Source organism: Streptomyces sp. NPDC058291 (genome assembly GCF_042880855.1).
In the GTDB taxonomy this organism is placed as follows: Bacteria; Actinomycetota; Actinomycetes; order Streptomycetales; family Streptomycetaceae; genus Streptomyces.
Genome location: NZ_JBHVYK010000071.1, coordinates 1 through 41,008 on the forward strand (window position 1 = coordinate 1; position 41,008 = coordinate 41,008).

General features: G+C 72.7%; 35 protein-coding genes and 2 pseudogenes. 8 read left to right on the top strand and 29 right to left on the bottom strand.

The genetic code is table 11. The annotated features are described in order from the left end of the window. Positions 1 to 27: 27 nt before the first annotated feature. Both pruA and ACFVYK_RS28520 read right to left on the bottom strand, forming a co-directional pair. Positions 28 to 1,659, bottom strand: coding sequence for an L-glutamate gamma-semialdehyde dehydrogenase (gene pruA / locus ACFVYK_RS28515; protein WP_389778970.1), 1,632 nt, complete (start codon positions 1,657 to 1,659; stop codon positions 28 to 30). Positions 1,660 to 1,724: 65 nt separating this feature from the next. Next, a complete protein-coding gene (locus tag ACFVYK_RS28520) occupies positions 1,725 to 2,651 on the bottom strand; it encodes a proline dehydrogenase family protein (RefSeq protein WP_389778972.1) in 927 nt (308 codons plus the stop codon). A gap of 164 nt (positions 2,652 to 2,815) precedes the next feature. On the opposite strand from ACFVYK_RS28520, the gene ACFVYK_RS28525 reads away from it, so the two are divergent. After that, positions 2,816 to 4,018 (top strand): PucR family transcriptional regulator, encoded by a 1,203-nt coding sequence (locus tag ACFVYK_RS28525; protein ID WP_389778974.1) that lies wholly within the window; start codon positions 2,816 to 2,818, stop codon positions 4,016 to 4,018. A 64-nt stretch (positions 4,019 to 4,082) separates the two neighbouring features. Here ACFVYK_RS28525 and ACFVYK_RS28530 read toward each other — a convergent pair whose 3' ends face one another. Then, positions 4,083 to 4,673 carry a TetR/AcrR family transcriptional regulator gene (locus ACFVYK_RS28530; RefSeq protein ID WP_389778976.1) on the bottom strand — a complete coding sequence of 197 codons (591 nt, stop codon included), beginning with the start codon at positions 4,671 to 4,673 and terminating at the stop codon, positions 4,083 to 4,085. A 97-nt stretch (positions 4,674 to 4,770) separates the two neighbouring features. On the opposite strand from ACFVYK_RS28530, the gene ACFVYK_RS28535 reads away from it, so the two are divergent. After that, on the top strand, positions 4,771 to 6,288 hold the full coding sequence (locus tag ACFVYK_RS28535; RefSeq protein ID WP_389778978.1) for an MFS transporter: 1,518 nt from the start codon (positions 4,771 to 4,773) through the stop codon (positions 6,286 to 6,288). Between the two features lie 121 nt (positions 6,289 to 6,409). Here ACFVYK_RS28535 and serA read toward each other — a convergent pair whose 3' ends face one another. The 6 genes from serA to ACFVYK_RS28565 all read right to left on the bottom strand — a co-directional run bounded on the left by serA (position 6,410) and on the right by ACFVYK_RS28565 (position 16,530). After that, positions 6,410 to 7,999 (bottom strand): phosphoglycerate dehydrogenase, encoded by a 1,590-nt coding sequence (gene serA, locus ACFVYK_RS28540; RefSeq protein ID WP_389778980.1) that lies wholly within the window; start codon positions 7,997 to 7,999, stop codon positions 6,410 to 6,412. A 266-nt stretch (positions 8,000 to 8,265) separates the two neighbouring features. Then, entirely contained in the window at positions 8,266 to 9,264 is a 999-nt protein-coding gene (gene ilvC / locus ACFVYK_RS28545) for a ketol-acid reductoisomerase (protein WP_389778982.1), read from the bottom strand. A gap of 118 nt (positions 9,265 to 9,382) precedes the next feature. Then, positions 9,383 to 9,907, bottom strand: a complete 525-nt coding sequence (gene ilvN, locus ACFVYK_RS28550; protein ID WP_389778984.1) for an acetolactate synthase small subunit — start codon at positions 9,905 to 9,907, stop codon at positions 9,383 to 9,385. A 20-nt stretch (positions 9,908 to 9,927) separates the two neighbouring features. Then, complete coding sequence (locus ACFVYK_RS28555; RefSeq protein ID WP_389778986.1) at positions 9,928 to 11,775, bottom strand: acetolactate synthase large subunit; 1,848 nt, start codon at positions 11,773 to 11,775, stop codon at positions 9,928 to 9,930. Positions 11,776 to 12,030: 255 nt separating this feature from the next. Continuing rightward, a complete protein-coding gene (locus ACFVYK_RS28560; protein WP_389778988.1) occupies positions 12,031 to 15,126 on the bottom strand; it encodes a putative bifunctional diguanylate cyclase/phosphodiesterase in 3,096 nt (1,031 codons plus the stop codon). Between the two features lie 426 nt (positions 15,127 to 15,552). Further along, complete coding sequence (locus tag ACFVYK_RS28565) at positions 15,553 to 16,530, bottom strand: 2-hydroxyacid dehydrogenase (protein ID WP_389778990.1); 978 nt, start codon at positions 16,528 to 16,530, stop codon at positions 15,553 to 15,555. A 73-nt stretch (positions 16,531 to 16,603) separates the two neighbouring features. On the opposite strand from ACFVYK_RS28565, the gene ACFVYK_RS28570 reads away from it, so the two are divergent. Both ACFVYK_RS28570 and ACFVYK_RS28575 read left to right on the top strand, forming a co-directional pair. Next, positions 16,604 to 17,599 (top strand): aldo/keto reductase, encoded by a 996-nt coding sequence (locus ACFVYK_RS28570; RefSeq protein WP_389778991.1) that lies wholly within the window; start codon positions 16,604 to 16,606, stop codon positions 17,597 to 17,599. Positions 17,600 to 17,713: 114 nt separating this feature from the next. Further along, positions 17,714 to 18,874 carry a PQQ-dependent sugar dehydrogenase gene (locus tag ACFVYK_RS28575; RefSeq protein WP_389778993.1) on the top strand — a complete coding sequence of 387 codons (1,161 nt, stop codon included), beginning with the start codon at positions 17,714 to 17,716 and terminating at the stop codon, positions 18,872 to 18,874. Between the two features lie 6 nt (positions 18,875 to 18,880). On the opposite strand, the gene ACFVYK_RS28580 is transcribed toward ACFVYK_RS28575, so the two are convergent. The 16 genes and pseudogenes from ACFVYK_RS28580 to ACFVYK_RS28655 all read right to left on the bottom strand — a co-directional run bounded on the left by ACFVYK_RS28580 (position 18,881) and on the right by ACFVYK_RS28655 (position 35,374). Then, on the bottom strand, positions 18,881 to 19,162 hold the full coding sequence (locus ACFVYK_RS28580; RefSeq protein ID WP_389778995.1) for a DUF6191 domain-containing protein: 282 nt from the start codon (positions 19,160 to 19,162) through the stop codon (positions 18,881 to 18,883). A 179-nt stretch (positions 19,163 to 19,341) separates the two neighbouring features. After that, entirely contained in the window at positions 19,342 to 22,467 is a 3,126-nt protein-coding gene (locus ACFVYK_RS28585; protein WP_389778997.1) for an AAA family ATPase, read from the bottom strand. Positions 22,468 to 22,559: 92 nt separating this feature from the next. After that, positions 22,560 to 22,766, bottom strand: coding sequence for a hypothetical protein (locus ACFVYK_RS28590; RefSeq protein ID WP_389778999.1), 207 nt, complete (start codon positions 22,764 to 22,766; stop codon positions 22,560 to 22,562). Between the two features lie 196 nt (positions 22,767 to 22,962). After that, a complete protein-coding gene (locus tag ACFVYK_RS28595; RefSeq protein WP_389779001.1) occupies positions 22,963 to 23,562 on the bottom strand; it encodes a hypothetical protein in 600 nt (199 codons plus the stop codon). Between the two features lie 35 nt (positions 23,563 to 23,597). Beyond that, complete coding sequence (locus ACFVYK_RS28600) at positions 23,598 to 24,173, bottom strand: GNAT family N-acetyltransferase (protein ID WP_389779003.1); 576 nt, start codon at positions 24,171 to 24,173, stop codon at positions 23,598 to 23,600. Beyond that, positions 24,151 to 24,396, bottom strand: a pseudogene (locus tag ACFVYK_RS28605) (MMPL family transporter); the annotation flags it as partial. The gene ACFVYK_RS28600 and the pseudogene ACFVYK_RS28605, both read right to left, overlap by 23 nt. Positions 24,397 to 24,413: 17 nt before the next feature. Continuing rightward, positions 24,414 to 24,725, bottom strand: coding sequence for a hypothetical protein (locus tag ACFVYK_RS28610; RefSeq protein ID WP_389779005.1), 312 nt, complete (start codon positions 24,723 to 24,725; stop codon positions 24,414 to 24,416). Between the two features lie 87 nt (positions 24,726 to 24,812). Then, positions 24,813 to 26,327, bottom strand: coding sequence for an Asp-tRNA(Asn)/Glu-tRNA(Gln) amidotransferase subunit GatB (gatB, locus tag ACFVYK_RS28615; protein ID WP_389779006.1), 1,515 nt, complete (start codon positions 26,325 to 26,327; stop codon positions 24,813 to 24,815). 15 nt (positions 26,328 to 26,342) lie between these two features. Continuing rightward, entirely contained in the window at positions 26,343 to 26,582 is a 240-nt protein-coding gene (locus ACFVYK_RS28620; protein WP_030793684.1) for a hypothetical protein, read from the bottom strand. Further along, complete coding sequence (gene gatA / locus ACFVYK_RS28625; RefSeq protein WP_389779008.1) at positions 26,579 to 28,081, bottom strand: Asp-tRNA(Asn)/Glu-tRNA(Gln) amidotransferase subunit GatA; 1,503 nt, start codon at positions 28,079 to 28,081, stop codon at positions 26,579 to 26,581. The genes ACFVYK_RS28620 and gatA overlap by 4 nt, the downstream gene beginning before the upstream one ends. Before the next feature lie 5 nt (positions 28,082 to 28,086). After that, positions 28,087 to 28,383: an Asp-tRNA(Asn)/Glu-tRNA(Gln) amidotransferase subunit GatC gene (gatC, locus tag ACFVYK_RS28630; RefSeq protein ID WP_007384860.1), complete on the bottom strand. Its 297-nt coding sequence runs from the start codon at positions 28,381 to 28,383 to the stop codon at positions 28,087 to 28,089. Positions 28,384 to 28,580: 197 nt separating this feature from the next. Then, positions 28,581 to 30,824: a putative bifunctional diguanylate cyclase/phosphodiesterase gene (locus tag ACFVYK_RS28635; RefSeq protein WP_389779010.1), complete on the bottom strand. Its 2,244-nt coding sequence runs from the start codon at positions 30,822 to 30,824 to the stop codon at positions 28,581 to 28,583. A 270-nt stretch (positions 30,825 to 31,094) separates the two neighbouring features. Beyond that, complete coding sequence (ligA, locus tag ACFVYK_RS28640; RefSeq protein ID WP_389779012.1) at positions 31,095 to 33,287, bottom strand: NAD-dependent DNA ligase LigA; 2,193 nt, start codon at positions 33,285 to 33,287, stop codon at positions 31,095 to 31,097. A gap of 15 nt (positions 33,288 to 33,302) precedes the next feature. Further along, positions 33,303 to 34,304 carry a methionine synthase gene (locus ACFVYK_RS28645; protein WP_389779013.1) on the bottom strand — a complete coding sequence of 334 codons (1,002 nt, stop codon included), beginning with the start codon at positions 34,302 to 34,304 and terminating at the stop codon, positions 33,303 to 33,305. Between the two features lie 68 nt (positions 34,305 to 34,372). Beyond that, the gene (locus tag ACFVYK_RS28650) at positions 34,373 to 35,071 is read right to left on the bottom strand and encodes an SDR family oxidoreductase (RefSeq protein ID WP_389779015.1); all 699 of its coding nucleotides are present in this window, start codon (positions 35,069 to 35,071) and stop codon (positions 34,373 to 34,375) included. An 18-nt stretch (positions 35,072 to 35,089) separates the two neighbouring features. After that, positions 35,090 to 35,374, bottom strand: a pseudogene (locus tag ACFVYK_RS28655) (hypothetical protein). 50 nt (positions 35,375 to 35,424) lie between these two features. On the opposite strand from ACFVYK_RS28655, the gene ACFVYK_RS28660 reads away from it, so the two are divergent. Continuing rightward, on the top strand, positions 35,425 to 35,763 hold the full coding sequence (locus tag ACFVYK_RS28660; RefSeq protein ID WP_389779017.1) for a DUF427 domain-containing protein: 339 nt from the start codon (positions 35,425 to 35,427) through the stop codon (positions 35,761 to 35,763). A gap of 38 nt (positions 35,764 to 35,801) precedes the next feature. Then, positions 35,802 to 36,590: an alpha/beta fold hydrolase gene (locus ACFVYK_RS28665; RefSeq protein WP_389779019.1), complete on the top strand. Its 789-nt coding sequence runs from the start codon at positions 35,802 to 35,804 to the stop codon at positions 36,588 to 36,590. Positions 36,591 to 36,616: 26 nt separating this feature from the next. On the opposite strand, the gene mnmA is transcribed toward ACFVYK_RS28665, so the two are convergent. Further along, a complete protein-coding gene (gene mnmA / locus ACFVYK_RS28670; protein WP_389779021.1) occupies positions 36,617 to 37,747 on the bottom strand; it encodes a tRNA 2-thiouridine(34) synthase MnmA in 1,131 nt (376 codons plus the stop codon). An 82-nt stretch (positions 37,748 to 37,829) separates the two neighbouring features. Between mnmA and ACFVYK_RS28675 the strand changes: the two genes are divergently transcribed. Continuing rightward, positions 37,830 to 38,489, top strand: coding sequence for an N-acetylmuramoyl-L-alanine amidase (locus ACFVYK_RS28675; RefSeq protein ID WP_389779023.1), 660 nt, complete (start codon positions 37,830 to 37,832; stop codon positions 38,487 to 38,489). A gap of 61 nt (positions 38,490 to 38,550) precedes the next feature. Here the strand turns inward: ACFVYK_RS28675 and ACFVYK_RS28680 are convergent, their stop codons facing one another. From ACFVYK_RS28680 to ACFVYK_RS28690, 3 genes are read right to left on the bottom strand one after another with little or no spacing between them, the layout of a single operon-like run. Then, on the bottom strand, positions 38,551 to 39,714 hold the full coding sequence (locus tag ACFVYK_RS28680; RefSeq protein WP_389779025.1) for a cysteine desulfurase family protein: 1,164 nt from the start codon (positions 39,712 to 39,714) through the stop codon (positions 38,551 to 38,553). A 59-nt stretch (positions 39,715 to 39,773) separates the two neighbouring features. After that, positions 39,774 to 40,040, bottom strand: a complete 267-nt coding sequence (locus ACFVYK_RS28685; RefSeq protein WP_389779027.1) for a DUF4190 domain-containing protein — start codon at positions 40,038 to 40,040, stop codon at positions 39,774 to 39,776. A 32-nt stretch (positions 40,041 to 40,072) separates the two neighbouring features. Then, positions 40,073 to 40,237 carry a hypothetical protein gene (locus ACFVYK_RS28690; RefSeq protein WP_389779029.1) on the bottom strand — a complete coding sequence of 55 codons (165 nt, stop codon included), beginning with the start codon at positions 40,235 to 40,237 and terminating at the stop codon, positions 40,073 to 40,075. Between the two features lie 122 nt (positions 40,238 to 40,359). Here ACFVYK_RS28690 and ACFVYK_RS28695 point away from each other — a divergent pair, with 122 nt between their 5' ends. Then, on the top strand, positions 40,360 to 40,986 hold the full coding sequence (locus ACFVYK_RS28695; RefSeq protein WP_389779030.1) for a TetR family transcriptional regulator: 627 nt from the start codon (positions 40,360 to 40,362) through the stop codon (positions 40,984 to 40,986). Positions 40,987 to 41,008: the final 22 nt, after the last annotated feature.

The window sequence follows — 41,008 nt, forward strand, 5'->3', positions numbered from 1 at the left end:
CCCTACCCGCGTCCTGCGACGGCGACGTCAGCCCATGTGCGGGTACGTGTAGTCGGTCGGCGGGACCAGGGTCTCCTTGATGGCGCGGGTCAGGGTCCAGCGCGTCAGGTTCTGCGGGGCGCCGGCCTTGTCGTTGGTGCCGGAGGCGCGGCCGCCGCCGAAGGGCTGCTGACCGACGACGGCGCCGGTCGACTTGTCGTTGATGTAGAAGTTGCCGGCCGCGTAGCGCAGCTTCTCCATCGTGTACGCGGCCGCCGCGCGGTCGCCCGCGATGACCGAGCCCGTCAGCGCGTAGTCCGACACCGACTCCATCTGCGTCAGCATGGCGTCGTACTGGTCGTCCTCGTACACGTACACGGCGAGGAACGGGCCGAAGTACTCGGTCGTGAAGACCTCGTTCTCCGGGTCGGTGCACTCGACGACGGTCGGGCGGACGAAGTAGCCGACCGAGTCGTCGTAGGAGCCGCCGGCGACGATCGTGCACGTCGGATCCGCCTTGGCGCGGTCGATGGCGGCCTTGTTCTTGGCGAAGGACCGCTCGTCGATGACGGCGCCGACGAAGTGGGACAGGTCGGTGACGTCGCCCATCGTGAGCTGGTCGACCTCGGCCGCGAACTCCTCCTTGAAGCCCGAGTTCCAGATCGACGCCGGGATGTAGGCCCGCGAGGTCGCGCTGCACTTCTGGCCCTGGTACTCGAAGGCGCCCCGGGTGAGGGCCGTCTTCAGCACCGCGCGGTCGGCGCTCGGGTGGGCGACGACGAAGTCCTTTCCGCCGGTCTCGCCGACCAGGCGGGGGTAGGAGCGGTAGTTCTCGATGTTCGCCCCGACCGTCTTCCACAGGTACTGGAAGGTCTTGGTGGACCCCGTGAAGTGGATGCCGGCGAGGTCGCGGTGGGTCAGGGCGACCTCGGAGACCTCCAGGCCGTCGCCGGTGACGAGGTTGATGACGCCCTTGGGCAGACCGGCCTCCTCCAGCAACCGCATGAGCAGCACGGCGGCGTGCGTCTGCGTCGGGGACGGCTTCCACACGACCACGTTGCCCATCAGCGCGGGCGCGGTCGGCAGGTTGCCCGCGATCGCCGTGAAGTTGAACGGCGTGATCGCGTAGACGAAGCCCTCCAGCGGGCGGTGGTCGAGACGGTTCCAGACGCCCGGGGAGTTGGCCGGCGGCTGCTCGGCCAGGATCTGGCGGGCGTAGGCGACGTTGAAGCGCCAGAAGTCGACCAGCTCGCAGGGACAGTCGATCTCCGCCTGCTGGGCGGTCTTCGACTGGCCGAGCATGGTGGACGCGGCGAGCGTCTCGCGCCAGGGGCCGGCGAGCAGCTCGGCGGCGCGCAGGATGATCGCGGCGCGGTCGTCGAAGGACATCGCGCGCCAGGCGGGTGCGGCGGCGAGGGCCGCGTCGATCGCGTCCTGGGCGTCCCGCCGGGTGGCGTTGGCGTACGTGCCGAGGCGGGCCTTGTGGTTGTGCGGCTGCACGACGTCGAACCGCTCGCCGCCGCCCATCCGCCGCTCGCCGCCGATGGTGCAGGGCAGGTCGATCGGGTTGTCGGCGAGCTCCTTGAGCCTGGCCTCCAGCCGGGCGCGCTCCGGCGAGCCGGGGGCGTAGCCGTGCACCGGCTCGTTGACGGGGGTGGGGACCTGGGTTACCGCGTCCATGTCTTCCGTTACTCCTTCTGAGCGGGTGATGCGGGTGATGCGGGTGAGGTGCGGGCTCAGCCCGCTCAGTCTCGGGTGAGCATGCTGCGGACGAAGAACCGCAGGTTGGCGGGCTTCTCCGCGAGCCGGCGCATGAAGTAGCCGTACCAGTCGGTGCCGTAGGCGGTGTAGACGCGCATGCGGTGGCCCTCGGCGGCGAGCCGCAGGTGTTCGTCGCCCCGGATCCCGTACAGCATCTGGAACTCGTACTCGTCGGGCTTGCGGCCGGCCTTGCGGGCGAGTTCCTGCGCGATGGAGATCAGGCGGGGGTCGTGGGAGCCGATCATCGGATACCCGTCACCCTCCATCAGCGTGCGCAGGACCCGGACGTACGCCTTGTCGATCTCGTGCTTGTGCTGGTGGGCGACCTCGGCGGGCTCCTTGTAGGCGCCCTTGACGAGCCGCACCCGGCTGCCGCTCGCGGCGAGGCGGCGGGCATCGGCCTCGGTGCGGAAGAGGTAGGCCTGGATGACGCAGCCGGTCTGCGGGAAGTCCTTCCGCAGCTCCTCGTGGATGGCGAACATCGAGTCGAGGGTGGTGTGGTCCTCGGCGTCCAGGGTGACGGTGGTGCCGATGGCGGCCGCGGCCTCGACCACCGGGCGGACGTTGGCGAGGGCCAGCTCGTGGCCTCCGTCCAGCGCCTGGCCGAACATCGACAGCTTGACGGACATCTCCACCCGCTCGCCGAGCTCCAGCTCCCCGAGCCGGTCGACCAGCTCCAGGTAGGCGTCCCGGGCGGCGGCGGCCTGATCGGGGGTGGTGATGTCCTCGCCGACGACGTCCATCGTCAGCTCCAGCCCCCGGGCGACGTGCTCCTCGATGATCGGCACGATGTCGTCCACGGTCTCACCGGGGATGAAGCGGTCCACGACCTGCTTCGTCACCGGGGCCGCCGAGATCAGGCGACGCATCCGGTCGCTGCGCGACGCGGCGAGAATCACGGGACCCAGCACGGGGCACCTCCACATACGAACCCATACGAGGCCGATGCCGGACGATCCCGGAACGGCACGGAGAACCACCGTGAAACCTAAGGACCTCTCCGATCGTCGGCCATCGACAGCTGTCACGCATCCGTGCCGCGGATCTCAGACAGATGTATGAAGGGCGGGCGGAGATGGGGGACAATGCCGATGTGACAGCCGATGCCGCGTCCTCCTCCCACGCGGGTGACTACCAGGAGCTGGTCGACGAGATCTCGGAGCTGCTGGGCGCCCCCGCGACCCTGGAGAACCGCGACTTCGAGCTGATCGCGTTCGGGGCGTACGACAGCGACGACGAGCTGGACGCGTCCGCGCTGGACCCGGTGCGCACCCGCTCGATCCTGACCCGGCGCTCGACGACGGCGGTGCGCACCTGGTTCGAGGGCTTCGGCATCACCCGCGCCACCGGCCCGGTCCGCATCCCGCCGACCCCGGAGGCGGGCGTCTACCGGGGCCGCGTCTGCCTCCCGGTCCGGCACCGGGGAGTCGCCCTCGGCTACGTCTGGCTGCTGGACGACGACCCCGGCCCCACGGACGCGCAGCTGGCGGCCGCCATGGAGGTGACCGTGCGGATCGGCGCCCTGCTCGCGGACGAGGCCCAGCACGGCGCGGATCTCACCCGGGAACTGCGCGCGGTGCTCACCGCCGGGCGGGGCTGGCCCCGGGACATGGCGGTGGCGGAGTTGCGCACGGCGCTCGGCGCCCGCGCGGACGGCCCCCACACGGTGGTGTGCGTGGCCCCCTGGCCGTCCGCCGACCCGGACGAGGCGCCCTCGCTGCGCACCCTGCCCGGCGCGACGGCCCTGTGCACGGTGCCGTGGGCGACGGCCGGCCAGTGCCTGGCGGTGCTGGTGCGGCTGCGGTCCGCGGACGCCCTCACGCCGGCCACGTCCGCGGCGGCGCGTCTGCTGGAGCGGGCGGCGCAGGCGGCGGCGGGGGTGGCCGCCGGGCGGGTCGGGCTGGCCGAGCTCGGGGCGGCCTGGGAGGAGGCGTCGGCTTCGGCGCGGGCCGCGCTGGCGGAGCCGCGCCTCGGCCCGGTCGCGCGATGGGCGTCCGTCGGCCCCTATCGTCTGCTGACCGCGCTGCCGCCCGCCGCCGCCCAGGATCCCACCGTGCGGCCCTTGTTGGCGCCCGCCCACCAGGAACTCGCCCGCACCGCCGAGGTGTACCTCGACTGCGCGGGCCAGGCCGGGCGCACGGCAGCGGAGTTGGGCATCCACCGGCAGACCCTGTACTACCGGCTGTCGCGAGTGGAGCAGCTGACGGGCCTGGACCTGGACGACGGCGAGGACCGACTGCTGCTGCACATGACGCTGAAGGCGGCCCGGCTGCCGTGACCGGGCCCCCGGCCGACCGACCTGACCGGGCCCCCGGCCGCCCGGACCGCTCGCGACGGGCGGTTCAGTCGCGTGCGACGCCCGCGATCACCCGCCGCAGCCCCTCGGTGAGCTGCGTCGCGTCGGTCGCCGACGGTGGGTCGAAGAGCCACTGGACCATGAGCCCGTTCAGCAGGGTCTGGTAGAAGCGGCCCTCCGAGTCGACGGTCTCCTTGTCGAGTTCCTCCTCGGGGACGCCGGTGAACAGGGGCACGATCCCCGAGCGCCCCTCCTCCTGCGCCGCCGCGAGGAGGGTGCGCACCTCCTGCAACCGGTCCGCGTAGAGGATGACTTCGAGGCTCAGCATCCACACCGGCCGGGCCTCGGGCAGCGAACGGATGATGTTCGCCCAGACCTCCTGGAAGCGTTCCAGCGACCCCGGGGCCGACGTGCTCGTGCCGCCCGCGCCCCAGCCGGGGTCGAAACTGTCGCCGAGGCCCTCGATCAGGGCGACGTAGGCCCGCACCAGCAGGGCGTCCTTCGACCCGTAGTGGTAGCCGATCGACGCGAGGTTGGTCCCCGACTCCTTGACGACGTCGCGCGCCGTCGTGCGCACGAACCCCTTCTCCAGCAGGCAGCGCTTGGCGCCTTCGAGCAGATCCTCGCGGTGTCCCATGCCCGCCACCCTACCTCCGGTCCATACAGACGTCCTAGACAACTGACTTATACAGCCGTCCTAGACAATCGTTTAATACGCTCGTACAGTCACCGTCATGACGAACCCGACGAGCACCGCCACACCCCCGGCCGCTCGCGCCGGCCGCCGCGAATGGACCGCGCTCGGCGTGCTGATGCTGCCGCTGCTCCTGGTCTCCATGGACGTCTCCGTCCTCTACTTCGCCATCCCCGCGATCAACGCGGACCTCGAACCCAGCGGCGCCCAGCAGCTGTGGATCTTCGACGTCTACGCGTTCGTCTTGGCCGGTCTGCTGATGACGATGGGCTCGCTCGGCGACCGCGTCGGGCACCGCAGGCTGCTGCTGATCGGCGCGGCCGCCTTCGGCGCCGCCTCGCTGACCGCGGCCTACGCCGACAGCGCCGGGACGCTGATCGCCGCCCGCGCGGTGCTCGGCGTCGGCGGCGCGACCCTGATGCCCTCGACGATGGCCCTGATCCGCACGATGTTCACCGACCCCGGCCAGCGCGCGAAGGCGATCGGCCTGTGGTCCGGCGTCATGACGGGCGGCATCGCCCTCGGCTCGGTGATGAGCGGTGTCCTGGTCCAATACTTCTGGTGGGGCTCGGTCTTCCTGGTCAACCTGCCCGCGATGGTGCTGCTGCTGGCCCTCGGCCCGATCCTGCTGCCCGAGTCGCGCGACCCGGCCCCGGGCCGCTTCGACTGGCCGAGCGTCCCGCTGTCGACGGCCGCCGTGCTCCCCGTGGTCTACGGCCTGAAGGAGATCGCCGTGCAGGGCTGCCACACCGAGTACGTCGTCTCGATCGCCCTGGGGCTGCTCTTCGCCGCCCTGTTCGTCCACCGCCAGCGCACGGCCGCCGATCCGATGATCTCCCCCGCCCTGTTCCGCGGCCCCGGCTTCGGCCCCGCCGTCGCCCTGAACCTTCTCTCCTCGTTCGGGATGCTGGGCTCGGCGTTCTTCACCACGCAGTACCTGCAGTCGGTCCTCGGCAAAAGCGCGCTGGAGGCGGCGCTGTGGGCGCTGCTGCCCTCGGTGCCGATCGGCATGGCGGCGCCGCTGGCCACCTCCCTGGTCCAGAAGGGCGTCGACCGGGCCCACGTCGTGACGGCGGGCTTCGCGATCGGCGCGGCCGGCTACGGCCTGCTCGCCCTGGCCGGCACCGACTCCCTGTGGCTCGTCCTGAGCGCTTGCGGCATCCTCGCCTCCGGGATCGTCATGGTCATCTCCCAGATGACGGACCTGGCGATGGGCACGGCCCCGGCCGAGCGCGCCGGTTCGGCCTCCGCCCTGCTGGAGACGGGCGCGGAGTTCGGCGGCGCGCTGGGCATGGCGGTCCTCGGCTCCGTCGGCACCGCGATCTACCGCCACGAGATCCCGTCCTCGGCGCCGGCCCCGGCCCGCGAGACGCTCGGTGGCGCGCTGGCGGTCGCCGGCCGACTGCCCGGGCGCACGGGAGACGCCCTGGCGACGGCGGCCCGCGAGGCCTTCACCACCGGCATGCAGGGCGCGGCGATCACGGGAGCGGTGGTCCTCGCGGGGGCCGCGGTGGCGGCGACGGCCACGCTGCGCAGGACACGCGTCGGCGACAAGTAGCGGCACGGACGAAAACGCCGGACGGGCTGAGAGTCTCAGCCCGTCCGGCGTTCGAGGACGAGGCCCCGTCAGGGCCGAAGCGAGGGCCCGGGGGCGGCAGCCCCCAGACGCACGGCGAACCTCAGACCAGGTTCACGGCACGAGCCGACGTCGCGCCGATCTCCTCGGCGACCTCCGCCAGCACCGCGGGAGGCACCGTGTCGTCGACGGTCAGCACGGCCAGCGCCTCGCCGCCGGCGACGGCACGGGCGACCTGCATGCCGGCGATGTTGATGCCGGCCTCGCCGAAGACCTTGCCGACGGTGCCGACGACGCCCGGCCGGTCCTCGTAGCGCAGGACGACCATGTGGTCGGCGAGCGCGAGGTCGACGTCGTACTCGCCGACCGCGACGATCTTCTGCAGGTGCTTGGGACCGGCCAGCGTGCCGGAGACCGACACCTCCTCGCCGTCGGAGAGCGTGCCGCGCACCGTGACGACGTTGCGGTGGTCGGCCGACTCCGAGCTGGTCGTCAGCCGCACCTCGACCCCGCGCTCCTGCGCGAACAGCGGGGCGTTGACGTAGGACACCGTCTCGTCGACGACGTCCTCGAAGACGCCCTTGAGCGCGCTGAGCTCCAGCACCTTCACGTCGTGCTGGGTGATCTCGCCGTAGACCTCGACGTCGAGGCGGACCGCGACCTCGCCGGCCAGCGCGGTGAAGATCCGGCCGAGGCGCTCGGCGAGCGGCAGACCGGGCTTGACGTCCTCGGCGATGACGCCGCCCTGGACGTTCACGGCGTCGGGAACGAGCTCACCGGCGAGAGCGAGGCGCACCGACCGCGCGACCGCGATGCCGGCCTTCTCCTGCGCCTCGTCGGTGGACGCGCCGAGGTGCGGGGTCGCCACGACCTGGTCGAACTCGAACAGCGGGGAGTCCGTGCAGGGCTCCTTCGCGTACACGTCGAGACCGGCGCCGGCGACGCGGCCCTCCTTCAGCGCCGAGTACAGCGCCTCCTCGTCGACGATCCCGCCGCGCGCGGCGTTGACGATCCGCACGCTCGGCTTGACCTTGCGCAGCGCCTCGTCACCGATCAGACCGACCGTCTCGGGGGTCTTCGGCAGGTGGACGGTGATGAAGTCGGAGACCTCCAGCAGCTCGTCCAGCGACAGCACCTTCACGCCCATCTGCGCGGCGCGCGCGGGCTGCACGTACGGGTCGTAGGCGACGACCTTCATGCCGAAGCCGGACATGCGCTGGGCGACGAGAGCGCCGATGCGGCCGAGGCCGACGACGCCGAGGGTCTTCTCGGCGAGCTCCACGCCCGTGTACTTGCTCCGCTTCCACTCGCCGTTCTTCAGCGCGGCGTTGGCCTGCGGGATGTGCCGGGCGGTGGCGAGCAGCAGACCGCAGGCCAGCTCGGCGGCGGTCACGATGTTCGAGGTGGGGGCGTTGACGACCATCACGCCGGCCTTGGTGGCGGCGGAGACGTCGACGTTGTCCAGGCCGACGCCGGCTCGTGCGACGACCTTCAGCTTGTGCGCGGCGGCGATCGCCTCGGCGTCCACCTTGGTGGCCGAGCGGATCAGGATCGCGTCGACGTCGGCGATGGCCGGGAGCAGTTCGGCTCGGTCCGCTCCGTTGCAGTGCCGAATCTCGAAGTCCGGGCCGAGCGCGTCCACGGTCGCGGGCGACAGCTCTTCGGCGATGAGTACGACAGGTTTCGAGCTCACGTCAGTCCTCACAAGTCTGGGGGCGCCTCCCATGCCCTCAATGGCTATGGGGGAGCGTGCGGACGGCCGTCCCGACGGCCGCAGGCGGAGGGAGGGGCTAGCCGCGTGGAAGACGCACGACGCTGTGGGCCTGAACGCGTATGTAGGCAGCAGTGTAGTGCCGCGACGGAGGTCGCCTCATGCCTCCGCGGAAGGATCACCCGTCCGTGGCCGGACGGAATGGACAAGAGGCCGGAGCAGCGCGCTCCGGCCTCTGTCCGCGAGGCCTACGCCTCTTCGTCGACCCAGCTCATCAGCTTGCGGAGCTGCTTGCCGGTGGTCTCCAGCAGGTGCTCGGAGTCCGCGTCCTTGTACTCGTTGTACTTCTTCAGACCGCCGTGGTACTCGTCCATCCAGTTCCGGGCGAAGGTGCCGTCCTGGATCTCGGCGAGGACCTGCTTCATCTCGGCCTTGGTGGCGTCGGTGATGATGCGCGGGCCGGTGACGTAGTCGCCCCACTCGGCGGTCTCGGAGACGCTCCAGCGCATCTTCTCCAGGCCGCCCTCGTACATGAGGTCCACGATCAGCTTCAGCTCGTGCAGGCACTCGAAGTAGGCGATCTCCGGCTGGTAGCCGGCCTCGACCAGGGTCTCGAAGCCCGCCTTGACCAGCGCCGAGGTGCCACCGCACAGCACGGCCTGCTCGCCGAACAGGTCGGTCTCGGTCTCCTCGGTGAACGTCGTCTTGATGACGCCCGCGCGGGTGCCGCCGATGCCCTTGGCGTAGGACAGGGCCAGCGCGAAGGCGTTGCCCGTGGCGTCCTGCTCGACCGCGGCGATCGCGGGGACGCCGCGGCCCTCCTCGTACTGGCGGCGGACCAGGTGGCCCGGGCCCTTCGGGGCGACCAGGGCGACGTCGACGCCGGCCGGGGCCTTGATGAAGCCGAAGCGCACGTTGAAGCCGTGGGCGAAGAACAGCGCGTCGCCGTCCTTCAGGTTCGGGGCGATGGACTCCTCGTAGACCTGGGCCTGGATCGGGTCCGGGATGAGGATCATGATGACGTCGGCCTCGGCGGCGGCCTCGGCCGGGGTCACCACGCGCAGGCCCTGCTCCTCGGCCTTGGCCTTGGACTTGGAGCCCTCGTGCAGACCGACCCGGACGTCGACACCGGAGTCACGCAGCGACAGGGCGTGGGCGTGGCCCTGGCTGCCGTAGCCGATGACCGCGACCTTGCGGCCCTGGATGATGGACAGGTCGGCGTCGGCGTCGTAGAACAGCTCGGCCACTTTGGGTTCTCTCCTTGGGTGCAGGTGTTGCGTCCCACCGTATGACGGCGGGCGGAAGGGAAGTCTCGGGGTCTCGGTATACGGGCGGCCGGATGACGCCGACCGCCCGTTCCGTGTCTCAGGCCGACCGGTCGAGGGAGCGCAGCGACCGGTCCGTGATCGAACGGGCCCCGCGGCCGATCGCGATCGTTCCGGACTGGACCAGTTCCTTGATGCCGTACGGTTCCAGCATCTTGAGCATGGCGGACAGTTTGTCGCTGCCGCCGGTGGCCTCGATGGTCACGGCCTCCGGGGAGACGTCGACCGTCTTGGCGCGGAACAGCTGGACGATCTCGACGATCTGGGAGCGCGTCTCGTTGTCGGAGCGCACCTTCACCAGAACGAGTTCGCGGTGAACGGCCTGGGCCGGCTCCAGCTCGACGATCTTGAGCACCTCGACCAGCTTGTTGAGCTGCTTGGTGACCTGCTCCAGAGGGAGGGCGTCGACGCTCACCACGATCGTGATGCGGGAGATGTCGGCGTGCTCGGTGACGCCGACGGCGAGCGAGTCGATGTTGAAACCGCGGCGCGAGAACAGGGCGGCGATCCGGGCCAGGATGCCCGGCTTGTTCTCCACCAGGACGGAGAGCGTGTGCTTGGACATTTCTCTTTCGTCTCTCTCGCTCAGTCGTCTTCGTTGTCGCCGAAGTCGGGGCGGACGTCCCGGGCGGCCAGGATCTCGTCGTTGGAGGTGCCGGCGGCGACCATCGGCCACACCATCGCGTCCTCGTGGACGATGAAGTCGACGACGACCGGGCGGTCGTTGACCGAGTTCGCCTCCGCGATGACCTTGTCGAGGTCGTCCGGGGACTCGCAGCGGATCGCGTAGCAGCCCATGGCCTCCGACAGCTTCACGAAGTCCGGGACCCGCGTGCCCCTGGCGTCCGGGTTGACGTCGTTCGGGCCGGAGTGCAGCACGGTGTTGGAGTAGCGCTGGTTGTAGAACAGGGTCTGCCACTGGCGGACCATCCCGAGGGCGCCGTTGTTGATGATGGCGACCTTGATCGGGATGTTGTTCAGGGCGCAGGTGGTGAGTTCCTGGTTGGTCATCTGGAAGCAGCCGTCGCCGTCGATCGCCCAGACCGTCTGGCCCGGGGCGCCGGCCTTGGCGCCCATCGCGGCCGGGACCGCGTAGCCCATCGTGCCCGCGCCGCCGGAGTTCAGCCAGGTGGCGGGCTTCTCGTACTGGATGAAGTGGGCGGCCCACATCTGGTGCTGACCGACGCCCGCGGCGAAGATCGTGTCCTCCGGGGCGAGTTGCCCGATGCGCTCGATGACCTGCTGCGGGGAGAGCGAGCCGTCGGAGGGCTGGTCGTAGCCGAGCGGGTAGGTCTCGCGCCAGCGGCTGAGGTCCTTCCACCAGGCGGTGTAGTCGCCCTGGTGCCCCTCGCTGTGCTCTTTCTGGACGGCCTGGACGAGGTCGGCGATGACCTCGCGCGCGTCGCCCACGATCGGGACGTCGGCGGTGCGGTTCTTGCCGATCTCCGCCGGGTCGATGTCCGCGTGGACGATCTTGGCGTACGGCGCGAAGCTGTCCAGCTTGCCGGTGACGCGGTCGTCGAAGCGGGCGCCGAGGGCGACGATCAGGTCGGCCTTCTGCAGTCCGGTGACGGCGGCCACGGAGCCGTGCATGCCGGGCATGCCCAGGTGCAGCGGGTGGCTGTCGGGGAACGCGCCCAGCGCCATCAGCGTGGTGGTGACGGGCGCGCCGGTCAGCTCCGCGAGGACCTTCAGCTCGGCGGTGGCGCCGGCCTTGAGGACGCCGCCGCCGACGTACAGCACCGGCCGCTTTGCGGCGGTGATCAGCTTCGCGGCCTCGCGGATCTGCTTGGCGTGCGGCTTGGTCACCGGGCGGTAGCCGGGCAGGTCCATGACGGGCGGCCAGGAGAACGTGGTCCTCGCCTGGAGGGCGTCCTTGGCGATGTCGACCAGGACCGGGCCCGGGCGGCCGGTGGAGGCGATGTGGAACGCCTGCGCGATGGTCCGCGGGATGTCCTCGGCCTTGGTGACCAGGAAGTTGTGCTTGGTGATCGGCATGGTGATGCCGACGATGTCCGCCTCCTGGAAGGCGTCCGTGCCGATCGCCTTGGAGGCCACCTGCCCGGTGATCGCCACGAGCGGCACCGAGTCCATGTGGGCGTCGGCGATCGGGGTCACCAGGTTGGTGGCGCCGGGCCCGGAGGTGGCCATGCAGACGCCGACCCGGCCGGTGGCCTGGGCGTAGCCGGTGGCGGCGTGGCCCGCGCCCTGCTCGTGCCGGACCAGGACGTGACGGACCCGCGTGGAGTCCATCAGCGGGTCGTAGGCGGGAAGGATCGCACCGCCGGGAATGCCGAATACCGTGTCGGCGCCGACCTCCTCGAGAGAACGGATGAGGGACTGCGCACCCGTCACGTGCTCGACGGACGCGGAGTGCTGTCCTCCGGATCGGGGCCGCGGCTGCGGATGGGCCCCGGTGGCCTGCTCGGTCATCGGCATTCTCTTCTCGATGCTGAGGGTTTTACTGAGGGTCGTGCGGGTCGTTGCGGTCCTGCTGCGGGCGGGGCCCGCGGGTTTTGTGCAACAAAAAACCCCTCGTGCCAAAAGGCAAGCGAGGGGAGCGCGCCGGGTGTGGGTCGCGGTGCTGTCCGGTTCGCCCGGACGTCACCAGCTTCAGCCGACGCGCTTTCCAAGTACGAGAATTCGGGTGCGCATGGCAATGACCCTCCCCCTGGCGCGCACCGACTGTCAAGTGGGTGGGACGGGAGTCTCATTATGTGAGCGAAGGGCGCTTGCGCTCCCCAGCACGGCTGTGACACCGCCGGCGACGACACCACCGGTGTGGGCACCACCGGCGTACACCCCCGCGCCCCCGCCCGCGAACGCCGGTTCGGCGGGCCCGTGCGGCACCGGGAAGCGGCCGGTCGCCAGGGCCCGGCGCAGCCGGTACTCGTCCAGCGGGCCGCAGAACGCCATGCCCTGGCCGTGGGTGCAGCCCATCGCGCGCAGGGCGACGGCCTGCTCGGGCAGGTCCACGCCGTCGGCGACCGACTGCAGCCCCAGATCACCGGCGATCCGCAGCAGCCCACTGGTGATCTTGTGCAGCCGCGCGGACTCGACGACACCCTCGACCAGCGAGCGGTCCAGTTTGAGGATGTCGACGGGGAGCCGGCGCAACGCCGTGAGGGCCGCGTAGCCGCTGCCGAAGCCGTCCAGGGCGATGCGGACGCCGAGGCGCTTCAAGGCCCCCAGACGGCGCTCCAGCTCGTCCAGCGGCACCCTGGGGTCGGTGTCGGAGAGCTCGACCACCAGCGAACCGGACGGCAGCCCGTGCCGGGTCAGCAGCGCCTCGACCGAGCCCAGCGGCAGCGAACGGTCCGTCAGCCGCCGGGCGCCCACCCGCACGACGACCGGCAGGGTCAGTCCGCTCGCGATCCGGTCGGCGGCCTGCTCGACGGACTCCTCCAGCACCCAGCGGCCCAGCTCGGCCGTCTTGTCACCGTCCTCCGCGACCCGCAGGAACTCGGCGGGCGTGAAGAGCACCCCCTGCGAGGAACGCCAGCGGGCCTGCGCGGCCACCGACGTGATCCGGCCGTCGTCCAGCCGCACCACGGGCTGGTGCAGCAGCGCGAACTCGCCCTCGTGCAGCGCGGTGCGCAGCCGAGTGGCCAGCTCCGCCTTGCGGACGACGTCCTGCTGCATCTGCGGCTTGTAGAGCTCGACGCGGCCCTTGCCGCCGGCCTTGGCGCGGTACATGGCCAGGTCGGCGTTGCGCAGCAGCTCACCGGTGCCGAGGCCGGGTTCGGCGAAGGCGACGCCGATGGACGCGGCGACCCTGACCTCCCGGCCGTCGATGAGGTACGGCTGGGAGAGCGTGAGCCGCAGGCGGTCGGCGAGTTCCCGTATGTGCCGTTCGCGGGCGGCCCGGTCGCGGGTGCCGTCACCGACGATCAGGGCCGCGAACTCGTCGCCGCCCAGCCGGGAGGCGGTGTCTCCCTTGCGGACCGCGTCCTGGAGCCTGCGGGCGGCCTGGACCAGGAGTTCGTCCCCGGCCGCGTGGCCGATGGTGTCGTTGACGGCCTTGAACCCGTCGAGGTCGATGAAGAGGACCGCCGTGCCCCGCAGGGCCGGACCCCGGTCGGAGCTGCGCCGGCCGGACAGGGCCTGCTGCACCCGCCGGGTGAACAGGGCGCGGTTGGGGAGGTCGGTGAGCGGGTCGTGCTCGGCGTTGTGCTGGAGCTGGGCCTGCAGACGCACGCGCTCGGTGACGTCCCGGCTGTTGAAGATCAGGCCGCCGTGGTGGCGGTTGACGGTCGACTCGACGTTCAGCCAGCCGCCGTCGCCGGAGCGGAACCGGCACTCGATGCGGGTGGTGGGCTCGTCCTGGGGGCTGGCGGCGAGGAAGCGGCGCACCTCGTGCACCACGGAGCCCAGGTCCCCGGGGTGGATGAGATCGGCCAGCTCGGTGCCCACCAGGTCCTCGGCGGGCCGGCCGTAGACCCCGGCGGCGGCCGGGGAGACGTAACGCAGGACGCCGCTGGGGGCGGCGATCATGATGACGTCGCTGGAGCCCTGCACCAGGGAGCGGAAGTGGTTCTCCTTCTGCGCCAGTTCCTGGGTGAGGGTGATGTTGTCGAGCAGCATGATCCCCTGGCGCACCACCAGGGCCAGCACGACCGTGCCGCCGGTCAGCAGCACCACGCGGTCGACGCTGCGGCCGTTGAGGACGTTGTAGAGGATCCCCAGCGTGCAGACGGCGGCGGCGAGATAGGGCGTGAGCGCGGCCAGGGAGCCGGTGATGGGCCGGGTGACCGGGAACCGGCCCGGGTCGCCGCCCTGGGACGGTGTCTGGGCCTGCGGGCGCCCCGGCCCCTGCGCCGCCGGGGGCTGCTGCACGGGACCCGGCGCGCGCCCGGGTGCGGGCGGGCGCCCGCCGGCGCGCTGGCCGGGCAGATGTTCCAGCACCACGCGCGTGTGCCCCTCCTCCGCGGCGGCCTGCTGCCGGGAGGCGGCCCAGGGCGCGTAGGCCAGGAGCAGCGAACCGGCGAACCAGCCCGCGTCGAGAAGCTGGCCCGAGCGGTAGTTGTTGTGCAGCAGCGGCGAGGTGAACAGCGCGTCGCACATCACGGTCAGCCCGAGCGCGCCGACGGCCGTGTTGACCGCGGTGCGGTTCACCGGCGTGCGCCGGAAGTGCAGCACCAGCACCATGCTCACCAGGGCGATGTCCAGCAGCGGGTACGCCAGCGACAGCGCCGCGTGCGCCACGCTCGGCCCGTCGAACCGGGCGGCCTGGGCGAGCGCGAGGCTCCAGGAGAGGGTGAGCAGCGAGCCGGCGATCAGCCAGGCGTCCAGCGCCAGACAGACCCAGCCGGCCTTCGTCATGGGGCGGGCGGCGAGCACCAGCAGCCCCACGATGGCCGGGGGCGCGAAGCACAGGAAGAACAGGTCGGCCAAGCTCGGGCTGGGCACGGCACGGCCCAGGACCACCTCGTACCAGCCCCAGACCAGGTTGCCCAGGGCCGCCATCGCCGAGGAGAGCGAGAACAGCAGCCAGGCGGATCGAAAGCGGACGCGGCGGGTGCGTGCGTAGAGGAGGCACGAGACGGCGGCCGCGCCGGCCGCGCCGGTCAGCCCGAAGTCGCCCATGATCAGCGCGAGTCGGTCGGAGCCCCAGCCGAGCGCCGAGCCGAGGGCGTATCCCGCGCAGACCACGGCCAGCAGGAGTTGGTGGGCCACGTGGTATCGGGGGCCGCGGGCGGACGGCGGCGCGAGGCGGGGGCTCCCGGTCGGGGGCTGCGTGCGCAGCGCTCCGTCGAGGAGGGGCGCGGAGGTCGACGGCGACATCACCGCGTCCTCCCGCTCCGCGTCGCTCCCGGGTCCCGCGGGCCCCGGGGCGTCGGCTTCGTCTGCCTCCTGCGGCCGCCGCACCCCTGAGGGGGAGGACCGTGGGGAGGGCGGTGATGAGTGCGGTGACCGTGCCCGCGCGTGGCCGAGCGCCAGGGTCGCCGCCGACGGCTCCGCCGCGTCGGATCGTTCGTCCATAGGCCGTGCATCGCCCGTCGCCCCCCTCACAAGTCTGCAATGTCCATCCCTGACGCCGATCGTGCGCGGCGCAGCCCCTGTCGGGACGATACACCAGTCTCGTCACTCAGGGACATAGGCCCTCTACGCTGCGTGACGATCATCGGCATATGCGCCCGAATGAGGTACAGAACGCGTCCGTGGGACTGCGGAGCGTGCGCGAACCGGGGCGGAGGACTGCCGGGGCGGTCAGGACCCGTCCGCCGGTCCCGTCGTGAGGATCACGTTGCGCAGCGGTTCGCGGTTCACGAAGCGGCCCAACTGGTCCGCCACGAGCCGCTGGGCGCGGGGCAGGAAGGCGGAGGTGGGTCCGCCGACGTGCGGGCTGATGAGGACGCCCGGCGCGGACCACAACGGGTGCCCCGCGGGCAGGGGTTCGGGGTCGGTGACGTCCAGGGCGGCGGTGAGGCGGCCGCTCCGCAGCTCGGCGAGCAGCGCCCCGGTGTCGACGACCGCGCCGCGGGCCACGTTGACCAGCAGCGCGCCGTCCTTCATCCGGGCCAGGAAGCCGGCGTCGACCAGACCGCGCGTGCTGTCGTCCAGAGGCGTGGAGACGATGACCACGTCCGCCTCGGGCAGCAGGGCGGGCAGTTCGGCGATCGGGTGCACGGGGCCGCGCGCCGTCGTGCGCCAGGAGCGCGCGACGCGCGCCACCCGCGCCACCTCGAAGGGCACGAGCCGGTCCTCGATGGCGGAGCCGATGGAGCCGTACCCGACGACGAGGACGTTCTTGTCGGCGAGCGCGGGATGGAACGCGCTCTGCCAGCGCTCCGCGTCCTGCGCGCGCACGAACTCGGGGATTCCCCGCAGCGCGGCCAGGGTCAGGGTGAGCGCCAGCTCGGCGGTGCTCGCCTCGTGCACCCCGCGCGCGTTGCACAGCCGCACCCCGGGCACGAGGTCCGCCAGCCGCGACGTGATGTCGTCGACGCCGGCGGTGAGGGTCTGCACGACCTGGAGGTTGCGCATCTCCCGCAGCGGACGCACCTTCACCTGCTGCCGTTTCAGGTACGGCACCACGTACACGGCGCAGCGCGCGGGATCCCCGGGGAACGGCTGGTCGCCTGCTTCTCCGCCGTCCCAGAAGAGGTAGTCGAGTCCGTCCGGAAGCCCGTCGATCTCGTCGGGCGGGATGGGCAGCCATACGTCGAGTGCCAGGTCAGCGGTCATGCCAGGAGGCTATGTCAGGTGCGCGTCGGCTCAGCGGTTAGGTTGGAGTCCGGCGAGGGAGGGTCACGAGCAGGTGGAGCGCAGGACGATCGGCGCGGGGGCGCTCGAGGTGGGGGCCGTGGGGCTCGGGTGCATGCCGATGAGCTGGGCGTACAGCGGGTCGCGGCAGCGGGGCGACGAGTCGCTCAGGGCGGTGCGCCGGGCGCTGGACACGGGTTCGTCCCTGCTGGACACCGCCGACATGTACGGCCCCTTCACCAACGAGCTGTTGCTGGGCCGGGCGTTGAGGGAGCGGCGCGCCGACGCGTTCGTGTCGACGAAGGTGGGTCTGCTCGTCGGTGAGCAGCACATCGTCGCCAACGGCCGCCCCGGGTACGTGCGACGGGCCTGCGACGCGTCCCTGCGGCGCCTGCAGACGGACGTCATCGACCTGTACCAGCTGCACCGCGCCGACCCCGAGGTGCCGGTCGAGGAGACCTGGGGCGCGATGGCGGAACTGGTGCGGGCGGGCAAGGTGAGGGCGCTGGGGTGGTGCGCGGTGGGGGCGCGCGGCGGACGCCGCTCGGGCGGGCTGTACGACGGAACGATTCGCCAGTTGCGGCGCGTCCAACAGGTCTTCCCGGTGAGCGCGGTGGAGGCGGAGCTGTCGGTGTGGTCGCCCGAGGCGCTGGAGACGCTGCTGCCGTGGTGCGAGGCGCGCGGCGTCGGCTTCCTGGCGGCGATGCCGCTCGGCAACGGCTTCCTGACCGGCACGCTGAAACCCGGTCAGGGCTTCGAACCGGACGACATGCGGGCCCGTCATCCCCGGTTCACCGCCGAGATGATGGCCGCGAACCAGCCGATCGTCGCCGGTCTGCGCCGGATCGCGGCCCGGCACGGCGAGGCGGTGACGGCGGCGCAGGTGGCGCTGGCCTGGGTGCTGGCGCAGGGCCGGCACGTCGTCCCGGTGCCGGGCGCCAAGCGGGAACGGTGGGTGACCGAGAACGCGGCGGCGGCCACGCTGCGCCTGACGCCGCAGGACCTGACGGAGGTGGCGCAGCTCCCGGCGGCGCGGGGATCGTGGGAATGAGGGCCACGCAAGGGTGGCGTCGGCGCGGATCGGGAACCCGGGAGACGTCAGCCGCGTAGGACAAGGCGTAGGACGAGTGGAGCCTGCCGAGGGAACCGCCGTGCCGAAGGGACCATGATCGTGGGACGTCGAGCTGTGTCGGCCCTGGTGGCCGCGAGTGCCCTGCTGGCGACCGCCGGCTGTTCCTCCGGCGCCGGAGGATCGCCGGGCGTCTCCGCCAGCGCCTCGCCGGGGCGCACGAGCGCGCAGGCCTCCCCGTCCGCCGAGCGGACGCCGCCCGCGAAGGGCACGGTGACGGTGGTGCGCACGGTCGCGGAGGACCTGAACAGCCCCTGGGGCCTGGCTCCCCTTCCCGAGGGCGGTCTGCTGGTGTCCTCGCGCGACGAGGGGACGATCACCCGGGTGGACGAGAAGACGGGCGCGAAGACGGAGCTCGGCGAGGTGCCCGGCGTCTCCGCCGCCGGCGAGGGCGGCCTGCTGGGTCTCGCCCTCTCCCCCGACTACGCCTCGGACCGCATGATTTACGCGTACGTCACCACGGCCTCGGACAACCGCGTGGTCCGCATGCTCTACGACGCGAAGCGGCCGTCCGGGGACCAGCTGGGGGCGCCCGACACGATCTTCAAGGGCATTCCCAAGGGCATGATCCACAACGGCGGCCGGATCGCGTTCGGCCCCGACGGGATGCTGTACGTCGGCACCGGCGAGAACGGCGACCGGGGGCTGGCCCAGGACAGGAAGTCCCTGGGCGGCAAGATCCTGCGCCTGACCCCGGAGGGCGAACCCGCCGCCGGCGACCCCTTCCCCGGCTCGCCGGTGTACTCGTACGGGCACCGCAACGTGCAGGGCCTGGCCTGGGACGCCGAGCAGCGCCTGTTCGCCTCGGAGTTCGGCCAGGACACCTGGGACGAGCTGAACGCGATCGCGCCGGGCGGGAACTACGGCTGGCCGACGGCGGAGGGCAAAAGCGCGGACGCGAAGTTCCGTGACCCGATAGCCCAGTGGCACACCGACGACGCCTCCCCCAGCGGCATCGCCTACGCCGAGGGCTCGATCTGGATGGCCGGTCTCAAGGGACAGCGCCTGTGGCGCATCCCCCTCAGCGACACGGCGGCCTCGGCGGCCCCGCAGGCCTTCCTCAAGGGGGAGTACGGCCGGCTGCGCACGGTGGTGTCGGCGGGCGGGGACAGGCTGTGGGTCACGACCAGCGACACGGACGGCCGCGGCTCGCCGAAGCAGGGGGACGACCGGATCCTGGAGCTGCGGGTGAGCTGAGCGCCGTCACCCGCCTTCCGCCGCGGGCTCCTCCCCCGCGGCGTCCTGTCCGCGGGGCTGTTCCGCCCCGGCCTCGGTCTCCTGGGGCTCCGGCTCCGGCTCCGGAGCCGGTTCCGGAGCCGGTTCCGGTTCGGCCGCCCGGACCACGACCTTTCCGGAGGCGAGGTCTATCGGCCCGTGCCCGGGATCGGCGTCGCCGACGTCCTCCCGTGTCAGCTCCAGCCGGTTCTGCTCGTCCCTGGTGTGCTTGCGGCCCGGTGCGAAGAGTTCCTCGAAGGGGTTGAACATCGTCCTCCTCTGCCGTGCCGGGCCACTGCCGTGCCGGGGCACTGCCGTGCGGGGCAGCGGTCGTGCGGGGCAGCGGTCGTGCGGGGCAGCGGTCGTCGGTCGTGCGGGGCAGCGGTCGTCGGCGGGGGTCCTCCTCGATCAGCGACCGATCGACGGTCGCCACCTGGCGGCCGCACCCATTATCGCGCCGTCACCCGGTCCTCGGCCTGCGGCGGGAACAGCTCCAGCCGGTGGGCCACCGCCGCCGCCTCGCCCCGGCCCGACACATCGAGCTTGGACAGGATGTTCGAGACGTGGACGCTCGCCGTCTTGGGCGAGATGAACAGCTTCTGCGCGATCTGGCGGTTGGTGCGGCCCTCGGCCACCAGCCGCAGGACGTCCCGTTCCCGGCTGGTCAGGCCGAGGGCGGCGAGCGGATCGGCGGGCGGGGCGCAGACGTCCGTCCGGTCCGCGGCGGGGACCGGGGACAGCCGGGCGCGTCGGCCGAGCAGGGCGACGGCCTCGGCGAGGGGGCGGGCGCCGAGGTGGGCGGCGACCGCGTGGGCCAGCCGCAGCAGCTCGGCGGCCCGGTCGCGGTCGCCGTCGCCGCCGGTGGAGAGCAGGGCCTCGGCCAGGCGGAGCCGCACGCGGGCGAGGTCGTAGGGGCGTTCCAGGCGCTCGAAGGCGGTGACGACCTCGCACCAGTCGTCCGGGTCGGTGCAGCCCTCGGCGCGTCGGAGTTCGGCGCGGACCCACTGGTCGTGGGCCTGCCAGACGGGCGCGATCGTGACGAGCCTCTTCGCGGCGGCGCGAATGCGGGCCAGGAGGTCGGCGCGGCCGGCGTCGGCGGCGGGCAGCGCCCGGGCGTCGCCCTCGGCGGAGGCCGCGGCGAGCAGCAGGGGCCAGGCGTCGCGCTGGGCGCCCGGCGGGAAGCCCCGGTCGAGGACGGGCGCGACGTGGGCGCGGGCGTCCAGCGGGCGGCCCCGGGCGGCGGCGAGCCGGACGGCGAGGCGGGTCAGCGGCAGGTGGTGCTGCGGGGCGTGGTCATGGGCGGCGAAGAAGTTCCGCGCGGCCGCGAGCCGGCTCTCCGCCTCGGCGAGGTCGCCGCGGGCGAGCGCGAGTTCGGCGCGCAGAGTGGCATGGACGCCCCGGATCACCACGCCCTGGCCCACCCGGCCGGCGGCGGCGCAGGCGCGGGCGGCCTCGTCCCAGCGGCCGAGGGAGAGGAGGGACTCGGCGAGGTTGCCCCACACCCAGGCCTCCGTGTCGGACTGGCCGTGCCGCCGGGCGAGGTCGAGGCCCTTCTCCAGCATCGGGACCGCCTCCCGGGAGCGGCCGACCGCCTCCAGCTCGGAGGGGAGGTTGACGTAGGCGTTCAGGGCGACGGAGGGGGCGCCCTCGGCGAGAGCCCGCTCCTTGACCTCGTTCAGCTCGGCGAGTCCGGCCTCGATGTGCCCGGCGTGCACCATGAGGACGCCGAGGACCTGGCGGGCGTCGAGCTCGGTCTCGCGCGAGCCGATCATGCGGGCGTACTCCACGGCCCGCTCGGCGGCCTCGTACGCCTCGGGGCCGGGGGCGTGGATCATGAACCAGTTGGCGAGGTGGATGAGCACCTCGGCGTGCACCTCGCTGGGCGGCAGACCGCGCACCAGTTCCTCGGCGGTGGCGAGTTCCTCGCGGCCGCTGCCCCGGCCCAGGGAGCGGACCAGCCGTGAGCGCTGCACCCAGAACCAGGCGGCGCGCTGGGGATCCTCGGGGCGGGAGGGACGTCGAGAGCCGGGGGGACGGTCGTCGCCGTCCTCGTCCAGCAGGCGCAGCGCCCGCTTGGCGATCTGCAGGGAGCGTTCGCGTTCCCCGCAGTAGCGGCCGGCGACGGTGGCCTCGGCCATGAGGTCGAGGTAGCGCAGCGGGACGGCGGCGGGGGCAGGGCCGTTGGAGGTCCCCTCGCGCCGGCCGGGCAGGGGGCGGGGGTACGCCGGGGTGTAGTCGGCGGGGCTCAGCGCGCCCCGCACGTCCTGCGGGGCGGATTCCCACAGTTCCATCGCCCTTTCCAGGAGCCGCAGTTGCTCGCTGTAGGCGCGCCGGGAGCGGGCCTCGACGGAGGCGTCGAGGACGGCGGGCAGCGCCTTGGCCGGGTCGTGGGCGTGGTACCAGTAGCTGGCCAGCCGCATGACGCGCTCGTCGGCGGGGACGAGCGTCGGGCCGGCCTCCAGGGCTTCGGCGTAGCGGCGGTTGAGGCGGGCGCGTTCGCCGGGGAGGAGGTCGTCGCTGACGGCCTCGCGGACCAGGGAGTGGCGGAAACGGTAGCCGTCGCCGTCGGGGGTGGTGAGCAGGAGGTTGGCGTTCACGGCGGCGCGCAGTGCCTCGATGAGGTCGTCCTCGGCGAGCCGGGCGACGGCGTCCAGCAGCCGGTACTCGACGGTGGAGCCGCCCTCGGCCACGATCCGGGCGACGTGCTGGGCGCTCTCGGGCAGCGCCTCGACGCGGACGAGCAGCAGGTCGCGCAGGGAGTCGGTGAGGCCGGTGCAGCAGCCCTCGTGGGCGGCGACGGCCAGTTCCTCGACGAAGAAGGCGTTGCCGTCGGAGCGTTCGAAGATGTCGTCGACCTGGGCCGGGTCGGGTTCCTGGGCGATGATGCCGGCGATCTGGCGGCAGACCTCGTCGCGGGTGAGACGGGCCAGTTCGAGGCGGCGGACGGTGCGCAGCCGGTCGAGTTCGGCGAGCAACGGGCGCAGCGGGTGGCGGCGGTGGATGTCGTCGGCGCGGTAGGTGGCGAGGACGACGAGGCGGCCGGTGCGCAGGGTGCGCAGCAGGTAGGACAGGAGGTGGCGGGTGGAGGCGTCGGCCCAGTGCAGGTCCTCCAGGACGAGGACGACCGTGTGCTCGGCGGCGACGCGCTCCAGGAGGCGGGCGGTGAGTTCGAAGAGACGGGCCATGCCCTCCTCGTCGTGCCGTCCGGTTCTTGTCTGCCCCAACTCCGGCAGCAGCCGGGCGAGTTCCTCCTCCTGGCCGGCCGCGCAGGCGGCCAGTTCGGCGGGCAGGGCGCGGCGCAGGGCGCGCAGGGCGGTGGAGAACGGGGCGAAGGGCAGTCCGTCGGCGCCGATCTCGACACAGCCGCCGAGGGCGACGACGGCGCCTCGGCGGCCGGCGGCCGTGGCGAACTCCTCGACCAGCCGGGTCTTGCCGACGCCGGCTTCGCCGCCGATCAGCAACGCCTGTGGCTCTCCCGCTGCGGCGCGGGAGAGCGCGTCGTCGAGGGTGTCCAACTCGTCGGCGCGGCCGACGAAGACGGGGCTGACGGACCTGGTCTGCACGGGGGCGAGCATGGCACGCGGGAACGGGGAGGGCCCAGCGGATATCGCCGGGCCCTCGCCGGCGGAGCGGCCGACCCCCGTGCGGCCGCCCCGCGCGTCGGTGTTCACGCCGGTCGGGGGAATCCGAACCGGCGCGGACGGCGGGTATGGGATTCGCTCTCGGCGTCGCCGTCCGACCGCTGGGCGGCGCGTGCCGCGGCTTCGCGGCGGGCGGCCCGGGCGCCGCGGACGGCCTCGTGGGCCAGCCGCTCGTCCGCGGCCCGGCGGCGGAGCTCGGTGGAACGGGCCTGGTGGAGCTCGTACTCGTACATGGTGGACGTCCCCTGAGAGGTCGGTGTCGGTCTTCGCTTGCCGCGATGCCTTCACTGTCGTCTGTCAGGGGGGTGCGCCACATCGGGAGAGTTCCGCATCTTCGGCGGCGGGCGGGGCCTTAGACGCGCCGAAGGGGCCTCAGAGCGGCCGTAAGGTGCTTACGGCCGCTCTAAGACCCCTCGTGACGTGCGGGGATCAGCCGGCGGAGGGCAGGCCGAGCAGGGCGTCGGTGTACTTCAGGACGGCCAGGAGCAGGCCGATGACGCCGAGGGCGACGCCGGCCCAGGAGACCGACTTGATCCAGGCCGCCTGCGGGCGGGCCGGGTTGCCGAAGGCGGGACGGGCCAGCACGACGACTCCCGTGACCAGGGCGGCCAGCGCGAACAGGCCGGCCCACAGCGCGGTGGCCTGCCAGGCGTCGCCGTAGATCACCTCGAGCTGCTTGGCCACGGTCGTGCCCGAGGAGGCGGACGTCTGCAGCTGGCCGACGAGGGTCTGGCGGGCTCCGGCGAGGGTGCCGATCCAGCTGCCGGTGAGCGACACGAAGCCGAGCACGGCGGAGACGACGGCGCCCGCGCCCTGGCCGACGCCGACGGAGCCGTCCGCGACGGCGGCCTCGTCCCGGGCGGCGAGCTCGTCCTCGGCGGTGAGCTCGTCGGCGTCCTGCGCGGAGTGCGGGGCCTCCTCGGTCACCTCGTCCGTGGTCTCGGTCTTGGTGACGTCCACCTTCTCGTCGTCGGTCCTGGTCCCGGCGCCGGTCTCGGCTCCGGTCTCGTCAGCAGTCTTGGTTCCCATACCTCGCACCGTACGGACGCTCTCTGAGAGGTCCCTTAATGATCGTTGTGAGCGCCGCGCGCGCGGGCCTCGCGCCACTCCTGGGCCAGCACGGACCACACCTCGAGGTCGTGCCGCACCCCACGATAGGGGTAGGCCTGCCGGCGCACCCCGTCGCGGGTCATCCCGAGCCGGCGGGCGACGTTCAGGCTGGGGGTGTTCCCCGCGGAGGCGACCCACTCGATCCGCTGGATCCCGCGCCGGTCCACGGCGAAGTCGATCAGCACCCGCATGGCCCGGGCGATCAGTCCCCGTCCGGTGGCGGAGGGCTCCAGCCAGCAGCCGACCTCGCAGTTCGCCGCCTCGGCGTCGAAGTTCAGGAAGAGCACCCCGCCCACGAGCCGGCCGTCCAGCCACAGGCCGTGCAGCGAGCCGGTGTCGGCGGCCCGCATGTCGGCGTAGCGCTGGAGCGTCTCGCGCGCGCCGGCCGGGTCCGTGGCCTTCGCCCCGAACGGGATGTACCGGTTGATGAACTCCCGGCCGCGGTCGAGGTGCGCGAGGAACTCCTCGGCGTGCCAGGGCTCCAGGGGGCGCAGTTCGGCTCCGTCGTCACCCAGCGGTATCGCGTACATCCGGTCGCGGCTCCTTCTCCAGTGCCTGTGCTGCGTCCACGGTCTCCGCGAGCCTCTCATGGGCGGCGCGGCACTCGGGCGGTTCGATGCTGGTCCTCGGCAGGAGCCGGTCGAGGCGGCGGGGCAGCCACCAGCTGGCGCCGCCGAGCAGGTGCATCAGGGCGGGCACCAGCGGCGTGCGCAGGACGAAGGCGTCCAGGGCGACGGCGGCGGCGAGCCCGACGCGTCGACGGTCGGCCTTCAGTCGGCCTGGTCCCCGAACGCCATCACCGTCACGCCGGCGACGAGCAGCCACAGGGCGCGCCGGGTGCGGCCCCGGGAGCCGAGGAACGCGCCGAAGGCGCAGACGGCGGCGCCGAGGGCGTAGGCCGAGGGGACGAGGACCGGGACGGATCGGGTGAGGCGCATGAGGGACGCGGCGAGGCCGGCGAGGGTGAGCAGCGCCCCGGTGGCCGTGGCAGTCCAGCGGGCCCGTCGGGCGTCCTCGGTGCCGTACTCCTCGTCCGGGTCCTCTGTGTCGCTGTGGGGTTCGGACTCGGTTCGTGCACTCATGGCGGGCGAGCGTAGCGCGTCGGGCCGCGGACAGGGGAAAGGGGTGCGCCGGTTCGCGGCGCACCCCCTTCGGGAGTCCGGCGGGGCTCAGCCCTCGCTGACGCCCAGCTTCTCCAGGATCAGCTCCTTGACGCGGGCCGCGTCGGCCTGGCCGCGCGTGGCCTTCATCACCGCGCCGACCAGCGCGCCGGCCGCGGCGACCTTGCCGCCGCGGATCTTGTCGGCGACGCCCGGATTGCCCGCGATGGCCTCGTCGACGGCCGTGCCCAGCGCCGAGTCGTCGGAGACGACCTTCAGCCCGCGCCGGTCGACGACCTGGTCCGGGTCGCCCTCGCCCGCGAGGACGCCCTCGATGACCTGGCGGGCCAGCTTGTCGTTCAGGTCGCCCTTGAGCACCAGCTCGGCGACCCGCGCGACCTGCTGCGGGGTGATGGCCAGCTCGTCGAGTGCGACGCCCGACTCGTTGGCGCTGCGGGCCAGTTCGCCCATCCACCACTTGCGGGCCGAGGCCGCGTCGGCCCCGGCGTCGATGGTGGCGAGGATCAGGTCCAGCGCACCGGCGTTCAGGATCGACTGCATGTCGGTGGCGGAGACGCCCCACTCGGCCACCAGCCGGTTGCGGCGGGCCAGCGGCAGCTCCGGCAGCCCGGCGCGGATCTCCTCGACCCACGCGCGCGACGGGGCGACCGGCACCAGGTCGGGCTCCGGGAAGTACCGGTAGTCCTCCGCCTCCTCCTTCACGCGGCCCGAGGTCGTGGACCCGGTGTCCTCGTGGAAGTGGCGGGTCTCCTGGATGATCGTGCCGCCGCTGTTCAGCACGGCCGCGTGCCGCTGGATCTCGAAGCGGGCCGCACGCTCCACGGACCGCAGCGAGTTCACGTTCTTCGTCTCGGACCGCGTGCCGAACTTCTCCCGGCCGTGCGGGCGCAGCGACAGGTTCACGTCGCAGCGCATCTGGCCCATCTCCATGCGGGCCTCGGAGACGCCGAGCGCCTTGATGACCTCGCGCAGCTCGCGCACGTACGCCCGGGCGACCTCGGGCGCGCGCTCGCCCGCGCCCTCGATCGGCTTGGTGACGATCTCGATGAGCGGGATGCCGGCGCGGTTGTAGTCCAGCAGGGAGTGGGACGCCCCGTGGATCCGGCCGGTGGCGCCGCCGACGTGCGTGGACTTGCCGGTGTCCTCCTCCATGTGGGCGCGCTCGATCTGCACCCGGAAGGTCTCGCCGTCCTCCAGCTGCACGTCGAGGTAACCGTCGAAGGCGATCGGCTCGTCGTACTGGGAGGTCTGGAAGTTCTTCGGCATGTCCGGATAGAAGTAGTTCTTCCGGGCGAAGCGGCACCACTCGGCGATCTCGCAGTTCAGCGCGAGACCGATCTTGATCGCCGACTCGATCCCGATCGCGTTGACGACCGGGAGCGCGCCGGGCATGCCGAGGCAGGTGGGGCAGGTCTGCGTGTTGGCGTCCTGACCGAGCTCGGTCGAACATCCGCAGAACATCTTCGTCTTGGTGCCGAGTTCGACATGGACCTCGAGGCCCATGACGGGGTCGTACGACGCGAGTGCGTCCTCGTACGACACCAGGTCGGTCGTGGTGGTCACGGTGAAACTTCCCTCTCAGCCCAGCAGGACGTCGTCGTCGCCCAGCCGCTTCAGCTCGCGGTACAGGATGGCGAGGCCGGTGACGATGGCGACGGCGGACACGGTGGCGTCGATCAGGACCAGCGTGTCCTTCTCGGCACGCGCCTTCCTGAGCCGCTTGGCGACGCCGATCGCGCCGAACGCGGTCCCGGCGATGGACAGGTAGGTACCGGACTTGGACTTCTTGAAGCCCTTGGCCTTGTTCAGTGCGCTCACAGCGACGGAGCCTCCTCGAGAAGCGGGTGCCCCCACCTTTCCACGAAGGCGGCCTCGACGGCGGCGCCGACCTTGTACAGCCGGTCGTCCTGCAGCGCCGGGGCGATGATCTGCAGGCCGACCGGGAGGCCGTCCTCCGGGGCGAGACCGCAGGGCAGCGACATGGCCGCGTTGCCCGCGAGGTTGGTCGGGATGGTGCACAGGTCGGCCAGGTACATCGCCATCGGGTCGTCGGCGCGCTCGCCGATCGCGAAGGCGGTGGTCGGGGTCGTCGGCGAGACGATCACGTCGACCTGCTCGAAGGCCTTCTCGAAGTCGCGCGTGATGAGCGTGCGGACCTTCTGGGCGGAGCCGTAGTAGGCGTCGTAGTAGCCGCTCGACAGGGCGTACGTGCCGAGCATGATGCGGCGCTTGACCTCGGGGCCGAAGCCCGCCTCACGGGTGAGGGAGGTGACGTCCTCGGCGGAGCGGGTGCCGTCGTCGCCGACGCGCAGCCCGTAGCGCAGGCCGTCGAAGCGCGCGAGGTTGGACGAGCACTCGGAGGGCGCGATGAGGTAGTACGCCGACAGGGCGAGGTCGAAGGACGGGCAGTCCAGCTCGACGATCTCGGCGCCGAGCCCCTTCAGCAGCGCGACGGACTCGTCGAACCGCTGGATGACGCCGGCCTGGTAGCCCTCGCCGCGGAACTGCTTCACCACGCCGACGCGCATGCCCTCGACGCTGCCGTTGCGGGCGGCCTCGACGACCGGCGGGACGGGCGCGTCGATGGACGTCGAGTCGAGCGGGTCGTGTCCGGCGATGACCTCGTGCAGGAGCGCCGCGTCCAGGACCGTGCGGGCGCAGGGGCCGCCCTGGTCGAGGGAGGACGAGAAGGCGACCATGCCGTACCGCGAGACCGCGCCGTACGTCGGCTTCACGCCGACCGTGCCGGTGACGGCGGCCGGCTGGCGGATGGAGCCGCCGGTGTCGGTGCCGATGGCCAGCGGCGCCTGGAACGAGGCGAGCGCGGCGGAGGAACCGCCGCCGGAGCCGCCGGGGATCTTGGTGAGGTCCCAGGGGTTGCCCGTCGGGCCGTAGGCGCTGTTCTCGGTGGAGGACCCCATGGCGAACTCGTCCATGTTGGTCTTGCCGAGGATGACCACGTCGGCGGCCTTCAGCCGCTTGGTGAGCGTCGCGTCGTACGGCGGGATCCAGCCCTCGAGCATCTTCGAGCCGACGGTCGTCGGGATGCCCTCGGTGGTGAAGATGTCCTTGAGCGCGAGCGGCACGCCGGCGAGGGGCCCGAGCTTCTCGCCCCGCTCCCGCTTCTCGTCGACGGAGCGGGCCTGCGCGAGGGCGCCCTCGCGGTCGACGTGCAGGAAGGCGTGCACCTTCTCGTCGACGGCCTCGATGCGGGCCAGGTGCGCCTCGGTGACCTGGACGGCCGTGAGCTCGCCGGAGGCGATCTTCGCGGCGGTCTCGGCGGCCGTGAGCTTGATGATGTTGACGTTGTCCGTCATGGCGGTTAGTCCTCCCCCAGGATCTGCGGCACCTTGAAACGCTGCTGCTCCTGGGCCGGGGCGCCGGAGAGCGCCTGCTCGGGGGTGAGCGACGGACGGACCTCGTCCGCCCGCATGACGTTGGTCAGCGGGAGCGGGTGCGAGGTCGGCGGTACGTCTTGGTCGGCGACCTCGCTGACGCGGGCGACCGCGCCGATGATGTCGTCCAGCTGTCCCGCGAAGTGTTCGAGCTCTTCGGGCTTCAGCTCCAGACGCGCCAGCCGGGCGAGGTGGGCGACCTCCTCGCGCGTGATGCCAGGCATGCAGCGTTCCTCTGGGGTGGAGTGAGTGTGCGGTTCGAGCCCAATCCTAGGGTGCGGCGCGGCATCGCCGTTAAACGGTCGGGCTCGCTCACCGGCTTCTCACCGGCTTCCTCCGGTCTCAGGCGGCCTCGCCGGGCCTCGCCGCGGGGAACCCGCGCAACCACGGGACGGGGAGAGGGGGCGGGCGGAGGGTCGGGTCACTCGTCCGCGGCCGCCGCCGGGAGGGCCGCCGCGGGGCGCTGCCAGCCGCGTGAGCCGCGGGCGCGCAGCCAGGCCGTCGTCTCCTCCGGGGGCATCGCGGCGGCCACCAGCCAGCCCTGGACCGCGTCGCAGCCCAGATCGCGCAGCCGCTCCCAGGTCTCGTCGTCCTCGACGCCCTCGGCGACGACCAGCAGGCCCAGGGAATGCGCGAGGTCGACCGTGCAGCGCACGATCGCGGCGTCCTCGGCGTCCACGGCCAGCCGGGCCACGAAGGAGCGGTCGATCTTCAGCTCGCTCACCGGCAGCCGGCGCAGGTGCACCAGGGAGGAGTATCCGGTGCCGAAGTCGTCCAGGGACATCTTCACGCCGTGACCGGTCAGCGCGTTGAGGGTGTCGGCGGCGCGCTGCGGGTCCTCCAGGAGGACGTGCTCGGTTATCTCCAGTTGGAGCGCTCCCGCGGGCACCGCGTGCCGGGCCAGACGCGCGGCGACGGATCCGGCGAACCCCGGCGTGTGCACGTCGCGCGGGGAGACGTTCACCGCGACCGGCACGTACAGGCCCTGGGCCCGCCACCGGGCGACCTGGGCGAGCGCGGTGTCCAGCACGTACTCCGTCAGATGGGGCATCAGCCCGGACGACTCGGCGATCGCTATGAACTCGTCCGGCGGCACCTTCCCGCGTTCCGGGTGCACCCAGCGGACCAGGGCCTCCAGCCCCGCCACCTGTCCGTCGAAGCGGACCTTCGGCTGGTAGTGCAACTGCACCTCGTGCGCGTCCAGGGCGCGCCGCAGGTCGCCCAGCAGGCCGAGCCGGTCGGGGGTGTTGGAGTCGCGCTTGGACTCGTACACCTCGACTCCGGTGCGGTCCCGCTTGGCCTGGTACATCGCCACGTCGGCCCGGCGCAGCAGACCCTCGGCGTCGAGCGCGTGGTCGGGGAAGACGGCGACCCCGGCGCTGGCCTCCAGCACGAGGGTGAGGCCGTCGAGGTCGAGCGGCGAGCCGAGGTCGGCGACCAGGGCCCGGGCGATCCGGCTCGCGGAGGTGGTGGAGTCCGCGACGGGCAGTAAGACGGCGAACTCGTCCCCGCCCAGCCGCGCGACCTCCGCCCCGCGGGGCAGGGCGATCCGCAGCCGGTCGGCTATCTGGAGCAGCAGCCGGTCTCCGGCGAGGTGGCCGAGCGTGTCGTTGACCGAGCGGAAGCGGTCCAGGTCGATCAGCATCAGGGCGGCCCGGGCGCCGATGCGCTCGGCGTCGTCCAGGGCGGTCCAGATCCGCTCCAGCAGCCACTGGCGGTTGGGCAGCCCGGTCAGCGGGTCGCGCAGCTGCTCCTCGGCGCGGGCGCGCGCTATCCACAGGGTGGAGTCGAGGGCGATCAACGGGATGGCGAACAGCGGCAGCAGGACGGGCTTGGCCGGGGCGACCACGCAGATCAGCGGGGCGATGCCGAGCAGGGCCACGGCCATCAGGCCCTGTCGGAGCAGGGCGGTGCGGGCGACGGTGGGCAGTCCGCCGACGCGCGGCGCGTGCAGGTACCAGAGCAGGACGCGGGTCACGGCGAGGTAGGCGACGGCCACCAGGATCACCTGGGGGGCGGTGTAGAACGTCCACGTGTCGGGGGCCCAGGGGCGCTCCACGGACGGTATCCGCCCGCAGGCGGCCAGCAGCAGCGCGCCCGCGCCGATGCCGAGGATGTCCACCGCGCCGTGCAGGACGCCCTGCCGCCAGCGGTGGCGCCGGGCTATGCCGACCAGCACGACGACGGTGAGGCTGACCATGCCGGCGGGCACCCAGCCGTAGAGCAGCAGCACGGCGAGGGTGAGGGCGGCGCCGGAGCCGGTGCCGCCCCACCAGCGGGCGCGGCCGAGCAGGACCAGGTGAGCGACGATGACGCCGGCCAGGACGGCCAGCGCCCAGCCGGTCGTGCCGGACGGGAAGAGCGCGTGGCCGTCGGTGAACGCGCTGTAGAACCCGGCGCCGAGGGCGAGGGCGGCCGCGCCGACGACGGCCGCGGGCAGCGTGGGCCGGGTCAGGCGCCGGCCGGCTTCGCCGCCGAGCGGGCCGGGCGGCGGCCGGACGCCGGCGCGCGCGTCCAGGGGGGAGTGGGGCTGGGTGTGCGGCACGTACGCCTGCGCGGCCGGACGCACTTCGGAGCGCTCGGTCCACCAGCTCCCCCACCAGACGCCGGCGACCCGGCGTCGGCGTAGCCGTGCGTCCGGGGCGGCGCTCTCGGTCGGTTCCATTCCCGTCCCTCTCACAGCCGGCGGTGCCCACGCCACGCGGCCCGTCGCCCGGCGATCCGGGGCGCTTCCGCGTCGGAAAACCCTTCCTTCTGCCCGCCAGGAGCAGAGGCGATGCCCCGACCGCAGCTGGGCACGGCAGGCGCACGCCTCAACAGTAGGCCGCAGAAGGCTTTTACGGGCAGCGGTCGTCGGCGGTTGCCCGAATGCGCCCCGGCCACCCGTATGCATCTGGTATGCGCCGATCGGGTGGCCTTCAACCGCCGCTCCGGGCTACTCCTCGGTGGGCAGGGCCGCTTCGGAAGCCGCCTCGGGGCCCTGTTCCAGCAGGACGGTGAAGCCGTCCTCGTCCAGGACGGGAACCTTCAGCTGCATCGCCTTGTCGTACTTCGATCCGGGGCTGTCACCCACAACGACGAACGACGTCTTCTTCGAGACCGAACCGGTGACCTTCGCCCCGCGGCTCTGCAGGGCGTCCTTGGCGCCGTCCCGGGTGAAGTGTTCGAGGGTGCCGGTGACCACGACCGTCAGCCCTTCGAGGGGGCGCGGCCCTTCGTCCTCGGCGGAACCCTCCTCCTCCATGCGGACGCCGGCCGCCTTCCACTTGCGCAGGATCTCCTGGTGCCACTCCTCGGCGAACCACTCCTTGAGGGAGGCGGCGATGATGGCGCCGACCCCGTCGGTGGCCGCGAGCTCCTCCTCGGTGGCCCGCTCGATGCGCTCGATCGAGCGGAACTCGCGGGCCAGGGCCTCCGCCGCGACCGGTCCGACATGGCGGATCGACAGGCCGGTGAGGACGCGGGCCAGCGGGCGCTCCTTGGCGGCCGCGATGTTGTCCAGCATGGCGAGCGCGTTCTTCCTGGGCTCGCCCAGCTGGTTGGCGAAGACGGTGGCGATCTTCTCCTCGCCGGTCTTCGGATCCCGCTTGGGCAGTCCGCTGTCCTGGTCGAGGACGTACGCCTTGATGGGCAGCAGCCGGTCGATGGTGAGGTCGAACAGGTCGCCCTCGTCGGCCAGCGGCGGGTCCTGCGGCTCCAGCGGCTTGGTGAGGGCGGCTGCGGCCACGTACCCGAAGTGCTCGATGTCCAGCGCCTTGCGGCCGGCCAGGTAGAACAGGCGCTCGCGCAACTGGGCGGGGCAGGCGCGGGCGTTGGGGCAGCGCAGGTCGACGTCGCCCTCCTTCATGGGCCGCAGCGGTGTCCCGCACTCCGGGCACTCGGCAGGCATCACGAAGGCGCGCTCGGTGCCGTCGCGCAGGTCCGCCACCGGGCCGAGGATCTCCGGGATCACGTCACCGGCCTTGCGCAGCACCACGGTGTCGCCGATCAGGACGCCCTTGGCCTTGACGACGTCCTGGTTGTGCAGGGTGGCGAACTCGACCTCGGAGCCGGCCACCGTCACCGGCTCGACCTGGGCGTACGGCGTGACACGGCCGGTGCGGCCGACGCCCACCTTGATGTCGACGAGCTTGGTGTTGACCTCTTCCGGCGCGTACTTGTAGGCGATCGCCCAGCGGGGGGCCCGGGCCGTGGAGCCGAGCCGGCCCTGGAGACGGATCTCGTCGAGCTTGACGACCACGCCGTCGATCTCGTGCTCCACCGAGTGCCGGTGCTCGCCGAAGTAGGCGATGAACTCCCGTACGCCGTCGAGGTCGTCGACCACCTTGTTGTGCCGCGAGGTGGGCAGGCCCCACGTCTTGAGCAGGTCGTAGGCCTCGGAGAGGCGGTCGAGGCCCTCGTAGCCCTCCAGGGCGCCGATGCCGTGCACGACCATGTGCAGCGGACGGGACGCGGTCACGCGCGGGTCCTTCTGGCGCAGCGAACCGGCCGCCGCGTTGCGCGGGTTGGCGAAGGGCTTGTCGCCGGCCTCGACCAGGCGGGCGTTGAGCTCCTCGAACTTCTCCATCGGGAAGTAGACCTCGCCGCGGATCTCCACCAGGGACGGGACGCCGTCGCCCGTGAGGCGGTCGGGGATCTCCGCGATGGTGCGCACGTTGGGCGTGATGTCCTCGCCCGTCCGGCCGTCGCCGCGGGTCGCCGCGCGCGCGAGCCGACCGTTCTCGTACGTGAGGTTGACGGCGAGGCCGTCGACCTTGAGCTCGCACAGGAAGTGGTGGGTCAGGGAGCCGACGTCCTTGTGGACGCGTTCGGCCCAGGCGGCGAGCTCCAGGTCGTCGAAGGCGTTGTCCAGCGAGAGCATCCGCTCGCGGTGCTGGACGGCCGTGAACTCCGTCTCGTAGGCGCCCGCGACCTTCTGGGTCGGCGAGTCGGGCGTGCGCAGCTCGGCGTACTCCTCCTCCAGCGCCTCCAGGGCGCGCAGGAGCCGGTCGAACTCCGCGTCGCTGATGACGGGCGCGTCCTTCACGTAGTACCGGAAGCGGTGCTCCTCGATCTGCTCAGCGAGCTGCGCGTGCTGCTCCCGTGCCTCCGAGGGCACCGTCGTCTCCGCTTGCCTGTCGCCGGCCACCGTGTCGTCCTCCCGTTACTCTGGGTTGTCCGCGAGGGATCTCGCCGCCCGGACGCAGTGGGCGAGGGCCTCGCGGGCGTACGCGGGAGAGGCTCCCGCGAGGCCGCACGACGGCGTGAGGGTGACCGCCTCCGCGAGCAGCTCCGGTCGCAGCCCCAGCCTGCGCCACAGCGTCCTGACACCCCTGACGCTACCGGCAGGGTCCGACAACGGGGCGTCCGCGCCCGGCACGACACCGGCGAAGAGCCGGGTGCCCGCTTCGACGACCTCGCCGATCGCGTCGTCGTCACGTTCGGTGAGGAGCGCGAAGTCGAAGGAGACCGCCGCCGCCCCGGCCCGGCGCAGCAGGGCGAACGGGACGTCCGGTGCGCACGAGTGGACCACGACGGGCCCGTCGCCGTGCGCCCCGGCGACGTCCCGGAGCGTGGCCTCGACGATCTGCCGGTCGACCGCGCGGTGGGCGCGGTAGCCGCTGGCGCTCCTGACGTGGCCGCGGAGCACGGCGGTGAGGGACGGCTCGTCGAGCTGGAGGACGAGGTCGGCGCCGGGGACGCGCCGCCGCACCTCGGCGAGGTGCAGGCGCAGGCCTTCGGCGAGGGAGCCGGCGAGGTCGCGGCAGGCGCCGGGGTCGGAGAGCGCGGCCTCGCCGTTCCTCAGCTCCAGCGCGGCGGCGAGCGTCCAGGGCCCGACCGCCTGCACCTTGAGCTGCCCCTGGTAGCCCTGGGTGAACTCCTCCAGTGCGTCGAGGTCCTCCCCCAGCCAGGAGCGGGCCCGTCCGGTGTCCCGGCCCGGCCGGTCGCCGAGCCGCCACCCGCTGGGCTCCACGCGCGCGTACAGCTCGACGAGCATCCCCGCGGTGCGGCCGATCATGTCCGCGCCGGGGCCGCGGGCGGGCAGTTCCGGCAGGTGCGGGAAGTCCTCGAAGGACCCGGTGACGGTCTTGGCGGCCTCGCGGACGTCGCCGCCCGGCAGGGAGCCGATGCCGGTGGCGGGGCCGAAACTGAAGTGTGGGTTCACGGGTGAAGCCTACGTAGGCGCGGAGGCGGATCGCGCCGCCGCACGCGGCTGCCCCCGCGTGGCCGGCCTCAGCTCCCGGGGCGCACCGTCAGGTCGTTGACCTCCGCGTCCCTCGGCAGGTCGAGCGCCATCAGGATCGTCGTCGCCACCGACTCGGGGTCGATCCACTGCGCCGGGTCGTACTCCTTGCCCTCCTGCTGGTGGACCTTGGCCTGCATGGGACTGGCGGTGCGGCCGGGGTAGACGGAGGTGACCCGCACGCCGTTGTCGTGCTCCTCCTGGCGCAGCGCGTCCGCGAGGGCCTTCAGGCCGTGCTTGGAGGCGGCGTAGGCGGACCATTCGGCGCTGGCCCGCAGGCCGGCCCCGGAGTTCACGAAGAGGACGTGGCCGCGGGCGGCGCGCAGCTGGGGCAGGAAGTGGCGGGTCAGCTCGGCGGGGGCGATCAGGTTGACGTTGAGCTGGTGGCGCCAGGACTTCGGGGTGAGGTCGCCCACCGGGCCGAGGTCGACCACTCCGGCGACATGGAGGAGGGAGTCCACCCGGCCGGGGAGCGTCTGGTGGGAGAAGGCCCAGCTCAGCTTGTCGGGGTCGGTCAGGTCGCCGACGAGGGTGCGGGCGCCGGGGAACAGCGCAGCCAGCTCCTTCGCCCGGCCCGCGTCGCGCGCGTGCAGCACGAGTTCGTCCCCGCGCGCGTGCAGACGGCGGGCGACGGCCGCGCCGATGCCGGAGCCCGCTCCGGTGATCACATGAGTAGCCATGCCCGCCATGCTCGCATCACCCGCGCGTCACCCGATGCCCTGGCTCTCCTCCAGGCAGGCCGGCGCGCCCACCGGCTCCTCGGCGAAGAACACCAGGTCGGTGAGGGGGACGGGCAGGAAGCCCACCGACACCCCGCACAGCCGGCCGCCCGCCTCGTGCACGCCGTCCGCGACGACCTTCATCAGGTCGACGTCGGAACCGCCCCCACACGAGGGTGGGGGCGCCCTTGCCGAGCGGTTCGGCGAACTCGCGCGCGGACCGGTGCAGCGGGCGTCGAGGTCGGCGGCGGCCAGGAAGACGCGGATACGCATGCGGCCTCGGTACGCGGGAAGAACCGGGGGCCCGCGCGTGCTGTTCCGGTATGGCCAACGGACACACGATCACGATCGAGCGGGACGACCGGCGCGTCAGGGTCGTCCACGGGGACCGCGTGCTCGCCGAGACCGGCCGGGCGCTCGCACTGCGCGAGACCGGCTGTCCCGTGCGGTACTACATCCCCGCCGAGGACGTACGGCTCGACCTCCTCACCCCCTCCGACACCCACACGTACTGCCCCTTCAAGGGCACGGCGTCCTACTGGTCGCTCCCGGACGCGGCGGACCTCGTCTGGTCCTACCCCGAGCCGAAGCCGGACGTCGCCGAGATCAAGGACCATCTCTGCTTCTACGAAGTGGAAGTCTCGCCGGCGGAGGTGTCGTAGGGCGATGAGTGCCGTGCCGTGCGGCAGTCTGCATGAGCATGGACAACAAGACAGTTTCCCGTGACGGCACCGAACTCGCGTACGAGAGCGCCGGTCAGGGCCCCGCGGTCATCCTGGTGAGCGGGGCGATGTCCACGGGCGGCACCATGGCGCCCCTGGCCGGACTGCTCGCGGACCGCTTCACCGTCCTGCGGTACGACCGCCGGGGACGCGGTGAGAGCGGCGACACTGCGCCGTACGCGGTGGGACGCGAGGTCGAGGACCTGGCGGCGCTCATCGACGCGGCCGGCGCCGAGACCGCCGCCCTGTACGGCGTCTCGTCGGGCGGCGCGCTGGCGCTGGAGGCGGCGGCCGCCGGGCTGCCGGTGAGCCGGGTGGCCGTGTACGAGACGCCGTTCGCCCTGGACGAGGACGACGCGCGCGGCCGCGCCGAGTACACCGCGAACCTCACGAAGGCGCTCGCGCGCGACCGGCGCGGGGACGCCGTCGAGCTGTTCCTGCGGCTGACCGGGCTGGCCGAGGAGATGATCCAGGGAGCCCGCCGCTCGCCCATGTGGGCGGGGATGGAGGCCATCGCGCCCACCCTCGCCTACGACGACGCCGTCATGGGCGACGGGCGGGTGCCGGGCGAACGGCTGGCGTCGGTGGGCGTGCCCGTGCTGGCCGTCGCGGGCGAGGCGAGTCCGCCCTGGCTGCGCGAGGCCGTGCGCGCGGTGGCGGAGGCGGTCCCGGACGGCGCGTACCGGACGCTGGAGGGCCAGACCCACATGGTCGACCCGAGCGTCCTCGCGCCGGTGCTGGCGGAGTTCTTCGCCGGCCGGGGCTGACGGTCAGGCCACCTCGGGACCGACGGTCAGGCGACCGGGGCCGCCGCCCGCACCGTCGACGCGATCGTCGCCGAGCCCACCACGCGGGTGCCGTCGTACAGCACGATCGCCTGGCCGGGGGCGACGCCGCGGACCGGCTCGGCGAAGGCGACCTCCAGGTGGCCGTCGACGAGTTCGGCGGTCACCTCGGTCTCACCGCCGTGGGCGCGCAGCTGCGCCGTGTAGACGCCGGGTGCGGAGGGGGCGGCGCCGCACCAGCGGGGCTTGATCGCCGTCAGCGCGGTCACGTCCAGGGCGGCGGCCGGGCCGACCGTCACCGTGTTGTCCACCGGGGAGATGTCCAGGACGTAGCGCGGCTTGCCGTCCGCGGCCGGGGTGCCGATGCGCAGGCCCTTGCGCTGGCCGATGGTGAAGCCGTACGCGCCCTCGTGGGTGCCGACCTTCGTGCCGGACTCGTCGACGATGTCGCCCTCGGCCTTGCCCAGCCGGTTCGCGAGGAAGCCCTGGGTGTCGCCGTCGGCGATGAAGCAGATGTCGTGGGAGTCGGGCTTCTTGGCCACCGCCAGGCCGCGGCGCTCGGCCTCCGCGCGGATCTCGCCCTTCGTCGTCACCGTGTCGCCGAGCGGGAAGAGCGCGTGGGCGAGCTGACGGTCGTCCAGGACGCCCAGGACGTAGGACTGGTCCTTGGCCATGTCGGAGGCGCGGTGCAGCTCGCGCGTGCCGTCCTCGCGGACGAGCACCTTGGCGTAGTGGCCGGTGCACACGGCGTCGAAGCCCAGCGCGAGGGCCTTGTCGAGCAGCGCGGCGAACTTGATCTTCTCGTTGCAGCGCAGGCAGGGGTTGGGGGTGCGGCCGGCCTCGTACTCGGCGACGAAGTCCTCGACGACGTCCTCGCGGAAGCGGTCGGCGAGGTCCCAGACGTAGAACGGGATGCCGATGACGTCGGCGGCGCGGCGGGCGTCGCGGGAGTCCTCGATCGTGCAACAGCCCCGCGCGCCGGTGCGGAACGACTGCGGGTTCGCGGACAGCGCCAGGTGGACGCCGGTCACGTCGTGGCCGGCTTCGGCGGCGCGGGCGGCGGCGACGGCGGAGTCCACTCCACCGGACATGGCGGCGAGCACGCGGAGGGGGCGGGGGCGGGGCGAGGTCTCAGTCATAACCCTTCCAGGGTACGGGTCACCGGGAACCGCAGCCCGCGAGTATCCGTTGACGATCACGAGGGGCGAGGAAGGGCAGGACATGGGGGAGAAGACGGGCGACTCCGACCGGCGGATCGGGCGGCGCGCCCTGCTGATCGGCGGGGCGGCGGCGGCCGTCGGCACGGGCCTGCTGGCGCGGGACGAGCTGGCGAGGCTGTACTGGCGGCTGCCCGGTGTGCGCAGAGCGCGGGTGGAGGGCGCGGTGGACTTCCGGGGCGCGCGGTGGGTGGCGGCGTCGGAGGAGAACTTCCGCTGGGCGGACCGGCCGGACGACTACGGGATCGACCTGGTCGTCATCCATGTCACCCAGGGCGACCTCGGGAGCGCGGTGAAGGCGTTCGAGGACCCGGGGCACCGGGCGGCCGCGCACTACATCGTCGGCAAGGAGGGGCGCGTCACGCAGATGGTCCGCGAACTGGACGTGGCGTATCACGCGGGCAACCGCTCGTACAACGAGCGCAGTGTCGGCATCGAGCACGAGGGCTTCGTGGACCGGCCCGAGGACTTCACCGACGCGATGTACGCGGCGTCGGCCCGGCTGACCGCCGCGGTCTGCCGGCGGTACGGCATACCCGTGGACCGCGAGCACGTCATCGGACATGTCGAGGTGCCGGGCACGGATCACACCGATCCCGGCGGGCACTGGGACTGGGACCGCTATCTGCGGCTCGTCGCACAGGCGCGCGCCGCGATGGCCTGAGCTGCCGCACGCCCCGCCGCCGTGGCGCGGTGCCCCGAGCACGGGGTGAGGTGAGGACCGGTCAGGTGAGCCCCGCCGCGCGGGCTCGCTCCACCGCCGGGCCGATCGCCTTGGCCACCGCCTCGACGTCGGCCGCGGTGGAGGTGTGGCCGAGCGAGAAGCGCAGGGTGCCGCGGGCCAGGTCCGGGGCGACGCCGGTGGCGAGCAGGACGTGGCTCGGCTGGGCGACGCCGGCGGTGCAGGCCGAGCCGGTGGAGCACTCGATGCCCTGGGCGTCCAGCAGGAGCAGCAGGGAGTCGCCCTCGCAGCCCGGGAAGGTGAAGTGGGCGTTGGCCGGGAGCCGGTCCACCGGGTCGCCGCCGAGGATCGCGTCCGGGACGGCCGTACGCACCGCGTCGATCAACCCGTCGCGCAGGGCGCCGATCTCGCGGGCGAACCGCTCGCGCCGCTCGGCGGCGAGGCGGCCGGCCACCGCGAAGGCGGCGATCGCGGGGACGTCGAGGGTGCCGGAGCGCACATGGCGTTCCTGGCCGCCGCCGTGCAGGACGGGCACGGGGGTGTGCTCGCGGCCGAGGAGGAGGGCGCCGATGCCGTAGGGGCCGCCGATCTTGTGGCCGGAGACCGTCATGGCGGCGAGGCCGGAGGCGGCGAAGTCGACGGGGACCTGGCCGAAGGCCTGGACGGCGTCGGCGTGCATCGGGACGCCGAACTCGGCCGCCACGTCCGCCAGTTCACGGACCGGCAGGACCGTGCCGATCTCGTTGTTCGCCCACATGACGGTGGCCAGCGCCACGTCGTGGGGGTTGCGGGCGATGGCCTCGCGCAGGGTGTCGGGGTGGACCCGCCCGTGGGCGTCGACCGCCAGGTACTCGACCGTGGCGCCCTCGTGCTCGCCGAGCCAGTGCACGGCGTCGAGGACCGCGTGGTGCTCGACGGGGCTGGCCAGGACGCGGGTGCGGGCGGGGTCCGCGTCGCGCCGGGACCAGTACAGGCCCTTGACCGCGAGGTTGTCGGCCTCGGTGCCGCCGGAGGTGAGGACGACCTCGCTGGGGCGGGCGCCGAGCGCTTCGGCGAGCGTCTCGCGGGCTTCCTCGACCGTACGGCGGGCCTGCCGGCCGGCCGCGTGCAGGGAGGAGGCGTTGCCGGTGACGCCCAGGTGCGCGGTGAGTGCCTCGACCGCCTCGGGGAGCATCGGCGTGGTCGCGGCGTGGTCGAGGTATGCCATGGTGGCCCCGATTCTACGGGGGCCGGGCGGCGCGCCCGGCTGCCAGGTGGCCGCGGCGGTCAGAAGCTCCAGGAGATCGTCGAGTCCGCCTGCATGAACGCCGCCAGGACCAGCAGGTCGGCGACGCCCAGGGCGAGGCCGAGGTAGGCGCGGCCGCGGCGGGCCGTGCCGCGCCACAGTGCCGCCGCCGCCAGGACGATGGCGACCGGGCCGAGGAAGACGTTGAGGACGAGCAGGCCCAGCAGACCCAGGATGAAGGACGCGACGGCCATGCCGTCTGCGTCCCGGGCGCCGGTGCGGCGGGTGGCCGGTGCGGTGAGGTGCATGGTCGGTCGACTCCTGTCGGTCGGCGGGGCGGTCAGCGGGTCGAGGTGTGCCGGCGGCCGTGGCGCTCGCGGATCGCGAAGATGCCCAGCCAGGCGGCGATCACGGCGGCGGCGACGACGGTGAAGGCGAACGGCGCGTGGGCGACGGTGCCCATGACGACACCGAACAGCAGCAGTGCGGCGACGAGGAACAGCATGGGATCGGATCCCCTCCCGTTACATTTGGGTGAACAGTTGTAGTTACAGTTGTTCACTGACTCTTGAGTCTAGCGCGTTCACCGGCTTTCCAATTCCGGAGAACGGTTGTTAACTGGATGACATGAGTCACACCCTCGGCGTTCGGCAGGCCCAGAAGCAGAAGACCAGGCAGGCACTCATGGACGCGGCGTTGACGCTGCTGGAGGAGCAGAGCCTGAGCAGCCTGGGCCTGCGCGAGGTCACCCGCGCCGTCGGGGTCGCCCCGACCGCCTTCTACCGCCACTTCCGCTCCACCGCGGACCTCGGCGTGGCCCTGGTCGAGGAGGCGCTGGGCAGCCTGCACCCGATGATCCGGACCACGGTGACGTCCGCCGACTCCAGCGGCGAACGCATCAAGCGCGCTGTCGAGTTGATAGCCGGTCACGTGAACGCGTACCCCGCTCACGTCCGTTTCATCGCCCGGGAACGACATGGCGGAGTCCAGCCGGTGCGCGAGGCGATCCGGGACCAACTGGGCCGGTTGGCCGACGAGGTGAAGGCCGAACTGGCCAAGGACGCCGAGGCGGAGGGCTGGAGCGACGACGACCTGCTGATGCTCTCGCACCTCTACGTCGACCAGATGCTCATCACGGCCTCGCTGTTCCTGGAGGCGCTGGAGGCCCCGCCACAGGACCGGGAGCGGGTGAACCGGATGGCGGCCCGTCAGATGCGGCTCATCAGCATCGGCCGGCACCACTGGCTGGACTGAGACCGGCCGGCGGGAGCGGGTG

Coding starts and splice junctions, on each gene's coding strand:
- pruA (WP_389778970.1), bottom strand. CDS start 1,659: ATGGACGCGGTAACCCAGGTCCCCACCCCCGTCAACGAGCCGGTGCAC.
- ACFVYK_RS28525 (WP_389778974.1), top strand. CDS start 2,816: ATGGGGGACAATGCCGATGTGACAGCCGATGCCGCGTCCTCCTCCCAC.
- ACFVYK_RS28530 (WP_389778976.1), bottom strand. CDS start 4,673: ATGGGACACCGCGAGGATCTGCTCGAAGGCGCCAAGCGCTGCCTGCTG.
- ACFVYK_RS28535 (WP_389778978.1), top strand. CDS start 4,771: ATGACGAACCCGACGAGCACCGCCACACCCCCGGCCGCTCGCGCCGGC.
- ilvN (WP_389778984.1), bottom strand. CDS start 9,907: ATGTCCAAGCACACGCTCTCCGTCCTGGTGGAGAACAAGCCGGGCATC.
- ACFVYK_RS28555 (WP_389778986.1), bottom strand. CDS start 11,775: ATGACCGAGCAGGCCACCGGGGCCCATCCGCAGCCGCGGCCCCGATCC.
- ACFVYK_RS28560 (WP_389778988.1), bottom strand. CDS start 15,126: ATGTCGCCGTCGACCTCCGCGCCCCTCCTCGACGGAGCGCTGCGCACG.
- ACFVYK_RS28565 (WP_389778990.1), bottom strand. CDS start 16,530: ATGACCGCTGACCTGGCACTCGACGTATGGCTGCCCATCCCGCCCGAC.
- ACFVYK_RS28575 (WP_389778993.1), top strand. CDS start 17,714: ATGATCGTGGGACGTCGAGCTGTGTCGGCCCTGGTGGCCGCGAGTGCC.
- ACFVYK_RS28580 (WP_389778995.1), bottom strand. CDS start 19,162: ATGTTCAACCCCTTCGAGGAACTCTTCGCACCGGGCCGCAAGCACACC.
- ACFVYK_RS28585 (WP_389778997.1), bottom strand. CDS start 22,467: ATGCTCGCCCCCGTGCAGACCAGGTCCGTCAGCCCCGTCTTCGTCGGC.
- ACFVYK_RS28590 (WP_389778999.1), bottom strand. CDS start 22,766: ATGTACGAGTACGAGCTCCACCAGGCCCGTTCCACCGAGCTCCGCCGC.
- ACFVYK_RS28595 (WP_389779001.1), bottom strand. CDS start 23,562: ATGGGAACCAAGACTGCTGACGAGACCGGAGCCGAGACCGGCGCCGGG.
- ACFVYK_RS28600 (WP_389779003.1), bottom strand. CDS start 24,173: ATGTACGCGATACCGCTGGGTGACGACGGAGCCGAACTGCGCCCCCTG.
- ACFVYK_RS28610 (WP_389779005.1), bottom strand. CDS start 24,725: ATGAGTGCACGAACCGAGTCCGAACCCCACAGCGACACAGAGGACCCG.
- gatA (WP_389779008.1), bottom strand. CDS start 28,081: ATGACGGACAACGTCAACATCATCAAGCTCACGGCCGCCGAGACCGCC.
- gatC (WP_007384860.1), bottom strand. CDS start 28,383: ATGCCTGGCATCACGCGCGAGGAGGTCGCCCACCTCGCCCGGCTGGCG.
- ACFVYK_RS28635 (WP_389779010.1), bottom strand. CDS start 30,824: ATGGAACCGACCGAGAGCGCCGCCCCGGACGCACGGCTACGCCGACGC.
- ACFVYK_RS28650 (WP_389779015.1), bottom strand. CDS start 35,071: ATGGCGGGCATGGCTACTCATGTGATCACCGGAGCGGGCTCCGGCATC.
- ACFVYK_RS28660 (WP_389779017.1), top strand. CDS start 35,425: ATGGCCAACGGACACACGATCACGATCGAGCGGGACGACCGGCGCGTC.
- ACFVYK_RS28665 (WP_389779019.1), top strand. CDS start 35,802: ATGGACAACAAGACAGTTTCCCGTGACGGCACCGAACTCGCGTACGAG.
- mnmA (WP_389779021.1), bottom strand. CDS start 37,747: ATGACTGAGACCTCGCCCCGCCCCCGCCCCCTCCGCGTGCTCGCCGCC.
- ACFVYK_RS28675 (WP_389779023.1), top strand. CDS start 37,830: ATGGGGGAGAAGACGGGCGACTCCGACCGGCGGATCGGGCGGCGCGCC.
- ACFVYK_RS28680 (WP_389779025.1), bottom strand. CDS start 39,714: ATGGCATACCTCGACCACGCCGCGACCACGCCGATGCTCCCCGAGGCG.
- ACFVYK_RS28685 (WP_389779027.1), bottom strand. CDS start 40,040: ATGCACCTCACCGCACCGGCCACCCGCCGCACCGGCGCCCGGGACGCA.
- ACFVYK_RS28690 (WP_389779029.1), bottom strand. CDS start 40,237: ATGCTGTTCCTCGTCGCCGCACTGCTGCTGTTCGGTGTCGTCATGGGC.
- ACFVYK_RS28695 (WP_389779030.1), top strand. CDS start 40,360: ATGAGTCACACCCTCGGCGTTCGGCAGGCCCAGAAGCAGAAGACCAGG.